We start from the raw sequence: 56,701 nt of genomic DNA on the forward strand, positions 1-56,701 counted from the left end.
CCCCGCCGACGACTCCTCGCACGCAACCGCCTCCGCCTCCGCCGACGCCGACGCGCTCCGGACGGCCCGCGGCCGCCGGCCCCGCCGCCGGAGCGACTCGCACACCGGCAGGTGGTCGTCGTCCTCTCCGGACTGATGCTCGGGATGTTCCTCGCCGCTCTGGACCAGACGGTGGTGCTCACCGCCCTGCGGACCATCGCCGACGACCTGGACGCCGCCAGTGCGCAGGCGTGGATCACCACCGCGTATCTGATCACCGCCACCGTCTCCACCCCCCTCTACGGGAAACTGGCGGACATCCACGGCCGTCGCCCCCTCTACATCGCCGCGATCACCCTGTTCGCCGCCGGATCCCTGCTCTGCGGCTGTGCCACCTCCCTGCCCCAGCTCGCGGTCTTCCGCGGGGTGCAGGGACTCGGTGGCGGCGGGCTGATGTCCCTGGCGATGACCGTGATCGCGGACATCACCACCCCGCGTGAACGCGGCCGCTACCAGGGCTGGTTCACCGCGGTGTTCGGCGGGGCCAGTGTGCTCGGCCCGCTGGTCGGCGGCCTGCTCGCGGGCGCCGGCACGCCCGGCGGGGTGGCCGGATGGCGGTGGATCTTCCTCCTCAACGTCCCCCTGTCCGCCCTGGCCCTCGCCGTACTCCTCCGCGTGCTGCGCCAGGTGCCCCACCACCCGGTGCGCCACCGCCTCGACCACCCCGGCGCGCTGGCCCTGGTGGTGGGCGTGGTGCCGCTGCTGCTGGTGGCGGAACGGGGCCGCGACCTCGGCTGGACCTCCCCGACCGCGCTCATCCTGTACGCGGCCTCCGCGGCCGGGTGGACCGCCTTCGCCCTGCTGGAGCGGCGGGCGGGACCCGCGGCGCTGCTGCCGCCGGCCCTGCTCCGCATCCGTACCTTCCGCCTCGGCGTGCTGCTGCACTTCTGCGCGGCCATCGGCATGTTCGGCGCGATGGCCGCGCTGCCGCTGTACCTCCAGCTCGCCCGCGGCATGGACCCGGCGGCCGCCGGACTGGCCATGCTGCCCAGCACGGCCGCGAACGTGGCGGTGACCCTGGCCGTCGGCCGCCTGGTGGCCCACGCGGGCCGCCCCAAACCCGCCCTGGTGGCAGGCCTGGGCTCCCTAGCCGCCGGACTCCTGATCTTCTCCACCCTCAACCCCGACAGCCCGCCCTGGTACCTCGCCCTCGGCCTCGTCCTGCTGGGCGCCGGGCTCGGGGCCGCGCAGCAGACCATGACCACACTGGCCCAGTCCGACGTACCGCGCGCTGACATGGGCGCCGCCACGGCCGGGGTGAACTTCTCCCGCTCCATCGGCGGCACCCTGGGCACGGCCGCCTTCCTCTCCCTGGTCTTCGCCTTCGCCGCCGACGGCGTCACCACCCGCGTGGCCACCGCCCTGCGCGACCCCGCCCTCCGCCACCTCGCCGAAGACCCGGCCAACGCCACCACCCTGGCCGCGGTGACGCGCCCGGACGGCACCGTCGACCTGGAGGACACCGCCTTCCTCGGCCGCCTCCCCTCCGCCCTCGCCCGCCCCTTCCTGGAGGGCTACCTCGACGGCCTGCACGCCGCCTTCCTGCTCGGCACCGCCACCGCCCTCCTCGCCTGCGCCCTCGCCGCCACCCGCGTCCCCCACCTCACCCTCGCCGACACCCCGCCCCCACCCCCGCCCTCCGGCGACGCCACGGTGAAGCCCCCGTCGGGGACGAGCCCGCAGGGCGTCTGAGGCCCCCGGCGAACGACAAAGCCACGGCGCAGCAGAGCACATGGAGGACAGCGGGCGGCCGCACCCCCCCCGCGCGGGGACGACTCGGTCACCCCGACATGTCGGGCGTCTGGGCCCGGCATACCCCCGCTCGCGCGGGGACCACGTCGCTCTCGCCTCGGTGATGGCCCACGACGCCGGAACACCCCCGCTCGCGCGGGGACCACCACACCCACCACCTCGGAACGCTGCCGGGCATCGGAACACCCCCGCTCGCGCGAGGACCACACCTGCCGCCCCGGAGCCACCCCGGCCCGGGGCGGAACACCCCCGCTCGCGCGGGGACCACCTGCGTCGGGCGTTGTCGCACGCTCGTACCGGCGGAACACCCCCGCTCGCGCGGGGACCACGGGTCGACGGTGCGGCCGTCGATGGACAGTCCCGGAACACCCCCGCTCGCGCGGGGACCACAGGCCGATCTTGGCGAAGGCGGCGTCGATGTCCGGAACACCCCCGCTCGCGCGGGGACCACATAACCTCGGGCTGGAGCGAGGTCGACCAGTCCGGAACACCCCCGCTCGCGCGGGGACCACTCCGGCATGGACCCGGGCGCGATGGAGTCCAGCGGAACACCCCCGCTCGCGCGGGGACCACGACCAGTTCCCCGAGCTGTCCATGCCGAACGCCGGAACACCCCCGCTCGCGCGGGGACCACCGGTACGACTGCGCGGCCGGGGTGAACCCCAGCGGAACACCCCCGCTCGCGCGGGGACCACTACAAGCTGGCACCGTACCTCTGGCACAACACCGGAACACCCCCGCTCGCGCGGGGACCACGACCTGATGATCGTCCTGCCGCACCCGGGGAACGGAACACCCCCGCTCGCGCGGGGACCACCCGGGCTGCCCGGGGAGGGGCGGGTCGTCCACCGGAACACCCCCGCTCGCGCGGGGACCACTCGGCGTACGCACCGAAGACCTTGATCACCGGCGGAACACCCCCGCTCGCGCGGGGACCACTGCTCCACGGGCAGGCCCACGCGCTCGGCGACCGGAACACCCCCGCTCGCGCGGGGACCACGACTCCGGGTCGGCCGGGCGCCGCCGCCACCGCGGAACACCCCCGCTCGCGCGGGGACCACATCCGGTCCTGGACCAGCTCACGCATCTGGTCCGGAACACCCCCGCTCGCGCGGGGACCACGCTACGCGCCGACCGCCCGGGATCCGCTGATCCGGAACACCCCCGCTCGCGCGGGGACCACAACGTGCCGGCCCAGGACAAGGTGGCCGCGCACGGAACACCCCCGCTCGCGCGGGGACCACGTGGCGAGTCCGAATCCGACGGACCCCTCCGGCGGAACACCCCCGCTCGCGCGGGGACCACCCCGCATCCTGGGGCGGCACCGGCTCCACGCACGGAACACCCCCGCTCGCGCGGGGACCACGCTTCGCGACCTGGGCAGTTAACCGCGCTTTGCCGTTTCTTTACCTCTTCGAAGAGGGCTCCTCTTGCTGTGGCGGTGAGTTGGGTCGTCAAGCATGACGGACCACTCTAACGGGCTTGCCGTGTTTTCGAGTTGCCGCATTGCGTTCGCTGAACGCGCAGAGCGGCGGGCATCGCCTCCTAGCACTCGCCGCGCCAGACCACCTTGGTGAAGACGACCTCGTCGCCGAAGGTGTTGATGTAGGCGCCCGGGCCGGGGTTGTAGTGGAGGCAGGTCGAGGAACCGCCGCCGCCGTTCTTCCAGGTCCAGTCGAACTGGATGTGGTCGTAACCGGGCTGGGGGCGGCCGTTGTTGAAGATGGACAGGCCTGTCACCGAGCCCGACCAGTTGCCCGAGGACTTGTGCACCAGCCGCCCCGTGGCGCTCTCGCCGGAGTAGATGCAGAAGTAGCCCTTGTCGCAGCCGGGCGGGTTGGGTTCGGCGGTGGCCGGCGGGGCCGTGGTCAGGATGGCGGTGGCGGACATCGCTGCGGCAAGGGTCGCGAGCACGCGCTTGTTCATGGGGTCTCTCCTTGTGTGGGTGTGGTGAAGGGGAATCAGCAGACGGGTACGCCGGGGACCTGGTTCTCCAGGACGCTGAGGTAGATGTTGGTCATATAGCCGCCGTACTGGGGGAGATGGGCCCACCAGTCGTTGACGTAGGGCGGGACGCTGACCTCCTGGCCGCGCTTCTGGCAGCGGACCAGGACCTCGACGCCGGCGGGCAGGGTGGTGATCGCGCCGGAGGTGGTCGAGGTCGAGGTACGGACCCGTACCCCGTTGCCCCAGGTGCCGACCCAGGTACCGGCCGGTCGGGTGGCGCCGGGCACGTTGAGTGAGCGGGTCAGCCGGCCCACGTCGCTGTACGCCTTGCCGTAGGACGTACCGCTCGGGTGCAGGGTGAGGACGGCCACGATGGTGCGGTCGCCGGCGCCCACCACGCCCGTGGTGTGCAGCGCGGGGCGGGACAGGTCGATCGCCTCGGCGCTGTGCGGGGCCTGGGTGGGCGTGGCGGAGCTCGCGGCCGAGGTGCAGCCGCCCGAGCTGAAGCCGGACCAGCCCTGCTTGACCGCCCACGGCCGTTCGAAGGAGCCGGCGATGCCGAAGTGCTGGTCGTAGCCGTCGGTGGCACAGCGGGTGGACTGCCGCAGGTTGCCGAGGAGGTAGTCGCGCACCGCGGCCGGGGCGGAGTCCAGCAGATGGCGGTAGATCCGCACGGTGTCACGGGCCGAGAGGGCCGTGTAGCCCCAGTAGCCGGGGTGGGTCGCCGGGGGCCGGGCGGTGTCGGTCAGACCGAGGCGGGAGACCATCCGGTCGACGATCGCGCCCCCGCCGTTCGCGGACCAGAAGGCGCTCGCGGCCGCGTCGTCGCTGCCCCGCAGCATGGTGTCCACCCTGGCCCGGTCGGCGGCGGACAGGGCGTCCGGGCTCCGGCCCCACAGCAGGTCCAGGGCGATCAGCAGCTTGACCACGGAAGCCGAACGGAACTGGGCCGAGGTGTTCAGCTGCTCGGTGAACGCGCCGGTGCGGCGGTCGAAGACGGCGACCCCCGCCGTCACCCCGGCCGGCACCTCGGCCTGGGCGGAGGCGCCGGCCGGGGGCGGGGAGGGGAAGGGGGAAGGGGAGTTCGCGGCGTTGGCGGCGCCGGTGGTGCACATCAGGGCGGCGAGGGCGGTGGCGGCCCACAGGCCCGGACGGGTCGTGCCGCGGTGGGGGGAACGGGGAGCGGAACGGGGGGTGCGCCGTCCGCGCGTGCTGATCAGGGTCTTCATCGTGGTCCTCGGGGTCGGTATCGGGGGGTTGGGGGGCGTGCGTTGGTGTCATGGGGCAGACGGGGGCAGCGCCATGGGCCGTATGAGGGGGCCCTGGACCGGGGCACTCATACGGGCGGTCGGTCCCGTACGTCGGGGAGACGGGCCCGCGCGCCCGCTCGGGCGCCTTGGCCCCGCGCCGACTCGTCCGATCCCGTCCCGGCCACGCCTGGCCCGTACCGTCCGGAGCACCCATGTCCCAGCGCCTCATCCGCCGCGCCGCCGCGGGCCTCGCCGCCGTCGCCGCGCTCTCCCTGTCCACCGCGACCGGCACCGCCCACGCCGGGGCCGCGGGGTTCTATGTCTCGCTGCAGACCAACAGCAACATCCGCTCGCTGCCGAACACCCAGAACGTGCCGATCCTCAACACCGGTTCCACCAGGGACCGTTACTACATGGACGGTGTCTGCTACGTGCACGGCCAGCCGGTCACCGCCGGCGGCTACCACACGGACGTCTGGTACCGGGGCACCGTCCATGACTCGGTGATCGGCAATGGCCCGTACCGGAATGTGTGGGCCTGGGGCGGCAACGTCAACATCGGCAAGGACCCCTCCGACTCCGTGGGCCGCTGCCCGAGCTGACGACGCCGGATGCCCCCGGGACCGCGGTGCTGGTCCCGGGGGCAGGCGTCCGGGTGCGGTACGGGACGGGGTTCAGCAGGTCGGCAGGCCGCCGTCCGGTTCGTCGTCGCGGCCGCCGACGAGGAAGATCTCGCTCATGTACGCCGACGGCGCCATGCCCGTCGCCGGGGTCTTCACCCACCAGGTGTGCCAGTAGCCGCCGTAGGTCGCACGGCCGCCCTTGATCTGGCACAGCACCCTCAGCCAGCCGCTGTCCGGTGAGGTCGCGATGACCGGGGCCTGCTGGTCGGGCGCGGAGCGCAGATTGACGTTCGCCCCCCAGATGGGGCAGCGGAAGGTGCCCGGATAGTCGGGGTCGCGGGTGCAGGGCGCCGAGTCGGCGGCCCGCGCGGTCGGGGTGAGGCCGGGGGAGAGGAGCACCGCGGCGGCGGCCAGGACCACCGCCGCGACACCCCTCGCACCGGCGCGGGCGCCGGTCAGCACGTCCGCACGCCCGGCAGCCAGGCGTCCGGGTGGTCGATGTAGATGTTGCTGACATAGCCGCCGAGCGCCGGGACGTGGGACCAGGCGTCGTTCTTGTAGCCCTCGGCCTCGACCAGGTCACCGCGCTTCTGGCAGTCCACGTAGACCGGCGTCGGCCCGCTCAGCGTGCGCACCACCGCCGCGTTCAGCCGGGCGTCGGCCCGTACCCGGACCGAGGTGCCCCAGGTGGTGAAGTTGGTCCCCGGCGTCCCCCCGCCCGGGGTGCACGGCAGCCCCACCCCGCGCGCGGACAGATACGGACCGGGGTCCATGCCCCGGGTGCTGGAGGTGGAGCTGTGCGCCTCGAAGTGCAGATGGGGGCCGGTGGACTGGCCCTCGGAGCCCATTCGCGCGATCAACTGGCCGCTGTTCACCCGCTGGTTCACGGAGACCAGGCGCTCGTACATGTGCCCGTACTCGGTGACCGTGCCGTCGTCGTGCCGGATGCGGATCCACTGGCCGTAGCCGCTGGCCGTGCCGGAGACGATGACCGTGCCCGGGCCGGCCGAGTAGATGGGCGTACCGCGGTTGTTGGCGATGTCCACGCCGTCGTGCCCGGAGTGCCACCCCTGGGTGATGGTTCCGGCGGCCGGGCAGGACCCGGCGTAGCCGGCGGGCTGGGCGGGCGGCGCCGCCTCGGCCGCGCCGGCCGTGAGCGGGAGCAGCCCGGCCGCGACGGCCGAGGCGGCGAGCAGACGGAGGGATGTGGTGCGCATGGGGGCAACTCCGATGAGTAAGACGAGGAGAGGAAAGGGTGGGTCAGCAGGTCGGGACGTCGGGCAGCCAGGCCGCCGGGTCGTCGATGTAGATATTGGAGATCCAGGCCCGGTACTTCGGCAGATAGGACCAGGCGTCGTTGCGGTAGCCCTCGGCGTTGACCAGCTCGCCGTGCTGCTGGCACTCGACATCCACCGCGGTGGGGCCGGGCAGCCGGACCACCGGCGGCTTGGCGGTACCGGGCTCCGGGCGGAGGCCGACCCCGGTGCCCCAGGTCATGAACCGCTTGGTGCCGGCCGGCGGCTGCTCGGCGCCGGCGATCCGCAGGGCACCCGCGTACTGGGCGTTCAGCCGCACATCGCTGACCATCACCGGCGTCCCCGACTCCCGGGCCTCGACCATTTTGCCGCCGCCCAGGTAGATGGCGATGTGGTGGACGCTGTTGAGGTTCGCCGGGTTGGAGCCCCACAGCAGCAGATCGCCCGGCTGCAGCGGGCCGAGGCCCTGGACGTGGGAGAACCGGGCGCTGGCGCCGCTCCACTGGGCCTGGTTCCACGAACCCTCGGGCAGCGCGATCCCCGCGCCCTGCCACGCCGCGTACTGCACCAGATGCGAGCAGTCGAAGCCCTTCACCTTGCTGTCGTGGGCGCCCGGGCCGCCCCCGGGGTAGTCCTGGCCATGGGTCGGCCCGTGGATCGAGCCACCGCCCCAGGAGTAGGGCACACCGAGCTGGGAGCAGGCGGCGTTGACGATCGCCTGCGCCTGGTCGGGCGCGTTCGCCTGCGGACGGCAGTCGGCGGTGGCCGTCATGGCCGTGGCGGGCAGCGGTGACGCGGCGGCCGCCGCCGTACCCGTACAGCTCAGTGCGGTGGCGAGCAGCAGTCCTCCTGCAGCCGCCATGGTGCGGTTGGTGCGGTGCATGCGGTTCCCCCTGGGATGGTTCATGTGCCGTGCGCGAGTGCGGTGGTGGGAGTGGGGCGTACGTGGGTGGGTGAGGCGGCCGTGGCGTGGCTGGTCAAGCCGCGCGGGTGTGCCGGGTGTGCCCCTGTGGGAAGAGGACGGGAGCGGCGGGGCGTTCGTATGCCTGCTGCGGCGCCGCGTCGAGGGTGGCCCTGATCTTGGCGAGCCCCCGCATCCGGTTGCGCTGCACGGTGCCCCGGTGGGCGCCGAGCCGCTCGCCCGCCATGTCATGGGTGAGGTCCTCGATGTCGACCAGGATCACCGCGGCCGCCTCCTTGGGGGACAGCCCGCGCAGCAGCGCGGTCGCCACCGCCTCGGCCTCCTGGCCCGCGAAACCGCCGTCCCAGCTCTGCTCGGGCAACTGGTCGGTGCAGCGCTCCTGGTGGGAGGGGTGCCGCCACAGGTCGCGCAGCAGGTTCAGCGCCGCCGCGCAGGCATAGGCATACGGCTGCCGCTGCCGGGCCAGAGTGTGGCAGCGCGCCCGGCGGGAGAGCCTGAGGTAGGTCTCCTGGAGCAGGTCGTCGGCGTCGTGCGGATTGCCGGTGAGGGCCAGCAGCCGGCGCCGCAGCCTGGGCATCACGGTGGTGAAGGCCTCGTCGAACTCGGCGACGGTCATGGGCTCGTCGGTGGCGGTGGCGGTGGCGGTGGCGTAGGCGGTGGCGGTGGATTGGTCGGTGGTGACGGTGGTTGGTGTCGGACGGGTGTGCTCCATGGTGTTCCCCCGTTTTTCTGTGTTGTGGACTCTCGTCATGGGCGGGCCGGGGCGGCGGGCCCGTAGAGGGCCGCCGGCGCTCCGGTGAGCAGCGCCCAGTACCGGTCGCCGTACGACCAGTGCCACCACTCGGTCGGGTAGTTGACGAACCCGGCGGCCGTCATCGCCCGGCCCAGCACCTCGCGGTTGGCCCGCGCTTCGGCGGTGAGACCGTCCGCGGCGGTGCGGCAGCGGCCCTCGCTCTCCTCCGGTGTGGCGTTGACCTCGGTGCCGAGCGGGAGCTCCGTCCCGTCTCCGGTGCACAGGGTCAGGTCCACCGCGCCGCCGCTGACATGCGGGGCGACCTCCGGGGGCGAGATGTACGCGCTGGCCAGCTCGCGTATCCGGTCGGCCGGGGCGTCCGGGTGGGCGGCGCACAGGGTGGCCGTGTAGGCGTCGAAGTAGCGGCGCTGCAGCGCGGGGGGCCGGTAGCCCTCCACCATCAGCAGGTGCACACCCGAGGGCAGCGCCCGCTGGGCGAGCAGCAGCCGGCGCAGCACACCGGCCCTCAGCCGGGCGTACGAGCCGTCGTCGTCGGCCTTGCGCGGGTCGATCCCCAGCGCGGGGAAGTCCCGTACGTCGAGCAGCGGTTCACCTGTCTCGCGGACAGGTGTCCCGGCCACCCGGTGGTCGGAGAGGAGGATGAGGTCCGTCACGCTCACAGCGTCGGGGCGGACTCTGCAGGAGCGCTGCATTCCCTCTGCAGGAAGCGCTGCAACCTCCTGCAGACGGCGGCTGACTGCGGGGTGTTGCAGGAGACGGCGGGGAACTGCTGGGCGGGTCGCGGGGGATACGGAGAGAGGGGCGGAGATTGGTTCCGGTGGCGCTCATACGGGCGGCGGGCCCGCTCCGTCCCCGGGGCGGACGTCGGGCGGACGCCGGGCGGCCCGCGTTGCGGACGCCGAACGGGCTCCGTGGCGAAAGTCGGACAGTCTCTTCAGTGAAATGGGGGGAATCCTCACCGGACACCCAGCGAATTCAAGCCACCTGTCGTCCCACCGCGCCGCCCTGCGCCTCCAGGCAGCGCGGCGACTGGCATGCCCGCAGGCGGGCGCCGGTATGTTGTCCCTGACGCGGGGGAGCGTGAACATCGGGGGACAGGGTGGACGTTCGCCTTCTGGGTCCGGTCGAGGTGTCGAGCGAAGGGCACCGTATTCCGCTGAACGGCGCGAAACCGACCGCCATTCTCGCCGCCCTGGTGGTACACCTCGGTGAGGTCGTCTCCGCCGAACGACTGGTCGACCTGGTCTGGGACGAGGATCCGCCCGCCACCGCCCGGGCGCTCGTCGCCTCGCATGTGTCCGGACTGCGCCGCGCCCTGGCCGGACGGGAGGGCGCGGACGCCATCCGCACCCGCTCCCCGGGATATGTCGCGGAGTTCCCGCCCTCCGCCGTGGACGCCCGGCGCTTCGAGACCGCGTGCGCCGAAGGGCGGAACGCGGCGCGTGACGGGCGGGCCGAGGAGGCCGTGGACATCCTGCGGACCGCGCTCGGGCTGTGGCGCGGCCGGGACGCTCTGGAGGGGCTGGGCCAGAGCTTCGCCCGGGTCGAGGCCATGCGGCTGGTGGAACTCCGGCTGGAGGCACAGGAGTTCCGCTTCGCCGCCGAACTGGACCTGGACCGCCGAGGCGACCTGGTCGCCGAACTCGTCGCCCATGTCGCCGCCCACCCGCTGCGGGAGCGCCCGCGCGGCCAGCTGATGACCGCGCTGTTCCGCACCGGCCGGGCGGCCGAGGCGCTGCGCTGCTACGACGAGGGCCGCCGGCTGCTCCGTACCGAACTGGGCGTCGACCCCGGCCCGGAACTGCGGGCCCTGCACCGGGCCGTGCTCCAGGCGGACACCGCGGTGCTGGGAGCACCGCCCCGCCCCCCGACCCCGCCCGTACCCGCGTCCGTGTCCGTACGCGTACCCGCCGGTGAGGACGGCGCGGACGCCGGGCCCGTCCACCGGGACGACCGCCGACCGGCACCCTCCCAACTCCCACCCGACGTCTCCGACTTCGTCGGCCGCACCGAGCAGATCGGCTGGGCCACCACGCTCCTGGAGCAGGTGCGCGACCCGCGGCGCACCGCTCCGCCCATCGGCGTGGTCTCCGGCCGCTCGGGCACCGGGAAGACCGCCCTGGCCGTCCATGTGGGGCACCGCACGGCCGCGCTCTTCCCCGACGGGCAGCTCTTCGTGGACCTGCGCGCTTCGGACTCCCAGCCGGTACGGACCGCGGACGCCCTGGCCCGGCTGCTGCGCGCCCTGGGTGCCGACCCCGACACCCCGGCCCGGGACGAGGAGGACCTGCTCGGCCTGTACCGCACCCATCTCGCCCGGCGCCGGGTGCTGCTCATCCTGGACAACGCGGTCAGCGAGGCGCTGCTGCGGCCCCTGCTGCCCCCGGGCGGCGGGTCGGCCGTACTGATCACCTGCCGCCGCCGGCTGGTCGCCCTGGAGGGCGCCGCCCATCTCGACCTGGGCGTGCCCACCGACACCGAGGCGAGGGAACTGCTGGCCCGGGTGGCCGGCCCGGCCCGACCGCCACTGGAGCCCGAGCAGGCCGCCGAGGTCGTCGCGCTCTGCGGCCGCCTTCCGCTCGCCGTCCGTGTCGCCGGCGCCCGGCTCGCCGCCCGCCCGCACTGGACCCCGGCCCGGCTGGCCACCCGGCTGCGGGACGAGCGCCGCCGCCTGGACGAACTGCGGGCCGGCGACCTGGAGGTGCGCGCCAGCCTCGGGCTCGGTTACGCCGACCTCGACCCGCAGGGGCAGCGCGCCCTGCGCCGCCTGGCCCTGATGGACCTGCCCGACTTCGCCGCCTGGGTTGCCGGGCCGCTCCTCGACGTGGACTCGGAGGAGGCCGAGGACGCCGTCGAGCAGCTGGTGGACTGCCACTTCGTGGAGGTCGTCCGCACCGACGAGACGGGTCTGACCCGCTACCGCATCCACGACCTGGCGCGTGAGCACGCCCGGGAACGTGCCCTGGCCGACGAGGAACCGCGGGAGCGCGGGGCGGCGGTACAGCGGCTGGTGGACCGCTGGCTGGGGCTGGCCCGTGAAGCGGCGGCCCGCGGCCCGGGCGGTGCCTCGCGCCTCCTCCCGGTCGCTCGTGAGGACGAGTTCCCCGTCGCTCGTGAGGACGAAGTCCCGGTTGCTCGTGAGGGCGAACCCCCAATCGCTCATGAGGACGAACCGGCGGTCGGCTGCCGGGATGAGCAGGCGGACACCTGTGCCGTGAGAGAAGGACCGGCGGGGGAGACGGGGGACCTGCCGGGGGAGCCCACCGCCTGGTTCGCCGCTGAGCAGCGGTGCCTGCTCGCCGCGGTCACCCACTGCGCCGAGCACGGGATGACCGACGCCGCCCGCGAGCTCGCCACCGCGCTGACGGCCGCCTCCGCCGCGCTCTACAACCAGTTCGACGCCTGGTCCCGCTCCCATGACACGGCCCTGGAGGCGGTGCGCCGCAGCGGGGACGTCGAGGGCGAGGCCTGGCTGCTCAACGGCCTCGGCCGGCTCCGCCTGGAGCAGGACCGGTACGAGGACGCCCACACCTACTTCGCCACGGCACTGGGCCTCTTCGAGGAGCGGGAGGTACGGCGGGGCCGCGCGGAAGCCCTGACCGGCATGGGCACGGCCCGCCGCGAACAGGCCCGCTACGACCAGGCTTTGGCGCTGCTCACCTCGGCGCTGGCCCACTACCGGGAGCCGGAGGACACCGCGCCGATGGCCCATGTGCTCTACGGGATCGGGTCCGTCCACCGCGACCGGGGACACGACGAGGGAGCCTGGGACGCGCTGTCCCGCTCACTGGACCTGTATGTCTCCGCCCGGGACCGCCACGGGGAGGCCCTGGCGCTGCGCGCGTTGGGGCTGTGCCACCGGGCGCGCGGTGATCTGCCGGGCGCGGAAAGCCTGTTGCGGCGATCCCTGGCCGTCTTCGAGGGGACGGACGACGCCTTCGGTGTCATGTACGCCAGCCAGGCCCTGGCCAAGGTGGAGTTGCGGCAGGGCCGGTTGGCCGAGGCCCGGCGCCGCCTCGACCGGTGCCTGGGGATCACCCGCGAGCGGCAGGACCTGTTCGGCGAGGCGCTGGTCCTGCGGACCCTCGGCGAGTGGCACCTCGCCGCCTCGGATCTGCCGCAGGCGACGGAGACCCTGCGGCAGGCAGTGGTGCTGTGGGGGCGGCTGGCGCTGCCGCTCTGGCGGGCCCGCACCCTGCGGGACCTGGCCCGCGCCGCCGTGGCCGGGGGCGCGGTGGAGACCGGTCGCCGCTACGAGGAGGAGGCGGGGGTCGTCTTCCGGGAACTCGGCAGCCGTGAGGCCCTGGAGCCTCCGGCCGTGCGGCCCGGCCCCCACTAGGCGGCGCACGCCGTCCGGGACGGTGGTCATACGGGCGAGGGGCGCCGGCCGTCGGCAGGGTGCGGGGCGGCGCCCGCCGCCTGCCATCACCGCCTGCCATCACCACCGGGAGAGGCTCCACCATGACGGTCCCCACCACCCACGCCCGCTTCGGCCGCCGGTTCCTGCGGCCCCTCGCCGGTGCGCTGGCGATCGCCGGCTCGATCCTGCTGCCGGCCGCCCAGCCGGCGGCCGCTCACCCGCCGAGCGGCTCCGTGTACGTGTGGGCGAGCGACGTCCGGGTGCGGTCGTGCCAGAGCACCTCCTGCGACCTCGCCACGACCGAGCGGCTGACCCGGGTCAGGGTCAAGGCGTACTGCCAGATGAACATGGGCGAGCCGGGACGGGTCACCGACGGCCCCTACACCAACACCTACTGGGTCCAGGTGATCACGCCGGGCGGGACCCTGGGGTGGATCTCGGCGGTGTTCGCCAGCGGCGGCTCCAATGACCGCCCGGTGCCGGGCGCCCCGGTCGACGGGCCCTCGGACCCCACCATCGACTGTGAGTTCGTCTGAGCCCGATCCGCGATCCGCGATCCGCGCGAAGGTGCCCCGACGGGCTCGGCGCGAGCCGTCCGCCGGGGCACCTGGTCCGGCGGCCATCAAGGCCGCACATGCCTGATGACAGCCGTCAGCACACCTTGTAGTCGACCCGGGTCGAGTTGTACGAGCAGGTGTCGACGCGGGTGCCGTTCGCCTTCTTCAGGGTGGCGGTGTCCCGGTCGTTGTTCCAGACGTACGCGCGCCGCTGCTGGTACACATTGGCCGCGGTGTTGGTGCCCCGGCCGGTGCGGACGGTGACCGTCTTGCCCCGTCCCAGGGTGTACGAGCCGAAGGTGTATCGGTGGTTGGAGGCGTCCGTGACCGTCCAACCCCGCAGGTTCACCGAGGCGTTGGTGGTGTTGCGGATCTGGACGTACTCCGCGTTGAGGCTGGTGTTCGACCGGCGGTCGGTGCCCGGGCTGTCGTAGTAGATCTTGTACAGGTGCACCGACCCGGCGGCCTGTGCGGGGGTGGGCATCGAGACGATGCCCATCGCCGCCACGGCAGCGGTCGCCGCGGCGATGGAGCGGATACGCAGCATGAATGTCCCTTGTTCACAGCCGGGCACCCCCCAATTCGGGCCCGGCGGGACGCTCAGACTAAGCGATTGGTTGAAAGTTGCGCAGGCGGATCATCGGATCGGTATTCATGGCTGTTCATGGCTGTTCATGGCTGCGATCCGCGTGCCGCCGCCTGCCGCCCGGGCCCCATCGCCCAGCGGATGGTGCCGGTCACCAGATGCCCACCGGGCCGTACGAGCAGAGGCTCGGCCACTCCGGCCGGGCGCCGCAGTCCCAGCTCGGCGCGGGCCCAGGGCGGGAGCAGGCCCACCGCGTTGGCGGCCAGCAGGGCGTAGGGCGGCCGGGCCGGCCAGGGCAGCGGCGGATGGCGCAGCAGATAGCGGACCGTCTCGCGCGCCTCGGGGGTGGCCCGCAACTCGGGCCGGTAGGCCCGGAAGCGGGCGGCCAGCGCGGCCCGGTCGCGCGGTGGGTCGTGCGCTCCGAGCGCCTCGGCGATACGGGCGGTGTCCGCGAGGTAGCCGTCGCAGCCGGCCGGGTCGAGCGGGCGGGCACCGAAGCGCTGGTGGGCCGCGAGGAACGAGGCGACCTCGGCGATATGGACCCAGGCCAGCAAATGGGGGTCGTCGGCCCGGTACGGCGTACCGTCAGGGGTGGTTCCGCGGACCCGGCCGTGGATGGCGCGGACCTGGTCCACCGCCTGCCGGGCGTCATCCGCGGTGCCGAAGGTGGTCACGGCGAGGAACGTGCTGGTACGGGCGAGCCGGCCCCAGGGGTCGCCCCGGAAGCCGGAGTGCTCGGCGACGGCGGCCATGGCCAGCGGGTGCAGCGACTGGAGCAGCAGCGCGGCCAGACCGCCGACGAACATCGAGGCGTCCCCGTGCACCCGCCGCACCGGGCGGTCCGGGGCGAACCAGCGCGGCCCGGGGGTGTGGTGGATGCGCCGCCGGTTCTCCGGGCCCTGCGGTCCGGCCACCCGCGCGAACAGGGCCTCCCCCAGGGCGCCCCGCATCCCGCCGCGTATTCCGCCGCGTCCTTCCGAAGCCGTCCTGTCGGACATCCGGGCCTCCCGCCTCGACGCTCCCAGTGTCCCATCCGGGTCCCATCCGGGCGGGGAAACCCCGGCGAGGAACCCCCGGCGAGGCGGATGAAGGGACTCCAGGGCAGTCCCGTCGACCCCATCGGCCCCATCGGCCCCGTCGGCCCGGTCAGCCGAGGGTGAGCCGGAAGTACGCCGCGTCGCGGTAGGCGGGGCCCGGCGGGCGGACCTCCACGGTGACCGGGACGCCCTTCCGGTCGGCCCTGAGCCGGACCGGGACGGTGCGCTTGTCGTCCTCGGCCAGCGGCGGTATCAGGGCGTCGGCGCTCTCCTCCCGGTTGGTCCAGTTCAGGCCGGTGCCCGGGTAGTAGTCCTCCGAGGGCTTGCCGGCCCGGATGACGAGCGGGGCTTCACCGCTCTCCGCGACGGCCTCGACGTGCTCCTCACCGCCCGGGTGCTGGGTCGTATCGGTGTCGTTGTCGTAGGTCACGGTGAGGCTGTAACTGCCGTCGGCCTCAGGCTGTGCCGCGCTGACGGTGACCTCCATGCCGTCCTCCCAGCGGGCGGTCGAGCCGGGACCGAGCGGGTTGTACGCGTCGCCGGAGCCGCCGTTCTCCAGCTGCCCGTAGCCGTCCAGCCCCTTCTCGAACTCGGCGAACCCGTACGCTCCGAGCAGGAACAGTGCGGTGCCGATGACCATCGCGACCGCGCAGCCGGTGAACCCTTTCTGGCTCTGGTCGGCTGGCGCGGGGGTGGCGGAGGGAGCCTGCGGTGTTTCCATGCCGTCCACGCTAGAGCCGGACCGGTGTTCGATCATGAGCGCTGCTACTCAGGGTGGGTGAGTACGCCAGAGGGGGTGGAGGGCGGGGCGTACTCCGCCCGGGAAAGGACCGGTCGGTCCCTCCGCCCCCCACCCCGCCGCTCAGCGGCCGGCCGCGCCCGCCGTCGCGGCCAGGGCCGTCCGCCAGTCCTCCCCGGGAAGCGCGGCCAGCGCCCCGGCCAGGTGGTCAGCGCGGTAGCGCCAGACGTGGTCCAGGTCCCGGTGGACGGTGCCGGACTCCACCACCCGGCCGCTGCCTCCGGTCAGCGCGACCAGCTCGGTGGCCAGGTCCCACCAGGAGACCTCGCCCGAGACGGTGTTGGCGACTCCGTGCACGGGCGCGTCCAGCGCGGCCACCACGGCGCGGGCCAGCGCGGCCGCGTGCACCCAGGGCGCCCCGTACCAGTGGCGGCCGGCCGGGCCGGGGCGGGGTACGGCCAGCTCACGGCCCTCGGCTGCCGCCTGGTAGAGCAGCCCGGTGGCGCCCCAGCGCAACTGGTCGCGGAACCGCTCGTGCGGCCCCCACACCAGAGGTGCGCGCAACGCGCTCGCGCCACCTCGGCCGCCCCGTCCGGCGGCCGCCAGCAGCATCGCCTCGGCGTCCCGCTTGGCCCGACCGTACGGGCTGAGCGGCTCCACCGAGGGAGCACCCTCGGCCACCTCCCCGGCATCCGGGCGGCCGTAGGCGTCCACGCTGCTGACGAAGACGAACGGCCCCGACCGCCAGGCCTCGGTCATCGCCGCCATCGCCGCGAGGTCCACCTCATGGCGGGTGAAGGTGCAGGCCGCGTGGACGATCGCGTCGGCCTCACATACCGCCGTGCGCAGCCCGTCCAGGTCCGTGAGGTCGCCCTCCACCACCTCCACCCCCTCGCTGATCCGGTGCAGCAGATGGGCCGACTCCGGGCGGGCCAGCGCCAGCACCGGACGGCCTCGCGCGGCCAGCTCCCGCAGCACGAAGGCGCCGACCCCGCCGGTCGCCCCGGTGACCAGGACCGCGCCCTCGCGCCGGCGCCGGGGCCGGCCGGACACCGGTACGGCGGCCTTCGCCGTCTCGGCCGCCGTCCGCTCGGCCTCCCGGGCGTCCAGCAGCGCGGTGATCTCCCGAGGGGTGCGGGCCTGGAGGATGTCGAGCCCGGTCAGCGGCAACCGCAGCTCCGCCCGCAGCCGTTCGGCGAGCTGCACGGCCACCAGCGAGTGGCCGCCCAGCGCGAAGAAGTCGTCGTCCGGCTCGGGGGTGCGGCCCAGCAGGACCCGGAAGCCCTCGGTCACCGCCTCGGCCCGCGGCCCCGATGTGTCCGCGGGGAGGCCGGTGAGACCCGGCAGGGCCGCCCGGTCCGGGGAGCCGTCGGGGGTACGGGGCATCGCGTCCAGCAGCATCACGGCCGCCGGGAGCTGCGCCGGCGTCAACCGGGTGCGCAGCCGGGCGCGCAACTCGGCGGGCGGCGGGGCGGACACCCCGCACGGCACCGCGTACGCCAGCACCGGACCGCCGTCCGGTGGCGCGACCACGGCCGCCTCGGCCAGCTGCGGATGCGACCGCAGGATCGCCTCGGCCGGGTGGGCGCCCCTGACCGAACGGACTCCTTCGGCCGGGTGCACGGAGCGCGCCTCCTCCGGACGGGCCACCGACGGCAGCGCGGACAGCGGCAGCGATGGATCGGCGGCCACCGAGGTGAGCACCGCGGCATGCGCCTCGGCGAGGGCGATCCCGGTCTCCTCGTCCAGCGCCGGGCCCGCGTACTGCACCAGCGCGGCCGGCAGCCCGCCCCCCTCCAGCGGGCCGCCGTCCAGCAGGCCCCCGTCCAGCGGGCCGCCCTCCAGGAGGCAGAACGACAGGTCGAACTTGGCGGTGGAGGCCGGGACGTCGACATACTCGCCGGTGGTGCCCGGCAGCCGCAGCGCGACCGGCTCACCCGGCAGGTCCGCGGTGACCCGGACCAGCCCCGTACCGTCACCGCCCCGGGCCGCCGCTCCCAGCCGGCCCAGGATCAGGTCGAATGGGACGTCACCGTGGTGCTGGGCGTCGAGCAGCGCCTCGCGGACCCGCCCGAGCAGGGTGGCGAACGACGGGTCACCGCCGAGGTCCACCCGTACCGGCAGGGTGTTGACGCACAGTCCGACCAGACCGCGCATCGCGCTGCCCCGGCGGTGCGTACCGGCGACCCCGATCACCAGATCGTCGGCGCCGGTCAGCCGGTGCAGCGAGGCGAACGCGGCGGCCAGCGCGACCGTGAACAGGGTGGCGCCATGGCGGGTGCCCAGCTCGCGCAGCTCGGCCGGGAGCGCGGCGGGCAGCGAACGGGAGACCGCCACACTTCCGGTGGACGTGCCCCGGGCCGGGCCCGGCAGCGAGACCGGCGCCGCCCCCGCCAGCCGCTCCGCCCAGTGGCGCAGCCCCGGCTCATGGCCGCCCGCGGCGGCGTGCTCGCGGCGGGCATGGTCGAGGTACTGCGGCGGGGTGCCGGGCAGCACCGCCGGACCGCCGCTCCTGGCGGCCGCGTAGAGCCCAGCCAGCTCGGTGGCGACCGTCTCCAGCGAGCCGCCGTCGATGGTGATGTGGTGGAAGACCACCAGCACCGTGTGGTCCTGCTCGCCGTGGCGGAGCACCAGCGCCCGGGGCAGTGCGCCCGCCGCCAGGTCGAAGGGGCGCCGCGCCTCCCGGGCCAGCAGCTCCGCGGCCTCGGCGGGCTCGCAGCGCACGACCGGCAGCGCGATCCGCTCCGGCGCGGCCAGCGTCTCCTGGTACGGCGTCTCCGCATATGGCTCTTCCGCCTGCTGGCGGAACCGCACCCGTAGCGCGCTGTGCCGAGCCACCAGGGCGGTCAGCGCCGCCTCCAGTGCCGCCAGGTCCAGCGCCCCGCGCACCCGGGTGGCGAACGGGACGGCATAGGAGTCGCCGGTGCCGCCGAGGCGCTCCATCAGCCACATCCGATGCTGGGCGTGGGACAGCGGCGCCCGCTCCCCGGCGGCATCAGGAACATCCGTCGCGGCCGTGGTCGAGGCCGACGTACGGGCACGGGCCCGACGCAGCAGCTCCTCCTGGAGCGCGGTGGATGAGGAAGGGGACACGTGCTCAGTGGGCATCCGCTGCCTCCGGAAGGTCGTCGGAAAGGCCGTCGGGACGGTCCTCGGGGCGCAGGTCGGCGTGCGCGGCGAGCAGGGCGTGCTCCACCAGGGCGGCGTGCGCCGCCACGGTGGGGGCGGTGAAGAAGTCGGCCAGGGCGATCTCCACGCCCAGCTCCTCGCGGAGGTCGTCGGTGACCACCAGGGCGAGCAGCGAGTGCCCGCCCAGCGCCAGGAAGTCGGCGTCCGCACGGGTCACCTCGCAGCCCAGCGCCCGTGCCCACACCTGGGCCACGGCCTCCTGGAGCGGGGTGAGCGGCACGGCGGCCGCCCCGTCCGACGCGTCCGGGGCCGGGGCCGCGGCCAGCAGCCGGCGGTCGACCTTGCCGGAGGCGGTGAGCGGCAGCCGCTCGACGATCCTCAGCTCCTCCGGCACCAGCGGCGCGGGCAGCAGGGCCGCCAGTCGTTCGCGCAGCGCGCCGGCGCGCGGCACCGGCCCGGCGGCGGCGACCACATGCCCGACCAGCCGGATGTCACCCCCCTCGGGGCGGTCGACGGTCACCGCGGCGTCGTCCACCCGGTCCAGGCTCCGCAGCGCGTGCTCCACCTCGCCCGGCTCCACCCGGTGACCGCGGATCTTCACCTGGTCGTCGGTGCGGCCGTGGAAGCGCAGCAGGCCGTCGGGGTCCCGGGAGACCACATCGCCGGTGCGGTAGAGGCGCCCCGCGACCGGGTGGTCGGTGAACCGCTCGGCGGTGAGCTCGGGGCGGCCCGCGTACCCCTGCGACAGCCGGCTGCCGCCGATCCACAGCTCGCCGCGCTCCCCGTCCGCCACCGGCGCGCCCCGGGAATCCAGGACGTGCGCGGTGGCCCCGGCGACCGGCCGGCCGATGGGCACCTGGCCCTCGCAGTCGGCCGCGGTCACCCGGTGGGCGGTGGCGAAGGTGGTGGTCTCCGTCGGCCCGTAGCCGTTGACCAACTCCAGCCAGGGGAAGGCCGCCAGGACCTCCCGGGCGGGCCGGGCGGCCAGCGCCTCGCCGCCCACCACCACGGACCGCAGCACCGAGAAGAGCCGGGAGCGGCGGGCGGCCAGCTGATGGAAGAGGGCGGTGGTGAGGAAGGCGACGGTGACCCCGTGGCGCTCCACATGCCGGGCCAGGTCCTCGAAGGAGGGCTTCTCCACGGTGCACACCACCACGGCCGCTCCGTTGGCCAGGGCGCCCCACACCTCGAAGGTGGAGGCGTCGAAGGTGGTGGGGGAGTGGAAGAGCACCCGGTCCCGGGCGGTCAGCGTCACGAACCCGGGCTCGGCGAGGAGTTGGGCCACCGCCCCGTGCGGCACGGCCACGCCCTTGGGGCGGCCGGTGGACCCGGAGGTGAACATGATGAAGGCGGTCGCGGACGGGGCGGGCGGCGCCCACTCCTCCTCCCCGTCCGCCGTCTCGTAGCCGGTGACGGGGAGGGCGAGCGTCCGGCCGGTGAGCGCCGCCGACTCCAGCAGTTTGGAGTCGCCGACGGTGAGGCTGATCCCGGCGTCGGCGGCCATCGCCTCGGTACGGGGCCGGGGGTGGGCCGGGTCGAGCGGCACGCACACCGCGCCCGCCCACCACAGCGCCAGCTGGGCGACGACCGTGGTCGCCGACCGGGGCACCAGCAGCCCCACCCGGTCACCGGGCCGCACCCCGTGCCGGCGCAACTGCCCGGCCAAGGAGCCTGCGGCGGCGGTCAGTTCGGCGTACGTCAGGGTGGTGTCCCCGTCGGCGACGGCCAGCGCGCCGGGGGTGCGCCGGGCGTGCCGGACCACCAGTTCGGGCAGTGTCGACGGGAGGGGGGACGGGCCCGGCCGGTCCATGTCCATGTCGATGCCGATGGTGTGGGCGTCCATGTCAGTTCCCTTCCGGGCGAGCGGAGTCGGCGCGCCTGGCGTCGACCAGGGCGGCGATGGACCGCAGGTCGGGCTGGCGCAGCAGGACCGAGGCGCGCAGCCGGACCCCGGCCTCGTCCTCGATGACGGTGAGCAGCCGGGCGGCGGCCAGCGAGGTGCCCCCGGCGGCGGTGAACCCCTCGTCCAGCGCGGCGTCCGGGCGGCCGAGCAGTTCGCGTACGGCCGCCAGCACCAGCCGTTCGCCGAAGGTGCTCCCCTCGGCCCCGGCCGCGGGGGCGGCGGCCTCCGCCTGGCGGGCCAGCTCGGCGCGGTCCACCTTGCCGTTGGCGTCCAGCGGGAAGGCGTCGGTGATCCGTACGCTGCCGGGCACGGCCTGCTCGGGCAGCCAGCCGCGTACGGCGGAGAGCAGCGCGCTCGCGGTGAGTTCCGCCCCCGGGACCGGCCGCACATGGGCGACCAGCCGGGTGCGGCCCTCGGAGGTGCGGGCGACCGTGACCACGGCGCCGCGCACCGACGGGTCCTGCTCGAACGCCGCCTCCACCTCGGCCGGTTCGATCCGTACCCCGCTGATCTTCACCTGGTCGTCCAGGCGGCCCAGGAACTCCAGCAGACCGTCCTCGCGCATCCGCACCCGGTCGCCGGTGCGGTACAGCCGCTCCGATCCGGTGGCACCCTCCTGGACGAACCGGCGGGCGGTCAGCTCCGGGTCGAGATAGCCCAGCGCCAGGCAGTCGCCGCCGATGCGCAGCTCCCCCTCCGCACCGGCCGGCACCGGCCGTCCCTCGCCGTCGGTGACCAGCACGGTCGCGCCCGGGATCGGGCGGCCGATCGGCGGGGCGGCCGAGCGGTCGGCGGGCCCCTCGCCGGGGCGCATGGTGTGCACGGTGGTGACCACGGTGGCCTCGGCCGGGCCATAGGCGTTGTGCACGGTGGCGGTCACCTCCGGGCCCGGGTGGCGGCGCATCCGGTCCCCGCCGGACACCAGCTGGCGCAGCACCAGCCCCTCCGGCCAGGGCCGGTCGAGCAGCGGCTCCACCATCGGGGTCGCCGCGACCGACACCGTCACGGCCGCCTCCCGCCACCAGTCGGTGAGCGCGGAGGGGTCCCAGCGCACCTCGTCCGGGGCCGGGACCAGCGCCGCACCCGAGGTCAGCCCGGCCCACAGCTCCAGCAGATGCGGGTCGAAGGCGACCCCGATGAGCAGCGACTGCCGGTCGTCCGGGGTCAGTCCGACCGCCTCCCGGTACCAGTCCAGCAGCCCGGTCAGTGAGCGCTCACCGACCGCCACCGCCTTGGGGCGGCCGGTGGAGCCCGAGGTGAGCACCGCGTAGAAGGTGCCCTCGGGCGCCCGCCGGGCCCCCTCGGGCCGCTCGGCGAACGCCGCCACCACCGTGTCCACGGCGTTGGCACCGGCCACCGGCAGCGGGAGCGCGACCCGCTCGGCGTCCCGGTGCCGGGGCGGCAGGACCTCCGGGGCGCCGATCAGGCACACCACGTCCAGGTCCTCGGTGACCGCCTCGGTGCGGCGCGCCCCGGGGCGCGGGCCGAGCGGAAGGTACACCGCGCCCAGCCGGGCCAGCGCCACGGCGGTGACCACCAGGGCGGCGGAGCGGTCCAGGCAGACGCCCACCAGATCGCCCGGGCGCACCCGGTCGCGCAGGGCTTCGGCGGCCCGGTCGGCGGCCTCGGACACCTCCGCGTACGACCAGCGGTGCGGGCCGTCCAGCACGGCGGGCGCCTGCGGGGCGGCGGTCACCCACTCCTCGAAGCGGGCGAGCACGGCGGTGCCCGTGGCCTGGGTCATCGGGGCTGCGGCGGTCATCGGGACTCCATCAGGGGCGTCGTGGCGGCGAGGGCGCCGGCCTGGTCGGCGAGGACCGGGTGCTGGAAGAGCACCCGCAGCGGCGGCCGGTGGCCCAGCCGAGGTTCCAGCCAGGCGGCGAGCCGCGCGGCGAGCAGCGAGTGGCCGCCGGAGTGGAAGAAGTGCGAGGAGGCGTCGAAGCGGTCATGGCCCAGCACCGTCCGCCAGCCGTCGGCGAGCAGCGCCGTCATGGGGTCGCCGTCCAGGACGGCGGCCGGGGCGGCCGCCGGCTCCGGGGCGCCCTCCAGCACCGCCGCCGCCCGGGTCAGCGCGGACCGGTCCGGCTTGCCGCCGGCCAGCACCGGCAGCCGCTCCAGCCGCGCCCACCGGGCCGGGACCAGCGCGGCCGGCAACCGCCGCCCCAGCTCCTCGTGCAGCGCCCGCTCACTCCAGGCGTCGGCCTCGCCGCCCTGCTCCAGGAAGCCGACCAGCCGCGGCGCCCCGGGGCCTTCGCGGTCCAGCACCACCGCGCAGGACCGTCCGCCGAGCACCGTGGACGCGGCCGCCTCCACCTCCTCCAACTCAATGCGGTAGCCGCGCAGTTTGACCTGGTGGTCGCGGCGGCCCAGGAAGTACAGCAGCCCGTCGAGGCCCCGGTAGCCGAGGTCGCCGGTGAGATAGACCCGCTGCCCGCCGAGTGCGGCGACCTCCGGGAACCGGGCCTCGGTGACCTCCGGACGGCCCGGGTAGCCCTCGGCCAACCCGGCGCCGCCGATGACCAGTTCGCCCACCGCGCCGTCCGGCAGCGGCCGCCGGTGCGCGTCCAGGACGTACACCCGCTGCCCCGGCAGCTCGGTGCCCAGCGGCACCTCCGCCGCCCCGTCCAGGCTCCCGGCGGTGATCTCGTACGCGGTGGAGCTGATCGCCGCCTCGGTGACCCCGTACACATTGAACAGCCGGGCGCCGGTCAGCCCCCGGAAGGCGCGGGCCACCTCGGCCGGCAGCCGCTCACCGCCCAGGGCCAGCACCCGGGGGGCCCAGCGGCCGCCCGCCAGCACGGCGGTCAGCTCGCCGCGCACGGCCAGGAAGTAACTGGTGGGCAGATTGGCGACGGTGACCCCGGCCGCGACCAGCGACTCGGCCAGCTCCGCACCCGTCGGCACCTCCACGGCGGGCACCACCAGGCAGGCCCCGGCGTGCAGCGAGGGCAGCACCTCCTCCAGCGACACATCGAACGACGGCTGGGCGAAGAGCAGCACCCGGTCCTCGGGCACCAGCCCGAACACCTCGGCGGCGCCGGTCAGATGGTTCTCCAGCGCGGCCCGGCCCACCGCCACCGGCTTCGGCATCCCGGTCGAGCCCGAGGTGTGGATCACGTACACCGCGCCGGGCAGGGCGGCGGCCGGCGCGGCCTGCGGCAGCCGGGGCGCGTGCACCTCGGCGGCGGGCAGCCCGGCCGGTACGGGGATCGGGGCGTCCGGCGAGGTCAGCACCAGCGCCGGGGCCAGCCGGTCGAGCAGCGCCGCCAGCCGGGCGGGCGGATCGGACGGGGAGAGCGGGCAGTACACCGCCCCGGTACGCAGACAGGCCAGCAGGGTCACCACCGCGTCGGCGCCGCGCGGCAGCACCGCCGCCACCGGCTGTCCGGCCCGTACCCCGGCCGTCCGCAGCCGCTCGGCCAGCGAGGCGACGAGCGCGTCCAACTCCCCGTAGCTCAGCGTCCGTTCCCCGACCAGCAGCGCGGGCCGGGCCGGGTCGTGTGCGGCCAGCGGGTCCAGCAGGTCCCGGTCACGGACGGGTGCCGGGACGGCCGGCACCTCCGGGACCGGCTGCGGGGCGAGGTCGGCCAAGGCGGTGCCGGGGGAGTCGAGATAGGCGCGGCAGAGGCCGGCCAGGCGCTCCGCCAGCAGGGTGGCCACCTCCTCGCCGAACAGGTCGGCGTCGTAGTCCCAGACCAGGGTCATACCGGCCACCCCCTGCCGGGGGCTCACCCCGCGCCGGTCGTCGGGCAGCAGCACCACATCGAGGTCGAAGCGGGTGGTGCCGGTGTTGAACCCCTCGAACAGCGTGACGTCCAGACCGGGGACGTCGATCTCCGGCAGCTCGGCGTCATGGGCGCTGAACATCACCTCGAACAGCGGGTTGTCCGCGCCGCTGGTGTGCAGCCCCAGCTCCCGGGTCAACTCCTGTACCGGGGTGCCCTGGTGGGGCAGCGCCCGGATCAGGACGTCGGTGACCTCCTCGGTCGCCTCCTGCGCGGGTGCCGCCGGGTCCAGCCGCAGCGGCAGCGGGATGGTGTTCACGAACATCCCGACCGCGTCCTCGTAGCCGCGCGGCCGGTTGCCGACGGCGGTGCCGACCACCATCGAGGAGCGCCCGCTGTGCCGCCGCAGCAACTCCGCGAAGAGGCCCAGCAGTACGGCGAACGGGGTCAAGCCGTTCTCCTTGGCGTGCGCCCGCAGCCGCTCGGCCAGGTCGGCGCCGATGGTCTGGCGCAGCTGGCCACCGCGGTGGCGGCGACGCGCCCCGGGCCGGGCCAGCCCGGGCAGCGGCATGTCCCGGGGCAGGTCCCCGAGCAGCCCGGTCCAGAAGGCGAGGCCTTCGTCGCGCTCCCCGGCCGCCGTACGCGTCCGGCGCGCCTCCTGCTCGGCCAGCTGGGCCCGGACATGGTCGGCGTACGAGGAGGGCCGGGGCAGGGCGACCGGCTCGCCCAGCACCTGGGCGCGGTAGACCGTGAACACGTCCCGCAGCAGGATCGCGAACGAGTGGCCGTCATGGATCAGATGGTGCTCGACATGGATGAGCCGGTGCCGGTCGGCGGCCATCCGCACCAGGGTCCAGCGCAGCAGCGGGGCCTCATGGGTGTCGAGCGGGGTCTCCGCCTCGGTGCGCAGCAGCTCCTGGAAGGCGGCGTCCGGATCGGGCCGGCCGCTGAGGTCCACGGTGCGCAGCCGCGGCGCGCACTCCTCGGCCACCCGCTGCCCCGGCACCGAGCCGGGTACGTCGACCAGCTCCAGCCGCAGTCCGGGATGGCGGTCGAGAGTGGCGGCCAGGCCGCTGCGCAGCGCCTCGGGGTCGAGGGTGCCCCACAGATCGAGGGCGGCGGTGAAGTTGTAGGCACGGCTGCCGGTGTGCACCTGCTCGTGCAGCCACACGATCTCCTGCGAGGAGGAGAGCGGAAACATGGGCGATCCCTGGGTTGTCGGGTCGTGCGGACACGCCCGGGCACGATGGTGCCGGGCGGTGGGGGGGTGGGCCGTACGCGGATCACGCGCGGGCCCGGGGTGGGGTCGCCGACATGGGTGGGGCCGGCAGGGTGCGGCGCCGCCGTGCTGAACACGGCCCGGCGCCGCCGGCGGTACGGGGAGAAGTCAGAGAACCATCGTCGCTACGGGCCCTTCGGGCACCCGCAGCGCGTCGGTGAGGGCGGCGAAGGCGCGCTCGGCGTCCTGGTCGGCGAGGACCGCGCGGTCCCACACCATCCGCAGCCGCAGCCCGTCGCCCTGGGTGACCGAGACGGCGAACGGTCCGCGCACCGGGCGCCCGTCCACCTCGGTCTCCGTGCCGGGGACACCGCCGAGGACCAGTGCCGGCCGGTCCCGTACATCGTCCACGGTCAGCAGCCCGCCCAGCGCCCCGGTCCACGGGGAGCCCGCGGCCCTGGCCGCCTGGACCACCGCGTCGAAGGGGGTGTCGGCCCGGTCCAGGTCGTCCCACCAGCGCTCGGTGGTGGAGTCCCGGCCTGCCCCGTCGTCCGAACCGGCGGGGAAGACCAGGGTGTTGAGGAAGCAGCCGAGCACCTCCTCGGCCCCTGGCGGCCGGCCGCCCCAGGGGTAGCCGAGCGGTACGGGCCCGCCCTCCGCCCCGTACAGCGCCTGCACCGCGGCCGTGCAGCCGTCCAGGAGAGCCGGGAAGCCCACCCCGCCGGGGACACCCGGCAGCCGGGTGCGCAAGGCGCCGCTGGACGCGTCGGTCGCGGACGACACCGGCGGTGCGGTGTGCTCCCGTACGGTACGCAGCCGTTCGCCCCAGTAGTCCAGCGCGGCCGGGGTGGACGCGCGCTCCTCGGCGTCGAGCTGCGCCAGCACCGCCGCCCGGTAGACGGCCAGTTGCTCGTCCGCCCCGTCCCGGTCCGGCTCCTCCACGTCCCGCCCGTCATAGGCCGCGCCGAGCTCCGCCACGATCCGGCCCAGGGACCAGCCGTCGCAGACGGCATGGTCCAGCACGATGGCGAGGATCTCGCGGGCCTGTCCCGGATCACCACCGCCAGCGTCCTGCGCCAGCAGGATCCGCATCGGCGGCCCGTCAACGGCCCACTCGGCCAGGGCGCGGCGCAGCGCGTCCTCGGCGCTCTCCCCGGCCAGTCGGGCCACCGGGGTTACCGGGACTTCGGGCTCGGCGAGCCGGAGCACCGGGGTGCCCCGTACCACCGAGGGCCGGGCCCGCAGCGCGGGATGCCGGGCGGCCAGCCGCGCCGCCGCGGCGCGCAGCCGGTCCGGGTCCACGGTCCCCGAGGGGAAGGCGAAGAACATCGGCACCAGGTCCGGACGGCCCGCGCGGTCCAGGGCGCGCACCAGCAGGAAGCGGCGCTGCGCCCCGGTGGCCGGGAGCAGCAGCGGTGCGTCCCTGCCCTCGTCGAGCCGCCGATAGCGGGCCAGATACTGACCGGTGATGGTCTGCACGGAATCCCTTCCTGAGGTGGTGAGTCGTCGTCCGGCGCTCATGGGGTGTCCACCCCCGCGGGCGCGACATCGTCGGCCTCGGCGCCGGCGTCGGCATCCGCGGGGGGCGGCAGGTCCCGCATCCGGCGCAGTGGGGAGAGCAGCAGCGGCAGGGGGACCAGCAGGAAGCCGGCGGCGCAGCAGACCAGCGCCGCCCGCGGGCCGAGGCCCTCGGCCAGGGCGCCGCCCGCCAGCGCGCCCAGCGGCAGGGTGCCCCACATCAGGAACCGCAGGGTGGCGTTCATCCGGCCCAGCAGCCGCGGCGGGCAGAGCGACTGGCGGAAGCTCACCTGCGCCACGTTGTAGACCACCGCACCGAAGAACACCGTGCCCGAGGCCACCGCGAACAGGGCCGCGCCCGCGCCGCCGGAGGACAGCGGCCAGAGCACCGCGAAGGGGCCGGTGGCCAGCGGCGCCAGCCAGATCACCCGGGCCTGCCCGAACCGGCGGCCGATCGCCCCGGCGCACAGCGCACCGGCCAACCCGCCGACGGCGGCCGCCGAGTACACCAACCCCAGTGCGGTGGGCGCCAGTTCCAGCGTCCGGACCAGGAAGACGGTCTGTACGGCCAGCAGGATGGCGGCCAGGAAGTTCCCCAGGGCCGTGGCGGCGGCGATCACCCGCAGCAGCGGGTGGCGCATGACGAAGCGCAGCCCCTCGGCGACCTCCCCGGTGAGCGAGGCGCCCGGTACGGGCTTCGGCCGCTCCTCGGTGTCCTTGATACCGAGCAGGAACAGGGCGCTGAGCGCATAGCCGACCGCGTTGGCCGCGATCGCCAGGTGCGCGCCCGCGAGCTGCACCAGACCGCCCCCGAGACCGGGACCCGCCACCTGCGCGGAGGAACGCACCACCTCCAGCGCGCCGTTGCCCGCCACCAGTTGCTCACGGGGGAGCAGCCGGGGCAGGAAGCTCTGGTGCGCCACGTCGAAGAACACGGTGGCGGCCCCGGTGACCAGGGCCACCAGATAGAGCTGGGCCATCGTCAGGACCCCGGCGATCCCGGCCAGCGGGACGCTCGCCATGGCGGCCGTCCGGACCACGTCGGCGCGGATCATCAGCGGAAGCTTGCGCATCCGGTCGACCCAGGCCCCGGCGGGCAGGCCGATCAGCAGAAAGGCGGCCGTCTCCGCGGCGGTGAGCACGCCCACCTCCAACGGGGAGGCGTCGAGCACGAGGACGGCGGCCAGTGGCAGCGCCACCAGGGTGATCTGGGCGCCCGCCTGGCCGGCCGCGGCGCCGGCCAGCAGCAACCGGAAGTCACGCAGGCGCAGCGGACCCCCGCGCTCGGAGACGGTGTGGGTTACGGACATATGAGCGACCTTCACCGAATGGATGATCAATCGTCAAAGCGGGCTGTCCATTTTTGATCATTTTTCTTCGGCGTTTTAGCGACGGTGCAGGAAATTTTTCGCGATGGGGAGACGGTCTCCGGATGAAGCGCGGTGATCCATGAGCGGTGTCACCCCGTGCGGCGCCGCGAACACGGTCCGCCACCGCCGCTCGGGAAGCCGCCGACGCCCTCCGCGGACCAAGGGAGTCACTCTGGCCGAAAGTTGCCACTTTCCCTCCACACAGGCGGAATGGGTCATTCCTTCTGCTAGGGAGCGGAAGAGGCGCCCATCCTTCCGCGCGCCCGCCCGGCCGCCTTCCGGGCTTCTGCACCACTGCGCTGCGTTGTGTTGTGAACATGGCGCCGTTGTGACCGGTGTGAAGGTCACGTGCGTCTCACTCAATGAGACTTGTCGCCGTCGCCGAGGCGTCGGAATAGTGAGCGGCCCATCCTCCGTGCCACCCGGTGCCCCACGCTCCGCACGGCACGGCCCCACAGGAAGGCGACACAGTGAATCATCGTCGAACGACGAAGCGGCGGACGGCAGTTGTGACCGGCGGCGCCATAGCGGCCCTGCTCGGCGCGGGCCTGACCATCCAGACCGCGAACGCCAGCCAGGACCCGGGCGCGGAAGCGAAGCCCCGGCCCCTGTCGGTGGCGGCGGCCGGCTCGCTGGCCTCGAAGCTGGAGTCCAAGCTGGGAGCCGAGGCGGCGGGTGCGTTCTATGACGCCTCGGCGAAGAAGCTCGTGGTGAACGTGGTGGATCAGGCGGGTGCGGACGCGGTGCGTGCGGCGGGTGGTGAGGCCAGAATCGTGGAGCACACGCTGGCGGAGCTGAAGGCGGCCCGTGGTGAGCTGAAGAAGGACGCGTCGGTGCCGGGGACCTCCTGGGCGGTGGACCCGGAGACCAACACGGTGATCGTGACCGCGGACCGCACGGTGAAGGGTGCGGATCTGGCGAAGGTGACCTCGGCGGTCAAGGAGCTGGGCGGCAAGGCGGAGTTGAAGCGCACCAAGGGCGAGTTCCGCACCTTCCTCTCCGGCGGTGACGCGATCCACTCCGGTGGGGGGCGGTGCTCGCTGGGGTTCAATGTGGTGAAGGACGGTGCGCCGCACTTCATCACGGCGGGGCACTGCGGTGAGGCGGGGAGTGAGTGGTCGGAGTCGGCGGGGGGTGCGGCGGTCGGGAAGATGGTGGATTCGCAGTTCCCGGGCAATGACTTCGCGTTGGTGAAGTACGAGGGTGATGTGTCGGCGCCGAGCGAGGTGAACCTGTACGGCGGTGGGACGCAGGCGATCGCGAAGGCGGCTGAGGCGACCGTGGGGATGAAGGTGACCCGGTCGGGGTCGACGACGCAGGTGCATGAGGGCACGGTGACGGGGTTGGACGCCACGGTGAACTACGGCAACGGTGATGTGGTGGAGGGTCTGATCCAGACCGATGTGTGCGCGGAGCCGGGGGACAGCGGCGGTTCGCTGTTCTCGGGTGACGCGGCGGTGGGTCTGACCTCGGGTGGCAGTGGGGACTGCTCCTCGGGTGGGGAGACCTTCTTCCAGCCGGTGACCGAGGCGCTCAGCGCCACCGGCGCCACCATCGGCTGACCCGAGCGGCACCAGCTCACAGCGGGGCCCCGGATGCTCAGGCGTCCGGGGCCCTTCGCCATGCCCGCGTTCACGTCCGTCCCTCCCGCCGGTGTCCCGATCCCGTCGTCCGCCCTCCCTGCCCCCGCCGGGGTCGTTATCATGTGGACGTTTTCCACGTTGGGCCGTTGAAAACCGAACCGCGACGCCCGATGGGAGGGGCCATGCCGCAGACACTCGGGACGGACAGCGTGGCGAGCACCGCCGCGCTGCTGAGGGAGGAACTGCCCCGGCTGGAGCAGTGCAAGGCGGATCTGGAACGGGAACTGGCGGCCGTATCCAGCCGGTTGGACGCCGTCCGCACGGCCCTCGGCGCCCTCCAGGCCCTCACCGCCGCCACCTCGCCCGCCCCGCCCCGGCCAACACCCGCACACGCAGCGGCGATCGGGGGAGCGGACGCCGGGCCCGCGGGCTGGCCCGGCGGACTGACCGAGCAGGTGGCCGCCATCCTGGCCGCGCACGGCGGAGCGGCGATGCGGGCCCGGGACGTGGCCGCGCTGCTGGGCCGGGACACCTCCAACAACGCCATCAACACCGTACGCGGCACCCTGGACCGGCTCGTCGCCACCTCCCGCGCCCACCGCGCCGGCCGCGGCCTCTACCAGGCGCCGTAGCCCCGCTGACTCCTCCGTCAGAAGCGCTGGTCCTCAGAAAAGCACCGGTCCTCAGAAGCCTCAGTCCGTCGAGCCGAAGGCCAGCCCCGTGCCCACCAACCGGGCCCGGACGCCCGACTCCTCCACGGACACATCCCGCACCCGGATGTCCCGGGCCGACTCGGGCAGCGCGTACGAGAAGGAGAGCCGATCGGTCAGAGCCGGCGGCCGCAGCTTCAGCAGGGCATCCACCAGGCCGGGATCGATGCCCGCCTTCTCCAGCAGCCAGGGGTGCTCGACCACCAGGTCCACCAGGTTGACCTGGCTCAACTGCTGGAGGAACCGCGGCGATCCGGTCAACCGGTGCAGCTCCTCCTCGCCGTGCAGCGCCCGATCCACCGCCGACTTCGGCAGCCCCAGCCGCTGGGTCAGCGCGGGCACCCCGAGCAGCGCCTTGGCCTCGGCGGCGGTGGAGCTGATCCGGCGGGCGGCCGCCGGGTGCAGCCGCAGCCCCGCCTTCGGGCCCTCACCCGGGCGGTAGGTGAACAGCCCCGGCACATCCAGCCGCATCCCCGCGATCGTCGTGGAGAGCGACCTGCCGCCCTCCGCCCCCACCGTCGCCCTCGCCTGGAGCCGCAGCTCCCGGCCGGCCACCGGCAGGGTGCCCGTGATCAGCACCTCCCGCTCCCCGGCCTTGCTGAACTTCAGCTGGGAGGCGCCCAGTTCACGGCTGAGATCGTCGAAGGAGAGCAGCACGTCACCGTCCATCCGGTCGATGACGGCCCCCTGCACCGAGCTCGGCAGGTCGCCGACGACATGGATGTTCTGCGCGGTCGCCTCCACCTCGGCCAGCGACACCTTGCTCGCCGCCACATCCGGAACCTTGACCCGCGCCCGGTCGATCCGCTTGTCCAGCACCTGGGTGAGGAAGGGGAACCCGTCGATGTCCACCTGCGGACGGGCGGCCAGATGCAGCGACTGCTGGATCTTCTCCTCGGTCTTCTGCTCCGCGTACGCCACGGCCAGCCGGTCGCCCGCGACCAGCAGCACCGCGCCGACCAGCGCGGTCGCCCCCAGCTTCAGCACCACGGGCACCCCCGCCAGCCGGCTCCTGCCCCGATGGGAGCGGTGCCGGGGCGGGGACCACTCCTCCCGCTCGCGGTCCGAGCGGACGGCGCCGGTCAGATCGGCGAAGTCGTCGCGCCCGACTTCCGGCTCCGCGCCGTAGTCGGGCTCCGGGTCGGCGAGCGCGGCCAGTTCGTCGTAGGGATTGGGACGTTGTGGTGTCATGCGTGTGGGGGATCGCATCACCACATCCCATCATGGGCCCCGTCGGTCGCCGCAAGCCGAGCCGCCGCGCGCCGACGAGACCTTGGCCACGTCAGCCACGGGCACCGCGACGCGGCCATCTCGTACAGTGACGGCCATGGCATGCCGCATCAGTGAACTGGTCATCGACGCGACGGACCCCGGCCGGCTGGCCGCCTTCTGGAGCGAGGTCCTCGGCTATGGGGAACTCGACCGGGACGAGGACGGATCCATCGAGATCGGCCCGCCCGACGCAGGCTTCGGCGGCCCCCAGCCCACCCTGATCCTCAGCCCGACCGGCGACCCCCGCCCGGCCAAGCTCCGGCTGCACATCGACGTCAGCCCCACCGACCGCGACCAGGACGCCGAGCTGGAACGACTGCTCGCCCTCGGCGCCAAGCCGGTGGACATCGGCCAGACCGGTGACGAGAGCTGGCACGTCCTGGCCGACCCCGAGGGCAACGAGTTCTGCCTGCTGCGCACCCGGATCCAGCCCGTGTGACCCCCGGTCCGTGAGCGCCGGAAAAGCCCCCGCCGCCGATGTCGTTTTCCTGCCAGCGACCGGGGCCGCCGCTGCTGGATGCTGATCCCATGCACACCGACACCGAGCACTGCGTCCGGGCCGTGCGGTCCAAGGACGCACGGTTCGACGGCTGGTTCTTCACCGCCGTACTCACCACCCGCATCTACTGCCGGCCCAGCTGCCCGGTCGTGCCGCCCAAGGCCGAGAACATGATCTTCTACCCCAGTGCCGCCGCCTGCCAGCGGGCCGGCTTCCGGGCCTGCAAGCGGTGCCGACCGGACACCAGCCCCGGGTCACCGGAGTGGAACGCCCGCGCCGACACCGTCGCCCGGGCGATGCGGCTGATCCGCGACGGGGTGGTGGACCGCGAGGGCGTGCCCGGCCTCGCCGCCCGGCTCGGCTACTCCGCCCGCCAGATCGAGCGCCAGCTGCGCGCCGAACTCGGCGCCGGACCGCTCGCCCTCGCCCGCGCCCAGCGGGCCCAGACGGCCCGGGTGCTCATCGAGACCACCGCGCTGCCCTTCGCCCATGTCGCCTTCGCCGCCGGCTTCTCCTCGGTGCGCACCTTCAACGACACCGTCCGCGAGGTCTTCGCGCTCGCCCCCGGTGAACTGCGGGCCCGGGCGGCCCGCCGGGCGGGGGCCGACGGGGCCAGCCCCGGAACCATCGAGCTGCGGCTGCCCCACCGCACCCCGCTCACCCCCGGCAACCTCTTCGGCCATCTCGCCGCCACCGGCGTCCCGGGCGTGGAGGAGTGGCGCGACGGCGCCTACCGGCGCACCCTCGCCCTGCCGCACGGCCATGGCATCGTCACCCTCACCCCGCGCCCCGGGCACATCGGCTGCCGGCTCTCCCTCACCGACCCGCGCGATCTGACCCTCGCCGTCAACCGCTGCCGCTGGCTGCTCGACCTGGACGCCGACCCGCTCGCCGTGGACGAGCAGCTGAGCGCCGACCCGGTGCTCGCCCCGCTGGTGGCGAAGAACCCCGGCCGGCGGGTGCCCCGTACCGTCGACCCGGCGGAGTTCGCGGTCCGCGCGGTGCTCGGCCAGCAGGTCTCCACCGCCGCCGCCCGCACCCACGCCGCCCGGCTGGTCACCGCGCACGGGAAGCCCGTCGAGGACCCGGACGGCGGCCTCACCCACCTCTTCCCCGACCCCGAGGCGCTGGCCTCCCTCGACCCGGAGGCCCTGGCGCTGCCGCGCCAACGCCGCACCACCCTGACCACCCTGGTCGCCGCGCTCGCCGACGGCACCGTACGGCTCGGCCCGGACACCCACTGGGACGAGGCCCGCGCCCGGCTGGCCGAACTGCCCGGGATCGGCCCCTGGACCATCGAGACCATCGCCATGCGCGCCCTCGGCGACCCGGACGCCTTCCTCGCCACCGACCTCGGCGTCCGCAAGGCGGCCCAGCGGCTCGACCTGCCCGCCACCCCCGCCGCGCTCACCGCCCGCACCGCCCCCTGGCGGCCCTGGCGCGCGTACGCCGTCCAGCACCTGTGGGCCACTGACAACCACCCGATCAACACCCTGCCCAGCTGAGGAGCACCCGTCATGCACCGCCGGCACACCGTGGTCGACAGCCCCTACGGCCCGCTCACCCTGGTCGCCACCCACGGCGTCCTCAGCGGGGTGTACATGGCCGGGCAGCGGTACCGGCCGCCCGAGGAGTCCTTCGGTGAGCCCGACCCGCGCCCGTTCACCGAGGCGGTCCGCCAGCTCGACGCGTACTTCGCCGGCCAGCTCACCGCCTTCGACCTGCCGCTGCACCTGGCCGGCACCCCGTTCCAACGGCGGGTCTGGGAACGGCTGCTGACCATCCCATACGGGCAGACCAGCAGCTACGGGGAGCTGGCCCGGGAGCTCGGCGCGCCGACCGCCTCCCGCGCGGTGGGCCTCGCCAACGGCCGCAACCCGCTGATCATCATCGTGCCCTGCCACCGGGTGGTCGGCGCCAACGGCAGCCTCACCGGATACGGCGGCGGGCTGGAGAACAAGCGCCGGCTGCTCGCCTTCGAAAGCGGCACCAGCGGGACGGGCAGGCGCCCGGCGGCGGCCGGCACGCTCTTCTGACCCCCGGGCCCCGGGCCGGCGGCGGCTACGCCAACTGCCCGAGCAGGGCCGGCAGCGCGGTGCCGATGGGCTCGCGGACCACCTCGTCCGCGAACTCGTCATACGGCGTGGGCTCGGCGTTCACCACCACCAGCCGCGCCCCGTGCTCCGCCGCCATCCCCGCCAGCGAGGCCGCCGGCTGCACCTGAAGGCTGGACCCCACCGCGAGGAACACCTCCGCCGCCTTGGCGATGTCCATCGCCTGGCCCAGCACCACCGGATCCAGCCGCTCCCCGAACATCACCGTCGCCGGCTTCAGGACGGAGCCGCACACCTCGCACGGCGGGTCCTCCTCGCCCGCGTCCACCCGTGCCAGCGCGTCCGCCATCGGGGAGCGGGCGTGGCAGCCGGTGCACAGCACCGACCGCGCGGTGCCGTGCAGTTCCAGCACCTTGCGGTCGGGCAGCCCGGCGAGCTGGTGCAGCCCGTCCACGTTCTGGGTGAGCACCCGCACCGCGAAGCCGTCCGTCCGGTCCAGCTCGGCGATCGCGGTGTGCGCCGCGTTGGGCCGGGCCCGCAGCGCCGGGCCGTCGCGCCGCATCCGCCACGCCCGCCGGCGGATCTCCGGGTCGGCCATGTAGTACGCGTAGGTCACCAGCTTCTCGGCGTCCGGGTCGCGCGTCCACAGCCCGTTGGGGCCGCGGTAGTCGCTGATACCGGAGTCGGTGGAGATGCCGGCACCGCTGAGGATGGCGACGAGGGTCATACCCGCGAGCGTACGCAGCCGGCCCGCACCCCCGCCAACGCCTTTTCCGCAGGTGTCAACGTCCGCCCGGCCGGCGGCCGTTCTCCAGCTCCACCGCCCCGGCGTCCGCCGCCAGCGACTCCAGCGCCGCCGCCACCCGGTGGCGCAGCTGGCCCAGCAGATACCGCTCCAGCTCGGCCGGCTCCACCAGGCGCCACTCCAGCAGCTCCTCCTCCTGGAGCCGGATGGCGCTCAGCTGCTCCTCGCCGAGGATCCCGCCGTCGAACACCCAGGCGGCGATCGGCGGCCGGCCCGGGCCCGGCACCCAGTCCACCACCAGCAGCCGCCCCGGTTCCACGTCGAGGCCGATCTCCTCGCGGGTCTCCCGGCGGGCGCCCTGCCGGGGCGTCTCCCCGGTGTCCGACTCGATGGTGCCGCCGGGCAGCGCCCAGCCGTCGCGGTAGTTCGGCCGCACGAGCAGCACCCGGCCGCCGGCGTCCCGGAAGAGCGTGGCGGCGCCGGCGAGCACCCGGGGGAGCCCGGCGATATAGGTGGCGTAGTCGCTGGAGGTCACCCTCGGCAGCCTAGCCACCCGCGCATGGGTGCCGGGGGCTCAGCCCGGTGGCCGGGCGACCGGGGTCGGCACCCGGGCTCCGCGGCCCTCCCGTACCGCCTCCACCACCGCCTCATGCAGATCGCGGCTGTCCCGTTCCGAAGCGCAGGGCACGGGTGATCCGGTCATGGTGAACCACTCGGAGGCCCCGCTGTACTGGATGGCGATCAGCGCCTCGCCACCCGCCCAGGTGGTGTGCACGGTGACATTGCCGGTGACGATGCCGAGTTCGTCGGTGCGAACCCCGCCACTGCCCGTGTACACGTCGGTCGTCGTCCACGATGCCCACGTCATAGTGGCCAGCGTCACACGAACGGCCCAACGACGCGAGCCGTGCGGAAGAGCGAATTCCGCCACGTCCGAAAACCGTCGGGACCGCCCCTTGCCCTCTCGGTCCGTCCGACCAGCGGATACGGTCCGGCCGGGGCTGGCCAGGCCTCCGGCCCTCCGGATAGGGTCGGCCTCGGCGCGACTGCCTGTTCGAAAGCAAGGGATACCACGGTGGCGGACGGAGCAGTTTCTGAGGCCGCGCGCGTACTGGTCGCGGCCGACAAGTTCAAGGGTTCGCTCACGGCCGTGCAGGTCGCCGAGCGTGTGACGGCCGGTCTTCGCCGCGTCGTCCCCGATCTGGAAGTGGAGACGCTCCCCGTCGCGGACGGCGGGGACGGCACGGTCGCGGCGGCGGTGGCGGCCGGGTTCACCCGGCACGAGGTACGGGTCACCGGCCCGGTCGGCGAACCGGTCACCGCGGCGTTCGCGCTGCGCGAGGGCACCGCCGTGGTGGAGATGGCGGAGGCCTCCGGGCTCCAGCTGCTCCCCAGGGACGGGCTCGCCCCGCTGAGCGCCACCACCTACGGCTCCGGGGAGCTGCTGCGGGCCGCCCTGGACGCGGGCGCCCGCACCATCGTCTTCGGGGTCGGCGGCAGCGCCACCACCGACGGCGGCGCCGGGATGCTCGCCGCCCTCGGCGCCCGGTTCCTGGACGCGGACGGCGCACCGGTGGGCCCGGGCGGCGGGGGGCTCAAGCAGCTCGCCACCGCCGACCTCTCCGGGCTCGACCCCCGCTTCGCCGAGGTGGAGCTGGTCCTCGCCAGCGATGTCGACAACCCGCTGACCGGCCCCAAGGGCGCCCCGGCCGTATACGGCCCGCAGAAGGGCGCCTCACCGGACGACGTGGCCGATCTGGACGCGGCCCTGGCGCACTACGCCTCGGTGCTCGCCGCCTCGGGCGTGCCGGACGCGGCCGAGCTGGCCGAGTCGCCCGGCGCGGGCGCCGCCGGCGGTATCGGCTACGGCGCCCTGGTGGGCCTCGGCGCGAGCTTCCGCCCCGGGATCGATGTGATGCTGGATGTGCTCGGCTTCGCCCCGGCACTGGCCCGGGCCACCCTGGTGATCACCGGTGAGGGCTCGCTGGACGAGCAGACCCTGCACGGCAAGGCCCCGGCGGGGGTGGCCGCCGCCGCCCGGGAGGCCGGGGTGGAGACGGTCGCGGTCTGCGGCCGGCTCGCGCTGCCGCCGGAGGCGCTGGGCCGGGCGGGCATCCGCCGCGCCTACGCGCTGGCCGAGCTGGAGCCGGACCCGGCCAGGTCCATGGCCGAGGCGGGCCCGCTGCTGGAGCGCGCCGCGGAGAACCTCGCCCGGGACTTCCTGCGCTGACCCGTTACGCACGGATGACGCCGCCCACGACCCGGGGCGGCGCATCTCCGCGTAACAGCACCACTCCGTCCCGTAACACCCCCGGGCCGACGCGGCCGGCTGGTGGCGCGGGGTCGCCGAGCAGCTGGAGCGCGGCACCCGGCGGGTCTGGGCGGCGTACGGGGCGGGCGGCCGGCTCGTTCCCGGCCCCCGGCAACGACGAAGGGCCCGGTGGCGAGTGTTCGCCACCGGGCCCCTCGTTCTCCGCGTCTGCCAGGGCAGCCGCGTCTGTCAGGGCAGCTGCGCCGTCCGGGCCTCCCGGCTCTCGCGCCGGTTGCCGCGGAAGGTGTTCACCCGCCGGGCGGTCGCGAAGAGCGGGATCACGGCGCCCAGCACCACCTGGAGCACACAGCCCATCTGGAGCAGCAGCTGCCCGCCGGGGGCGTCGAACGCCCAGGCCACCAGCATGCCCATGGCGCCGACGATCCAGCTGAGCATCGCCACCGCGAGGATCCCGCGCGGCTTGGGGTACTCCACCCGGCTCACCATCAGCCAGGCGGTGCCGATGATCGCCAGCAGCGTCGGCACGAAGGGCAGCTCAAGCAGCACGATCGAGACGACCGTCAGCGCGCCGAAGGGGCTCGGCATGCCCTGGAAGACGCCGTCTCTCACCGTCACACAGGAGAACCGGGCCAGCCGCAGCACCACCGCCAGCAGCACCACGATCGCGGCCACCGCGGACACCCGCTGGTGCGCGTCGTCCGCGACCATCCCGTACACCAGCACGAAGTACGCCGGGGCCAGACCGAAGCTGATCAGGTCCGACAGGTTGTCCAGCTCGGCGCCCATCGGGGAGCTGCGGAGCTTGCGCGCCACCAGCCCGTCGAAGAGGTCGAAGACCGCCGCGCAGAGCATCAGGATCACCGCGGTGGCGGCCGAGTGCCGGGCCATGCCGGACTCGTCGCTGCCGGTGAGGTGCGGGATCAGGATGCCGGTGGTGGTGAAGTACACCGCCATGAAACCGCAGGTCGCGTTGCCCAGGGTGAGGGTGTCCGCTATCGACAGCCGCAGTGAGAGCGGCATGTCCTCGGTCTCCTCCCGGGTCTCGTCGTCCTCGGTGTCGGCCACCCAGTTCGCCGGTGTCTCGGGATCAATCACGGTCAATGCGAGTCACCCCCGCGGTCGTGGTCTGACCGACCTCGACGTCCACCTCGACACCTTCCGGAAGGTAGATGTCGACCCGCGAACCGAAGCGGATCAGACCGATGCGCTCGCCCTGCTCGACCTTGGTGCCCTGCGGGATGTACGGCACGATCCGCCGGGCCACGGCGCCGGCGATCTGCACCATCTCGATGTCACCGAGCTCGGTGTCGAAGTGCCAGACGACGCGCTCGTTGTTCTCGCTCTCCTTGTTGAACGCCGGCACGAACCCGCCCGGGATGTGCTCGACCGACGTCACCGTGCCCGCCAGCGGGGCGCGGTTGACGTGGACGTTGAGCGGGCTCATGAAGATGGCGACCCGGGTCCGGCCGTCCTTCCACGGCATGATGCTCTGCACCACACCGTCGGCGGGCGAGATGACCCGGCCCTGAGCGATCTCGCGCTCGGGGTCGCGGAAGAACCACAGCATGCCGGCGGCCAGCGCGGTGGCCGGCACGGCCAGCGCCTTGGCCCCCTTGGAGCGGCGGGAGCGGGCGAGGCTGAGGGCAGCGGTGGCGACGGTCGGCAGAAGCCACGGCGATGCTCCGCGAGCGATGCTCATGCCAGAGAGGCTGTCGCGAGATGCAGAGGTTTGGCTGTGGGGCATGGATGACCTTCGTAGCGGATGGCGCCGCGCGGGTGACGGGGGACGGCGGCTTTTCAGCGATGCTATCGGGTGCGGCCCGCAACTGGGAAAGCCAGAAGCCGAGTCGGAGGCCGGAAGACGATGACAGGGTGTGATCTTCTTCGCGGCCAAACCGACCGAAAAGCGACATTCAGCCCTGGAACCGGTACTCTTCCAACAACCGCCGACCGATGATCATTTTCTGGATCTCGGCGGTACCTTCACCGATGAGCAGCATCGGAGCCTCGCGGTAGAGGCGCTCGATCTCGTACTCCTTCGAGAACCCGTATCCGCCATGGATACGGAAGGCGTCCTCGACGACCTCCTTGCAGTATTCGGAGGCGAGGTACTTCGCCATCCCTGCTTCCAGGTCGTTGCGCTGCCCGGAGTCCTTCTTGCGTGCGGCGTTCACCATCATCGCATGGGCGGCCTCCACCTTGGTAGCCATTTCAGCCAGTTTGAACTGGATGGCCTGGTGCTGGGCGATGGCCTTGCCGAAGGTGTGGCGCTGCTGCGCGTACGCCACACCCAGCTCGAAAGCACGCTGGGCGACTCCGCAGCCACGGGCGGCCACGTTCACCCGGCCCACCTCGACGCCGTCCATCATCTGGTAGAAGCCCCGGCCGGTGGTGCCGCCCAGGACCCGATTGGCCGGAACGCGCAGGCCGTCCATGATGAGCTCGGTGGTGTCGACCCCCTTGTAGCCCATCTTGTCGATCTTGCCGGGGATGGTGAGCCCCGGCCGCACCTCGCCGAACCCGGGCTCCTTCTCCACCAGGAAGGTGGTCATCGACTTGTGCGGGGCGGTGCCCTCGGGGTGTCCTTCGTCACTCCGCACCAGAACGGCGACCAGAGTGGACGAGCCGCCGTTGGTCAGCCACATCTTCTGGCCGTTCAGGACGTACTCCTCACCCTCCTTCACCGCCTTCGACGTGATCGCCGACACGTCCGAGCCGAGCGCCGGCTCCGACATGGAGAACGCGCCCCGCACCTCGCCGGCCGCCATCCGCGGCAGGAAGGTGTCCCGCTGCTCCTGGGTGCCGTGCTGCTTGAGCATGTACGCCACGATGAAGTGGGTGTTGATGATGCCGGACACCGACATCCAGCCGCGGGCGATCTCCTCCACGCACAGCGCATAGGTCAGCAGCGACTCGCCGAGCCCGCCGTACTCCTCCGGGATCATCAGACCGAAGAGCCCCAGCTCCTTCAGCCCGTCCACGATGTCCTGCGGGTACTCGTCCTTGTGCTCCAGCTGGGTGGCGACCGGGATGATCTCCTTGTCCACGAAGTCGCGGACGGTGGAGACGATCTCCTGCTGGACGTCGGTCAGACCGTGGGTCTGCGCCAGTCGTGCCATGGCTACTTCTCCGTCTTCTGCGTGTCCGCCGGCTTCGCGTCGGCCTTGCGCGGGGGCTCGACGAGGTCGGGGCGGCCCGGCTGCTCGCCGCCGCGCTCCTTGACGTACGTCTCGGTGGGCACCATCACCTTGCGGCGGAAGACGCACACCAGGGTGCCGTCCTGCTTGTAGCCCTTGGTCTCCACGTACACGATGCCGCGGTCGTTCTTCGACCGTGACGGGGTCTTGTCCAGCACCGTGGTCTCGCCGTAGAGGGTGTCGCCGTGGAAGGTCGGCGCCACATGGCGCAGCGACTCGATCTCCAGGTTGGCGATCGCCTTGCCCGACACATCGGGCACCGACATGCCCAGCAGCAGCGAGTAGACGTAGTTGCCCACCACCACGTTGCGGCCGAAGTCGGTCGTCTTCTCCGCGTAGTTGCTGTCCATGTGCAGCGGGTGGTGGTTCATCGTCAGCAGGCAGAAGAGGTGGTCGTCGTACTCGGTGACCGTCTTGCCGGGCCAGTGCTTGTACACCGCGCCGACCTCGAACTCCTCGTAGGTGCGTCCGAACTGCATGGCGATCAGGCCTCCGGGGCTTCGAAGGAGGAGGTGCGGGTCATGCCGGCGGCCCGGCCCTTGCCGGAGATGACCAGCGCCATCTTCCGGCTGGCCTCGTCGATCATCTCGTCGCCGAGCATCGCCGAGCCCTTCTTGCCGCCCTTCTCGGAGGTGTAGTAGTCGTACGCGTCCAGGATCAGCTCGGCGTGGTCGAAGTCCTCCTGGGACGGCGAGAACACCTCGTTCGCCGCCTCCACCTGGCCCGGGTGCAGCACCCACTTGCCATCGAAACCGAGGGCCGCCGCCCGCCCGGCCACCGCCCGGAACCCGTCCACGTTCTTGATCTGCAGGTAGGGGCCGTCGATCGCCTGGAGGTCGTTGGCACGGGCCGCCATCAGGATCTTCATCAGGATGTAGTGGTAGGCGTCCGCCGGGTAGCCGGGCGGCTGCTCGCCGACCACCAGCGACTTCATGTTGATGGAGGCCATGAAGTCGGCCGGGCCGAAGATGATGGTCTCCACCCGGGGCGAGGCCTCGGCGATCTCGTTGACGTTGTTCAGCCCGCGGGCGTTCTCGATCTGCGCCTCGATGCCGATCCGCCCGACCTCGAAGCCCATGGTCTTCTCGATCTGGGTCAGCAGCAGGTCCAGCGCCCGCACCTGGGCGGCGTCCTGCACCTTCGGCAGCATGATGCAGTCCAGGTTGGGCCCGGCGCCCTCCACCACGGTCACCACATCGCGGTAGGTCCACTCGGTGGTCCAGTCGTTGACCCGGACCACCCGGGTCTTGCCGGTCCAGTCGCCCTCGTTGAGGAACTTCACGATGGTGTGCCGGGCCTCCGGCTTGGCCAGCGGGGCGCAGGCGTCCTCCAGGTCCAGGAAGACCTGGTCGGCGGCGAGGCCCTGGGCCTTCTCCAGGAAGCGCGGGTTGGAACCGGGCACCGCCAGGCAGGAGCGGCGCGGACGGAGCCGGTTGACCGGAGCGGTCGGGGTCATGCGGGGACCTCCAGAGGGTCGAGCTTGTTGGCGGTGCGGATCTCGTCGACGATACGGCCGATGATCTCCGTGATGCCGAAGTCCTTCGGGGTGAAGACGGCGGCCACACCCGCCCGCTTCAGTTCGGCGGCGTCGGCGCCGGGGATGATCCCGCCGACGATGACCGGGATGTCGGGCGCGCCGGCCACGCGCAGCCGCTCCAGCACGTCCGGCACCAGCTCGGCGTGCGACCCGGACAGGATCGACAGGCCGACGCAGTGCACGTCCTCCGCGAGGGCGGCGTTCACGATCTGCTCCGGGGTGAGCCGGATGCCCTGGTAGACCACCTCGAACCCGGCGTCCCTGGCCCGTACGGCGATCTGCTCGGCACCGTTGGAGTGCCCGTCCAGGCCCGGCTTGCCCACCAGCAGCCGCAGCCTGCCCGAGCCCAGCTCGTCCGCCGTCCGGGACACCTTCTCCCGTACGGCGGCCAGCAGGCTGCCCCGCTCGGCGGCGACCGCCACCGGGGCCGAGGACACCCCGGTCGGCGCCCGGAACTCGCCGAACACGTCCCGCAGCGCCCACGCCCACTCGCCGGTGGTGACACCCGCGCGGGCGCACTCCAGGGTGGCCGCGAACAGGTTGCCGTCCCCGGCCGCGGTGGCCTTCAGCGCGGCCAGCGACTCCTGGGCGCGCGGCTCGTCGCGGTTGTCCCGCCACTCGTGCAGGGCGGCCACCACCCGCGCCTCGTTGGCCGGGTCCACCGTCATGATGGCGGTGTCCAGATCGGCGGTGAGCGGGTTGGGCTCGGTGGTCTCGAAGATGTTGACGCCGACGATCTTCTCGTCGCCGGCCTCGATCCGGGCCCGCCGCTCGGCGTGCGAGGAGACCAGCTGCGACTTCAGATAGCCGGACTCCACCGCGGCCATCGCGCCGCCCATCTGCTGGATCCGGTCGATCTCCGCCAGGCACTCCTCGACCAGGGCGTCCACCTTGGCCTCGATGACATGCGAGCCGGCGAAGATGTCCTCGTACTCCAGCAGATCGCTCTCATGCGCCAGCACCTGCTGGATCCGCAGTGACCACTGCTGGTCCCAGGGCCGGGGCAGCCCCAGCGCCTCGTTCCAGGCCGGCAGCTGCACCGCCCGCGCCCGGGCGTCCTTGGACAGGGTGACCGCCAGCATCTCCAGCACGATCCGCTGGACGTTGTTCTCCGGCTGCGCCTCGGTCAGCCCGAGGGAGTTGACCTGCACCCCGTAGCGGAACCGGCGGTGTTTGGGGTTCTCGATGCCGTACCGCTCCCGGGTGATGCGGTCCCAGATGCGCCCGAAGGCACGCATCTTGCACATCTCCTCGACGAAGCGGACGCCCGCGTTCACGAAGAACGAGATCCGGGCCACCACATCGCCCTTCTTCTCCTCGGGTACCTGCCCGGAGGCGAAGACCGCGTCCAGCACGGCGATCGCGGTGGACATCGCGTAGGAGATCTCCTGGACCGGCGTCGCCCCGGCCTCCTGGAGGTGGTACGAGCAGATGTTGATCGGGTTCCACTTGGGGATGCGGTTGACCGTGTACGTGATCATGTCCGTGGTCAGCCGCAGCGACGGCCCGGGCGGGAAGACATGCGTCCCGCGCGACAGGTACTCCTTGACGATGTCGTTCTGAGTCGTCCCCTGGAGCCTGGCGATGTCCACGCCCTGCTCCTCGGCGACCACCTGGTAGAGCGCCAGCAGCCACATGGCGGTGGCGTTGATGGTCATCGAGGTGTTCATCTGCTCCAGCGGGATCTCCTGGAACAGCCGCCGCATGTCACCCAGGTGCGAGACGGGCACCCCGACCCGGCCGACCTCGCCGCGGGCCAGGATGTGGTCCGGGTCGTACCCCGTCTGCGTGGGCAGGTCGAAGGCGACGGACAGACCGGTCTGGCCCTTGGCGAGGTTGCGCCGGTACAGCTCGTTGGACGCCTCGGCCGTGGAGTGGCCGGCGTACGTCCGCATGAGCCACGGCCGGTCCTTCTGGCGCTCGGTCATTCAGACCTCTCAGAGACTCGGTGCCTACCGGAGGGTCACACGTTCCGGAAGCGATTGATCGCGTCGATGTGCTGGGCGCGCTTCTCGGCGTCGCGGACGCCCAGCCCCTCCTCCGGGGCGAGGCAGAGCACCCCGACCTTGCCCTGGTGGGCGTTGCGGTGGACGTCGTGGGCCGCCTGGCCGGTGTCCTCCAGGGCGTACACCTTGGACAGCGTGGGGTGGATCTTGCCCTTGGCGATCAGGCGGTTGGCCTCCCATGCCTCGCGGTAGTTGGCGAAGTGCGAGCCGATGATCCGCTTCAGCGACATCCACAGATAGCGGTTGTCGTACTGGTGCATATAGCCGGAGGTCGAGGCGCAGGTGGTGATCGTGCCGCCCTTCCTGGTCACATACACACTGGCGCCGAAGGTCTCCCGGCCCGGGTGCTCGAAGACGATGTCGATGTCCTCGCCGCCGGTGAGCTCGCGGATGCGCTTGCCGAAGCGCTTCCATTCCTTGGGGTCCTGGTTCTCCTCGTCCTTCCAGAACTTGTAGCCCTCGGCGTTGCGGTCGATGACCGCCTCGGCGCCCATGGCCCGGCAGATGTCCGCCTTCTCCGGGGAGGAGACCACACAGATCGGGGTGGCACCGCCGGCCAGCGCGAACTGGGTGGCGTACGAGCCGAGCCCGCCGCTCGCGCCCCAGATCAGCACGTTGTCGCCCTGCTTCATCCCGGCCCCGTTGCGGGAGACCAGCTGGCGGTACGCGGTGGAGTTCACCAGGCCCGGCGAGGCGGCCTCCTCCCAGCTCAGGTGGTCCGGCTTGGGCATCAGCTGGTTGGACTTGACCAGGGCGATCTCGGCGAGCCCGCCGAAGTTGGTCTCGAAGCCCCAGATCCGCTGCTCCGGGTCGAGCATGGTGTCGTTGTGGCCGTCCGAGGACTCCAGCTCCACGCTCAGGCAGTGCGCCACGACCTCGTCGCCGGGGTGCCAGGCGTTGACCCCGGGGCCGGTGCGCAGCACCACGCCCGCCAGGTCGGAGCCGATGATGTGGTACGGCAGGTCGTGCCGCTTGGTCAGCTCCGAGACGCGCCCGTAGCGCTCCAGGAAGCCGAAGGTGGACAGCGGCTCGAAGATCGAGGTCCACACCGAGTTGTAGTTGACGGAGCTGGCCATCACGGCCACCAGCGCCTCGCCCGGGCCCAGTTCGGGCAGCGGCACGTCGTCCAGGTGCAGCGACTTGCGCGGGTCCTTGTCGCGGGTGGCGAGCCCTTCGAACATCTCGGTCTCGTCCTTGTGGACGGTGACCGCGCGGTACGACTCGGGCAGCGGGAGAGCGGCGAAGTCGGCGGAGGTGGTCTCCGGCGACTGGATCGCGTCCAGGATGTCCTTCACGGTGTTGCCTCCGGCGGGTGTGTCTCCTCCGGCCCGGCGAGGGAGCTCGGGCCTGGTGCGGAGGAGGCGTCAGGGACGCTGAGGGGGAACGTCGGTGGTGCTGCTGCTGCGGATGTGGTGCGGAGGGGTGCCGTCGGTTCGGCCGGGTGGTGCTCGGCAGCGCGGGGTGGTGCGCGAAAGGTGCCTGTGACGCAGGCGTCCGGGCGCGCGAGCCGGGTGGCTTGCGGGGACAGCCGGCGTGCGAGGGGACCTCGGCACGCCGGCCGCCCGGACAACTTCAACGTATGACACCGCGTGCCAGTCGGCAAGACACTGAGTGCCAGGAATTTCTCTCAGTTGTCATCTGGATGTCACAGATGAGCGATGATCGATCGAATGGCTCTGACCTCCCGGAAAAACCGCTGGTCAGAAGTGGTTGGCGGGGGAGAAGATCCCCGTCGGCGGCAGAGCGGGAAGAGGTCCGGTTGACGATTTTCGGATGTACGGGATGCGGTGCGGAGCTGACCGCACCGCTGTCCCGGGTGGCACTGCCGGACAGCGCCCACCAGACGCACGGCTACCACGTCACCGTGCCCGTCCTGATGGAACCGGGGACCTACGCCGTCGACCCGGCCCCCTCCGGACCGCCATGGCGCCGGTGGCACGAGGTCTCCCCCGAGGAGGCCGAGGCCCAGGGCGTCCACGCGCCGGTGCACGCCCTATCCTTCGGGGCGCCCGGCGCGGTGGCCACCGCCCCCGGCGACCTCCGGAACACCGCCGTGATCCCCGACCGCTGCGGCGGCAACTGCTGCGGGCTGGACGGGAGCGACGGCCCCAACCTGGCCTGTCTGCGCTGCGGCCGGCCGGTGGCCACCCGGATCGACGACTGCACGCTCTGGCAGGTGGTGTGGCTGGAGGCGCCGGCGGTGCGCCGGATCCACGGCGAGCCCGAGGCGCCCGCCGCCGGCTGGGACGAGGTCGTGTCAGGGGAGGGCAGCGCGCCCATCGACCCGTCCGGCGGCTGGAACCCCCGCTGGGAGGCGACCGTCGGCGCCGCCCTCGCCCGGCTGCTCGCGGCCTCCGACGGCACCCCGCTCGCCGTCCCGGACGGCCCGCTCGCCCCCGTCTTCCGGCGTGCGCTCGACACGCTGCTGCCGCCCGGCCCGGGCGCCCGGACCATCGCCCTGGCCGGCCCCGGGCTGCCCGCCACCCGCGCCCGGCCCGACTTCGCCCTGGTGCCCCGCCACCCGGAGACCGGCGAGGTGTGGCAACCGCCCGGCGGCACCATCCCCGTACCCCTGGACGCCGGGGTGTGGACCTGGCTGGCCCGCGCACCGGAGCGCGTGCGGCTCCCCGCCACCGGCGGGCTGCCCGAGGGCGTCGAACGCGACGACCCGCTGCCGCTACGGCCCTGGTGCCGGTTCCGGCCGGCCGGGGACGTCTTCTTCCGCACCCTGGCCCGGCTGCCGGAAGTCCGCCGGCCCTGGCTGCGCGCGCTTTACGAGGAGCGCCGGGAACGGCCCTGGGCCGACCCCTTCTGAGCCCCGCGTCCTACCGGTTCTTCAACGTCCGCTCGATCGCGCCCATGATCTCCTGGAGCGGCGCGTCGGTACGGGCCACCGCCACCAGCACGTCCCCGGCCGCCGTCGCCGCGGCGGCGGGCTCGGCCGGGGTGGCCGCGGCGGTGGACGGCACCGACCCCGACCGCCCCGCGCCTATCCCCGTACCGAAGGTGTCCCGGACGATCGCGAAAGCGTGGTCCAGCTGGGCCTCCACATCGCCCTGCCCACCCGCCCGCAGCCAGCGCCGCAGCACATGGTTGTGCGCGGTCACCACCGCCGAGGCCGCGACCTCCGCCAGCAGCGGGTCGTCATTGCCGTCATGGTGGTCGCGCTCGTCGAAGTGGCCCAGCAGATAGCGCGTGAACAGCCGCTCGTAGCGGGCCACCGAGGCGATCTCCCGCTCCCGCAGCGTCGGCACCTCACGGGTCAGCCGGTAGCGCTCCACCGACACCGCCGGGGAGGCCGCGTACATCTTCATGACCTCCTTGATCCCCCGGCACACCGTGTCCAGCGGGTGCTCGTGCGCCGGTGCCGCGTTCAGCACCGCCTCCGCGCGGACCAGGGTGTCGTCATGGTCCGGGAAGATCGCCTCCTCCTTGGAGCGGAAGTGGCGGAAGAAGGTGCGCCGGGCCACCCCGGCCGCCGCCGCGATCTCGTCGACGGTCGTCGCCTCGTACCCCTTGGTGGCGAACAGCTCCATCGCCGCGGTCGCCAGCTCACGCCGCATCTTCAGCCGCTGCGCGGCGGCCCGCCCACCGGCGGGACTCTCCGGCGGCTCGGTCCGGGAGGCCGCCCGCGAGGGCTGCGAGGAGGTGGCACGGGGTGACCTGGCGGGCTGGGACATGCCCTGAACGTACTGCATACGGGCGGGGGAGCGCGCCCGAGGTCCACGGCCGGCGGGGTCCTCGGCGGTCCCCCGGGAAGGGTGCGGGGAGGGCCCGAGCAGCCCTCCCCACTCCCCGTACGGCTCCTGGCCGGGCACAGTCCCGTCAGCGCCGGGCATATTCGCGGAAGCCGCGCCCGGTCTTGCGGCCCAGGCAACCGGCCGCCACCAGGTGCTCCAGCAGCGGCGCCGGGGCCAGCCCCGGGTCCCGGAACTCCCGGTGCAGCACCCGCTCGATGGCGAGCGAGACATCCAGCCCCACCACGTCCAGCAGCTCGAACGGACCCATCGGATAGCCGCCGCCCAGCTTCATCGCCGCGTCGATGTCGTCCAGCGAGGCGTAGTGCTCCTCCACCATCTTGATCGCGTTGTTGAGGTACGGGAAGAGCAGCGCGTTCACGATGAACCCGGCCCGGTCACCGCAGTCCACCGGGTGCTTGCGGATCCTGGCGGTGACCTCGCGGACGGTGGCGTGCACCTCGTCGGCGGTCAGCACCGTCCGCACCACCTCGACCAGCTTCATCGCCGGCGCCGGGTTGAAGAAGTGCATCCCGATCACATCCTGCGGGCGGGAGGTCGCCCGGGCGCAGGCCACCACCGGCAGCGAGGAGGTCGTGGTGGCCAGCACCGCACCCGGCTTGCACACCTTGTCCAGGGTCGCGAACAGCTCCCGCTTGACCGCCAGATCCTCCGCGACCGCCTCCACCGCCAAGTCCACCTCGGCGAACGCGTCCAGCGAACCGGCCGGGGAGATCCGCGCCAGCACCGCCTCCGCGTCCTCGGCCGACAGCCGCCCCTTGGCCACCGACCGGGCCAGCGAACCGGCGATCCGCCCCTTCGCCGCCTCCGCCTTCTCCGGCGAACGGGCCGCCAGCACCACCGCGTACCCGGCCTTGGCGAACACCTCCGCGATCCCGCTCGCCATGGTCCCCGAACCGGCGACCCCCACCGAGCGCACCTCGCGCGCCGGAGCCGCCACGGACCCGCCCTCCAGCGGGGTCGCGGCATCCCGCACCACCACCGAACTGCCGGGGCTCTCGTATGTGTAGAAACCGCGCCCGGACTTGCGTCCGGTCAGCCCGGCCTCGCTCAGCTGGCGCAGGATCGGCGCCGGAGCGTGCAGCCGGTCCCGGGACTCGGCGTACATCGCGTCCAGCACGGTACGGGCGGTGTCCACCCCGATCAGGTCCAGCAGCGCCAGCGGCCCCATCGGCAGCCCGCAGCCCAGCCGCATCGCCGCGTCGATGTCCTCCCGGGAGGCGTACTTCGACTCGTACATCGCGGCCGCCTGGTTCAGATAGCCGAACAGCAGCCCATCGGCCACGAACCCCGGCCGGTCCCCGACCGCCACCGGCTCCTTGCCCAGCGCGAGGGCCAGGTCGGTGACCGCGGCCACCGCCGCCGGCGAGGTGAGCACCGAGGACACCACCTCCACCAGCTTCATCGCCGGCGCCGGGTTGAAGAAGTGCATCCCGAGCACCCGCTCGGGCCGGGCAGACTCCGCCGCCAGCCGGGTCACCGACAGCGCGTTGGTCCCGGTGGCGACGATGGCGTCCGGCCGGACGATGCCGTCCAGCGCCCGGAACACCTCCTGCTTGACCTCGTACGACTCCGGCACCACCTCGATGACCAGGTCCGCGTCGGCGGCCGCCCGGAGTTCGGTGAAGGTACGGAAGCGGGCGAGCACCTCGCGCCGCTGCTCCTCGGTGAGCCGCTCACGGGCCACCGAGCGGGCGGTGGAGGCGGCCAGCGCGTCCACCGCACGGCGGGTGGCGGCCTCACTGATGTCGATGCCGACGACCTCGCGGCCCGCACGGGCCAGGACCTCGGCGATACCGGCGCCCATGGTGCCGAGACCGACGACGGCGATGGTGGAGAGAGGGGTGTCCATCAGGGGACTCCAGGGATGAGTGACGACTGAGGAGGGGCGCGCCCGCGGCACGAGGGAATGCGGGGCGCGCGAAGCTCTGCGCTCTTCTGGCTCTGCTGGCTCTTCTTCGGACGGGCGTGGGCGTGCGCGCCGCAACGGAACCGTCCGGCCGGTGATCGTCCCGAACCCCGGGCCGGTCGGCGACTCGTCCGCTGCATCACGACGCGCACGCCGCCCGCACGCCCATGGCCCGCTGTCGGGGCGTGCCCGGGAGCGGTGGTCGAGCCGGGGTGCGCCCGGGCAGGCGGCGGGTGGAACCGCGACGTACGCGGGAGGGTCCGGGCGGGGGCCGAGGGGCCGGCCGCACGGCCGCACACGATCGCGGGAGGAGAAGCGGCGGGCCCTGTCCCGGGGCCAACGCCGTACAAAGAGGCCGAACCGACTGGCGGTCGCGGCGGCTGCGTCACCAGGCCGCCACGACGGATGCGGGTGTGACCCGCTCACTTGAGCTTAACCAGCGAGTAACGAGCGCGCCAGCCCTGGGAACTATCCGGATCCTGTGATCTGGGTCGCCCTCGCGCTGGATACTGGCCCCCATGGACGCCGCCGAAGACTCCCCCCGGGACGCCGAGGACTCCATCCCCCACGACTCCCTCCGCGACGAGGAGTTCCGCTCCCTGGTGTACCGGCTGCGCGAGGAGGCCGCCGACGACCCCGCCGCCTTCGCGCACCTGACCGGGCCCGCCGTCTCCACCGACGAACTCGCCGCCGTCCTCACCCGGCCCGGCCAACCGCTCTGGGCCCGCGAGACCGCCGCCTTCCGCCTCGGCCTGGCCGGCGACCGGCGCGCCTTCGAGGCCCTGGTCCTCCTCCTCAACCACCGCGACCCCGACCGCTGCGTCTCCGCCGCCTACGCCCTCGCCCGCCTCGGCGACCCCCGCACCGCCCGCGCGGCGGCCGCCCTCGCCACCAACGAACTCCGGGTCGCCTACGCCCTGCTCCCCGTACGGCTCCTCGCCGAACTGCGTGCCCCCGAGTCCGTCCCCGCGCTCATCACCGTCCTCCAACGCCGACTCGCCCCCGGCGACCCGTACTGGCGGGTCGGCGCCGCCTGCGCCGACGGCCTCGGCGCCCTCGGCGACCCCCGCGCCCTCCCCGTCCTCCAAGCCGCCGCCGCCCACCCCCGCCTCGCCACCCCCGCCCTCACCGCCCTGGCCCGCCTCCGCGCCCCGCAGGAGAGCTGAGACCCCCACAGCTGGCAGGTGAAGGTGAGGTCCCACGCCCCGTCAACTCCCTTCTCCCCTTCACCCCGCTACCCCTTGAGCTTCTGCCGCAGGGCGCGGAACTCATCCTGGCTGTCGGGCTGCTGGTCCGCCTCCAGGAGGAGTCCGGCGCCGCCGACGAGCGCCCCGGCCAGGTCGCCGGATCGCGGCAGCATGGTCTTCTCGTAGGCACGGACGGCCTCGTCGACGGTGGAGTGGGTGGCCAGGGCGAGAGCCAGGTCGTGAGCGTCGAGCATGGCCAGGTTGACGCCGACGCCGATCGGCGGCATGAGGTGCGCGGCGTCGCCGAGCAGGGTCACGGTGGGCACATGGTCCCAGGCGTGCGGCGCCGGGAGGACGAACAGCGGCCGGTCGGCGTAGGGGCCGTCGTTGTCGCTGATCATTCGCCGCGTGCTCGGTGCCCATCCGGCGAACTCGTCCAGCAGATGTGCGCGGATGCCGGCGGTGTCCTCGGCGGTCAGACCGGCTGCGGTGATCCAGTCGGCGGGCGCGCGCCGGATGATGTAGACCCGGATGTGCCCACCGCTGTTGCGCTGGGCGAACAGCGCGCGCTCGCCGTCGGCCGCGGTCCCACTGCCATTGCCGACCAGCGCCGAAAGATCGGCGTGGCGGTTTTCGACGTCGTCGAACCGCGCCTCGGTGAAGGTGATTCCGGAGTAGTACGGGACAGCTGCCGAGACGGCCGGGCGGACCCGCGAGAAAGCGCCGTCCGCTCCGATGACCAGATCGGTCTCGACACTCGTTCCGTCGGTGAAGTGCAGCATCCGCGGCCCCTCGGCGGGGCCGGCTACCGAGGCGAGGGTGTGGCCCCAACGCACCGTGCCCGGTGCGAGGGAGTCGAGGAGCAGTTCACGCAGTTGGCCGCGGTCGATCTCCGGCTTGTAGCGGTCGTCCTCGTCCGGCACCTGATCGAGCAGGACCTTGCCGGTGGTGTCCCAGCGGCGCATCTGCTGTCCCTCCGGGCGCGCCAGCTTCCAGAACTGCTCGATCTGGCCCGCTTCACGCAGTGCCAACTGACCTTCGTCGGCGTGCAGGTCGAGACTGCCGCCCTGATCGCGGGCGTCGGCGTCCGGGTCGCGGTCGTAGACGGTGACGTCAACGCCGTGCTTCTGCAGGATGCGGGCACAGGTCAACCCGCCGGGGCCGGCGCCGATGATCGAGATACGGGGGATGGGTGTGGTGTTCATGGTGGTGCTCCGTTCGTGAACGGCACGGCGTTGCTGTGCCGGTGCGCTGCCTGGCGGACACTTCTTCAGAAAAGCACACCGACTCAACTAGTGCAACGGATGCACTTTTGAAGTTGGGCAACCGAAAGTTAGACTCCACGGCATGAGTGACATCGACCCCGACACTGAGACTGGCGCCGCACCTGTGCCGATGGGGCGCCGAGAGCGTAAGAAGGCCGCCACCCGGCAGGCCATCGCCGACACCGCCCTGCGCCTGTTCCTGGAACGTGGGTACGACGACGTGGGCATCCGCGAGATCGCGGACGCCGCCGACGTGTCCACCACGACGCTCTTCAAGCACTTCCCGGTCAAGGAGGCCCTCGTCTTCGACGAGGACGCCGACCAGGAGGCCCGCCTGCTGGCCGCCGTGCGTGAACGCTCCGAAGGCCAGTCCATCCCCGGGGCCCTGTGCGAGCACGCCCTGCGCTATCGCATGGCGGCCGTGGACGGTGATGCCCGCTACACCGCGCTCTTCGGCCTGGTCAACAGCACCCCGGCCCTGCGCGACTACCTCCAGGCCATGTGGTTGCGCCACACCGACGCCCTGGCCCGGGCCATCGCGGAGGAGAGCGGCCTGCCCGAGAACGACCCCGCCTGCACCGCCCTGGCCCACTTCGCGCTCGGAGCCCCCCGAGTGGCCCGCGGGCACGACGACCCCCGTCAGGCCGTCAGGTGCGCCTTCGACCTACTCGAAGTCGGCTGGCGCACCCTCGCCTCCCGCGACTGAGCCCCGGTCGCTGGCCGCCGCGATCGTCAGGGGCGGGAAAGTCGACGGGCGTACCGCAGCTCGGTGAGGGTGGCGCCGCCGACGTGCCAGGGCTCCTCGGCGCCGTCCGGGGCGAAGCCGGCCTTCTCGTAGAAGCGCCGCCCCAGCGTGTTGCCGGCCAGCACCCACAGCCGCAGTGCCGGGTGGCCGGCGGCCGACGTCAGCGCGACGACCTCGTCCATCAGCGCCCGCCCGATGCCGGTGCCGAGCCGCTCGGGGTCCGCGTACAGCGCGTACACCTCGCCGTCGCCGGGCCCGCCGTGGAGGTCCCGCGGGTCCGCCTGCCCGCCCCCGGGACCGCTCGCTCCACCGCCGCCGCCAGCCGCGGGGGTCGCGGGGGCGGGAGTGTCGGGGTGGCGGTAGGGGCCTAGGCAGGCCCAACCGACCGTCTCGCCGGCCTGTTCGGCCACCAGGTGGTGCGGGCCCGTGCGCCGCCCTTCTTCCTTTTTGGGCAACGAGTCGGCGGGGTGCTGGAGTTCCGGGTTGGCGAGAGTTCGCCACGGTGAGGAGGACGAGTAGGAGGGGAGCGCCGTGGCGAGTTGTTCGCGCAGGCGCTGGGCGGTGGCCTCCTCGCTGAGGGCGTCCAGCTGGGGGCGCGGCACCAGGCCGTCGTAGGCGAACCGCCAGCCCGCGGTGCGGATGCGGGCGACGGCCGCGCAGTCGGCGGCCAGCATGGGCCGGACCCGTAGCCGTGAGTCCGGCGGGCCGCTCACCGCCGGGGGCCTTCCGGGAGCACCGCGTAGGCCTCGATCTCGACCAGCAGCTCCGGCCGGAAGAGCGCGGAGACCTGTACGGCGGAGCTGGCCGGCGGGCGGCGGGTGTCGATCACCTCGTCCCTCGCGGCGCGCACCGCCGGCAGATGGGCGACGTCGGTGACGAAGTAGGTGAGCTTCAGCACATCGTCGAAGCCGGCTCCCGCGGCGGCCAGGCAGCGCCGCAGGTTCTCGAACACCCGGCGGGCCTGGGCCGCCGCGTCCCCCTCGCCCACGACCCCGCCCCGCTCGTCCAGCGCGCACTGGCCGGATATCGCGATGAACCGGCCGCTGCCCCACACCACATGGCTGTAGCCGGGCGCGGGAGCGATGCCCTCGGGGGCGGGCACATGGGTGAGGTGATTCGTCATGCGGACCATCCTCACCCATGCCACTGACAGTCCCGCCCCAGGGGCGTCAGCCGACCGGCGTGGCGGGCGGTGTCAGCCTCGGTGGCCGAGCAGCCCGTGCAGTGCCGCGCCACCGGTGGCGGGCACGGTCGCGGCCGCCGCCCCGGCACGACTGCCGCGGGCCGCCGTACCGACCGGCTCGGGTTCCGCGCCCGCCGCGCAGACGGCGTCCGGCTGCCCTTGGCCGCCACCGTCCTTCGGCAGCTCACCGGTGTCCAGATAGCGCGCCAGATGGCCGTCCATGCAGGCGTTGCCCGCGAGGGTGACCCCGTGGTTGCCGCCGCCCTCCTCGACCACCAGCCGGGAACCGCGCAGCTCCCGCCGGGCCGTCACCGCCCCTTCGAACGGGGTCGCCGCGTCCTCGGTCGCCTGGAACAGCAGAATCGGGGGCAGCGCGTCGTTGGTCACCTCGATCCGGGATGCCGCCTCCACCGGCCAGAACGCGCAGGGTGCGTTGTACCAGGCGTTGTTCCAGGTGGAGAAGGGTGCCTTGGCGTGCGTACGCCAGTTGTCCTGGTACCAGGTGCCCCAGTCCTTGGGCCAACGGGCGTCCCGGCACTGCACCGCCGCGTAGATCGAGTAGCCGTTCTCGTCGGACGCGTCGCGCGTGGCCAGTGCCTTGTAGGCGGCGACCAGCGGCGCGGGGTCGCGCTCGTTGGCGTACGCCGAGAACGCCTCGGCCAGCATCGGCCAGTAGCCGTTGTAGTAGCCGCCCGGCAGGAAGGTGTCCTCCAGCTCGGCCGGTCCGACCGTATGACCGGCGGGCCGGCGCTTCAGGGCCTCGCGCATCGCGTACCAGCGCCGCTCCACCTCCGCCGGGTCCGTGCCCAGCTTGTACGCCCGGTCATGGCGCGCCACCCAGGCGGCGAACGCCTTGTGCCGGGCGTCGAAGGCGGTGTCCTGGGCGAGGTTCGCCTCGTACCAGACGCCGCGCGGATCGACCACCGAGTCCAGCACGGCCCGGCGCACCCGGTCCGGGAACAGCCGCGCGTAGACCGCCCCCAGATAGGTGCCGTAGGAGTAGCCGAGGTAGCTGATCTGCCGCGCGCCCAGCGCCTGCCGGATGGCGTCCAGGTCGCGGGCCGCCGCGGTGGTGCTGATGTGCGGCAGCAGCCGTCCGTACTTCTCGCCGCAGGCCCGCGCGAACGAGGCGGCCCGCGCCAGGTTGACCCGCTCGTCGCGGGTGTCCCGGGGCACCGAGTCCGGGCGCACCGGGGTGAAGTAGCCGGGCTTGCAGTTGAGGGCGGGCTTGCTGGCGCCCACACCGCGCGGGTCGAAGCCGACGATGTCGTACTGCGCGGCGGTCTTCGAGGGCAGCGAGGCGGCGATGAAACCGGCCATCGTCCTGCCGCCGGCCCCGGGCCCGCCCGGGTTCACCAGCAGCGGTCCCTGGAAGGTCTTGGCGGTGTGCGGGACACGGGAGAGGGCGAGGGTGATCCGCTCGCCCAGCGGATCGTCATGGTCCAGCGGAACCGAGAGCTCCGCGCACTGGAGCCGGGGGTACGACGTGGTCGCGCACGCCTTCCACGCCGGCGGCGCGGTGGCCGGAGTTCCGGGCTCGGGCGGGGCGGTGGCCGGAGTTCCGGGTTCCGGCGGGGCGGTGGCCGGGCGGGCGGCGGACGCGGGGGCGGCCGTCACCGCCCCGGCCACCATGGCGCCCGCCGCGATCAGCACCCCTACGCGTTGTTGCATCTGGCCTGGCCTCCGAGCTGCATCGGAAAGGGAACGGGGGAGATGAGGAGGGAAACGGAGGAGGGGGCGGGGGCGCCCGAGTGAGCGCCGCCCGTCCGGCTCCTGCCGGATCGTCCCCGCATTCCGATGCGGAGGGGCAGGTTCCGATACGACGTCCCCCGATCAGGTGTGAGCCGGTCGGGGGACTGGCCCGCTGGGGCGGGCCCGCCACATCAGTTCATATCGGGGTGGCGGTTGATCACATCAGGGTGAGCTGGGTGGGTGCCGGCTCCTCTCGTTCCGGTGGGGGCGGGGCGATACGGCGTGCCGCGCCGCGCCGGGCGGGCCCGATCCCGAACTCGTCCGCCAGCTCGTGCACCTGACGGGTGATCCGGCGCTGATACCAGGTGGGCGCGTAGGAACCGCCCGCGTACATCCGTTCG

The 56,701-nt window shown here is 73.5% G+C and carries 47 protein-coding genes and 1 CRISPR repeat array (1 of these 48 cut by a window edge); of the genes, 13 read left to right on the top strand and 34 right to left on the bottom strand.

Features of this window, described 5'->3' with window-relative positions; translation table 11 throughout:
• The first annotated feature begins 135 nt into the window (after window positions 1-135).
• The gene (locus tag ABZ945_RS24670; protein WP_361273357.1) at window positions 136-1,731 is read left to right on the top strand and encodes an MDR family MFS transporter; all 1,596 of its coding nucleotides are present in this window, start codon (window positions 136-138) and stop codon (window positions 1,729-1,731) included.
• Window positions 1,732-1,786: 55 nt separating this feature from the next.
• Window positions 1,787-3,157: direct repeats of the CRISPR family, unit length 29 nt; unit sequence CGGAACACCCCCGCTCGCGCGGGGACCAC.
• A 179-nt stretch (window positions 3,158-3,336) separates the two neighbouring features.
• Here the strand turns inward: ABZ945_RS24670 and ABZ945_RS24675 are convergent.
• Window positions 3,337-3,717 carry a hypothetical protein gene (locus tag ABZ945_RS24675; RefSeq protein ID WP_361273360.1) on the bottom strand — a complete coding sequence of 127 codons (381 nt, stop codon included), beginning with the start codon at window positions 3,715-3,717 and terminating at the stop codon, window positions 3,337-3,339.
• Window positions 3,718-3,752: 35 nt separating this feature from the next.
• Window positions 3,753-4,967, bottom strand: a complete 1,215-nt coding sequence (locus ABZ945_RS24680) for a hypothetical protein (RefSeq protein ID WP_361273362.1) — start codon at window positions 4,965-4,967, stop codon at window positions 3,753-3,755.
• 233 nt (window positions 4,968-5,200) lie between these two features.
• Here ABZ945_RS24680 and ABZ945_RS24685 point away from each other — a divergent pair, with 233 nt between their 5' ends.
• Window positions 5,201-5,590 (top strand): hypothetical protein, encoded by a 390-nt coding sequence (locus ABZ945_RS24685; RefSeq protein WP_361273364.1) that lies wholly within the window; start codon window positions 5,201-5,203, stop codon window positions 5,588-5,590.
• A 72-nt stretch (window positions 5,591-5,662) separates the two neighbouring features.
• On the opposite strand, the gene ABZ945_RS24690 is transcribed toward ABZ945_RS24685, so the two are convergent.
• From ABZ945_RS24690 to ABZ945_RS24710, 5 genes are all read right to left on the bottom strand, one after another.
• On the bottom strand, window positions 5,663-6,073 hold the full coding sequence (locus tag ABZ945_RS24690; protein WP_361273367.1) for a hypothetical protein: 411 nt from the start codon (window positions 6,071-6,073) through the stop codon (window positions 5,663-5,665).
• A complete protein-coding gene (locus ABZ945_RS24695; RefSeq protein ID WP_361273369.1) occupies window positions 6,067-6,828 on the bottom strand; it encodes a M23 family metallopeptidase in 762 nt (253 codons plus the stop codon). The genes ABZ945_RS24690 and ABZ945_RS24695 overlap by 7 nt, the downstream gene beginning before the upstream one ends.
• A 43-nt stretch (window positions 6,829-6,871) precedes the next feature.
• Window positions 6,872-7,750 (bottom strand): NlpC/P60 family protein, encoded by an 879-nt coding sequence (locus ABZ945_RS24700; RefSeq protein WP_361273371.1) that lies wholly within the window; start codon window positions 7,748-7,750, stop codon window positions 6,872-6,874.
• A 94-nt stretch (window positions 7,751-7,844) separates the two neighbouring features.
• Complete coding sequence (locus ABZ945_RS24705) at window positions 7,845-8,405, bottom strand: sigma-70 family RNA polymerase sigma factor (protein ID WP_361273539.1); 561 nt, start codon at window positions 8,403-8,405, stop codon at window positions 7,845-7,847.
• A 131-nt stretch (window positions 8,406-8,536) separates the two neighbouring features.
• Entirely contained in the window at window positions 8,537-9,196 is a 660-nt protein-coding gene (locus ABZ945_RS24710; RefSeq protein ID WP_361273374.1) for a M15 family metallopeptidase, read from the bottom strand.
• 446 nt (window positions 9,197-9,642) lie between these two features.
• On the opposite strand from ABZ945_RS24710, the gene ABZ945_RS24715 reads away from it, so the two are divergent.
• Complete coding sequence (locus tag ABZ945_RS24715; protein WP_361273376.1) at window positions 9,643-12,882, top strand: BTAD domain-containing putative transcriptional regulator; 3,240 nt, start codon at window positions 9,643-9,645, stop codon at window positions 12,880-12,882.
• Window positions 12,883-13,004: 122 nt separating this feature from the next.
• A complete protein-coding gene (locus ABZ945_RS24720) occupies window positions 13,005-13,439 on the top strand; it encodes a hypothetical protein (RefSeq protein WP_361273379.1) in 435 nt (144 codons plus the stop codon).
• Window positions 13,440-13,554: 115 nt separating this feature from the next.
• Here the strand turns inward: ABZ945_RS24720 and ABZ945_RS24725 are convergent, their stop codons facing one another.
• From ABZ945_RS24725 to ABZ945_RS24765, 9 genes are all read right to left on the bottom strand, one after another.
• Window positions 13,555-14,007, bottom strand: coding sequence for a lamin tail domain-containing protein (locus ABZ945_RS24725; RefSeq protein ID WP_361273381.1), 453 nt, complete (start codon window positions 14,005-14,007; stop codon window positions 13,555-13,557).
• 125 nt (window positions 14,008-14,132) lie between these two features.
• Window positions 14,133-15,044, bottom strand: coding sequence for an oxygenase MpaB family protein (locus ABZ945_RS24730; protein ID WP_361273384.1), 912 nt, complete (start codon window positions 15,042-15,044; stop codon window positions 14,133-14,135).
• A 148-nt stretch (window positions 15,045-15,192) separates the two neighbouring features.
• Entirely contained in the window at window positions 15,193-15,804 is a 612-nt protein-coding gene (locus ABZ945_RS24735) for a hypothetical protein (protein WP_361273387.1), read from the bottom strand.
• Window positions 15,805-15,945: 141 nt separating this feature from the next.
• The gene (locus ABZ945_RS24740; RefSeq protein WP_361273390.1) at window positions 15,946-18,930 is read right to left on the bottom strand and encodes a condensation domain-containing protein; all 2,985 of its coding nucleotides are present in this window, start codon (window positions 18,928-18,930) and stop codon (window positions 15,946-15,948) included.
• Window positions 18,920-20,794, bottom strand: coding sequence for a non-ribosomal peptide synthetase (locus ABZ945_RS24745; RefSeq protein ID WP_361273393.1), 1,875 nt, complete (start codon window positions 20,792-20,794; stop codon window positions 18,920-18,922). Before ABZ945_RS24745 ends, ABZ945_RS24740 begins: the two co-directional genes overlap by 11 nt.
• Window position 20,795: 1 nt before the next feature.
• Entirely contained in the window at window positions 20,796-22,616 is a 1,821-nt protein-coding gene (locus ABZ945_RS24750; RefSeq protein ID WP_361273396.1) for a non-ribosomal peptide synthetase, read from the bottom strand.
• The gene (locus ABZ945_RS24755; RefSeq protein ID WP_361273399.1) at window positions 22,613-25,780 is read right to left on the bottom strand and encodes an amino acid adenylation domain-containing protein; all 3,168 of its coding nucleotides are present in this window, start codon (window positions 25,778-25,780) and stop codon (window positions 22,613-22,615) included. The genes ABZ945_RS24750 and ABZ945_RS24755 overlap by 4 nt, the downstream gene beginning before the upstream one ends.
• 186 nt (window positions 25,781-25,966) lie before the next feature.
• Window positions 25,967-27,277 carry a condensation domain-containing protein gene (locus ABZ945_RS24760; protein WP_361273402.1) on the bottom strand — a complete coding sequence of 437 codons (1,311 nt, stop codon included), beginning with the start codon at window positions 27,275-27,277 and terminating at the stop codon, window positions 25,967-25,969.
• A gap of 38 nt (window positions 27,278-27,315) precedes the next feature.
• Complete coding sequence (locus ABZ945_RS24765) at window positions 27,316-28,626, bottom strand: MFS transporter (RefSeq protein ID WP_361273404.1); 1,311 nt, start codon at window positions 28,624-28,626, stop codon at window positions 27,316-27,318.
• 530 nt (window positions 28,627-29,156) lie between these two features.
• On the opposite strand from ABZ945_RS24765, the gene ABZ945_RS24770 reads away from it, so the two are divergent.
• Window positions 29,157-30,248, top strand: coding sequence for a S1 family peptidase (locus ABZ945_RS24770; protein ID WP_361273407.1), 1,092 nt, complete (start codon window positions 29,157-29,159; stop codon window positions 30,246-30,248).
• 203 nt (window positions 30,249-30,451) lie between these two features.
• A complete protein-coding gene (locus ABZ945_RS24775) occupies window positions 30,452-30,901 on the top strand; it encodes a hypothetical protein (RefSeq protein ID WP_361273409.1) in 450 nt (149 codons plus the stop codon).
• A gap of 60 nt (window positions 30,902-30,961) precedes the next feature.
• On the opposite strand, the gene ABZ945_RS24780 is transcribed toward ABZ945_RS24775, so the two are convergent.
• Entirely contained in the window at window positions 30,962-32,170 is a 1,209-nt protein-coding gene (locus ABZ945_RS24780) for a DUF2993 domain-containing protein (RefSeq protein ID WP_361273412.1), read from the bottom strand.
• A 136-nt stretch (window positions 32,171-32,306) separates the two neighbouring features.
• On the opposite strand from ABZ945_RS24780, the gene ABZ945_RS24785 reads away from it, so the two are divergent.
• From ABZ945_RS24785 to ABZ945_RS24795, 3 genes are all read left to right on the top strand, one after another.
• Window positions 32,307-32,690 (top strand): VOC family protein, encoded by a 384-nt coding sequence (locus tag ABZ945_RS24785; RefSeq protein ID WP_361273414.1) that lies wholly within the window; start codon window positions 32,307-32,309, stop codon window positions 32,688-32,690.
• Window positions 32,691-32,779: 89 nt separating this feature from the next.
• Window positions 32,780-34,255, top strand: coding sequence for an AlkA N-terminal domain-containing protein (locus tag ABZ945_RS24790; protein WP_361273416.1), 1,476 nt, complete (start codon window positions 32,780-32,782; stop codon window positions 34,253-34,255).
• Window positions 34,256-34,267: 12 nt separating this feature from the next.
• Window positions 34,268-34,786, top strand: coding sequence for a methylated-DNA--[protein]-cysteine S-methyltransferase (locus ABZ945_RS24795; protein WP_361273419.1), 519 nt, complete (start codon window positions 34,268-34,270; stop codon window positions 34,784-34,786).
• Window positions 34,787-34,811: 25 nt separating this feature from the next.
• Here the strand turns inward: ABZ945_RS24795 and ABZ945_RS24800 are convergent, their stop codons facing one another.
• From ABZ945_RS24800 to ABZ945_RS24810, 3 genes are read right to left on the bottom strand one after another with little or no spacing between them, the layout of a single operon-like run.
• Window positions 34,812-35,531 carry a Sir2 family NAD-dependent protein deacetylase gene (locus ABZ945_RS24800; RefSeq protein ID WP_361273422.1) on the bottom strand — a complete coding sequence of 240 codons (720 nt, stop codon included), beginning with the start codon at window positions 35,529-35,531 and terminating at the stop codon, window positions 34,812-34,814.
• A gap of 55 nt (window positions 35,532-35,586) precedes the next feature.
• Window positions 35,587-36,084, bottom strand: coding sequence for an NUDIX hydrolase (locus ABZ945_RS24805; protein ID WP_361273424.1), 498 nt, complete (start codon window positions 36,082-36,084; stop codon window positions 35,587-35,589).
• 39 nt (window positions 36,085-36,123) lie between these two features.
• Window positions 36,124-36,417, bottom strand: a complete 294-nt coding sequence (locus ABZ945_RS24810; RefSeq protein ID WP_361273427.1) for a hypothetical protein — start codon at window positions 36,415-36,417, stop codon at window positions 36,124-36,126.
• 207 nt (window positions 36,418-36,624) lie between these two features.
• Between ABZ945_RS24810 and ABZ945_RS24815 the strand changes: the two genes are divergently transcribed.
• Entirely contained in the window at window positions 36,625-37,779 is a 1,155-nt protein-coding gene (locus ABZ945_RS24815; RefSeq protein ID WP_361273430.1) for a glycerate kinase, read from the top strand.
• Window positions 37,780-38,049: 270 nt separating this feature from the next.
• On the opposite strand, the gene pssA is transcribed toward ABZ945_RS24815, so the two are convergent.
• The 7 genes from pssA to ccrA all read right to left on the bottom strand — a co-directional run bounded on the left by pssA (window position 38,050) and on the right by ccrA (window position 45,856).
• A complete protein-coding gene (gene pssA / locus ABZ945_RS24820; protein WP_361273542.1) occupies window positions 38,050-38,916 on the bottom strand; it encodes a CDP-diacylglycerol--serine O-phosphatidyltransferase in 867 nt (288 codons plus the stop codon).
• Window positions 38,909-39,565: a phosphatidylserine decarboxylase gene (locus tag ABZ945_RS24825; RefSeq protein WP_248634437.1), complete on the bottom strand. Its 657-nt coding sequence runs from the start codon at window positions 39,563-39,565 to the stop codon at window positions 38,909-38,911. Before ABZ945_RS24825 ends, pssA begins: the two co-directional genes overlap by 8 nt.
• Window positions 39,566-39,734: 169 nt before the next feature.
• Complete coding sequence (locus ABZ945_RS24830; RefSeq protein WP_361273435.1) at window positions 39,735-40,940, bottom strand: acyl-CoA dehydrogenase family protein; 1,206 nt, start codon at window positions 40,938-40,940, stop codon at window positions 39,735-39,737.
• A 2-nt stretch (window positions 40,941-40,942) separates the two neighbouring features.
• Window positions 40,943-41,497, bottom strand: a complete 555-nt coding sequence (locus ABZ945_RS24835) for a MaoC family dehydratase (RefSeq protein WP_361273438.1) — start codon at window positions 41,495-41,497, stop codon at window positions 40,943-40,945.
• Window positions 41,498-41,502: 5 nt separating this feature from the next.
• Window positions 41,503-42,474 (bottom strand): CoA ester lyase, encoded by a 972-nt coding sequence (locus ABZ945_RS24840; RefSeq protein WP_361273440.1) that lies wholly within the window; start codon window positions 42,472-42,474, stop codon window positions 41,503-41,505.
• Window positions 42,471-44,483, bottom strand: a complete 2,013-nt coding sequence (locus ABZ945_RS24845; RefSeq protein WP_361273443.1) for a protein meaA — start codon at window positions 44,481-44,483, stop codon at window positions 42,471-42,473. The genes ABZ945_RS24840 and ABZ945_RS24845 overlap by 4 nt, the downstream gene beginning before the upstream one ends.
• A 35-nt stretch (window positions 44,484-44,518) precedes the next feature.
• Entirely contained in the window at window positions 44,519-45,856 is a 1,338-nt protein-coding gene (gene ccrA / locus ABZ945_RS24850; protein ID WP_361273445.1) for a crotonyl-CoA carboxylase/reductase, read from the bottom strand.
• A 464-nt stretch (window positions 45,857-46,320) separates the two neighbouring features.
• Between ccrA and ABZ945_RS24855 the strand changes: the two genes are divergently transcribed.
• Window positions 46,321-47,376: a hypothetical protein gene (locus ABZ945_RS24855; RefSeq protein WP_361273448.1), complete on the top strand. Its 1,056-nt coding sequence runs from the start codon at window positions 46,321-46,323 to the stop codon at window positions 47,374-47,376.
• A 10-nt stretch (window positions 47,377-47,386) separates the two neighbouring features.
• On the opposite strand, the gene ABZ945_RS24860 is transcribed toward ABZ945_RS24855, so the two are convergent.
• Both ABZ945_RS24860 and ABZ945_RS24865 read right to left on the bottom strand, forming a co-directional pair.
• The gene (locus ABZ945_RS24860; RefSeq protein ID WP_361273450.1) at window positions 47,387-48,241 is read right to left on the bottom strand and encodes a TetR family transcriptional regulator; all 855 of its coding nucleotides are present in this window, start codon (window positions 48,239-48,241) and stop codon (window positions 47,387-47,389) included.
• Between the two features lie 145 nt (window positions 48,242-48,386).
• The gene (locus tag ABZ945_RS24865) at window positions 48,387-50,171 is read right to left on the bottom strand and encodes a 3-hydroxybutyryl-CoA dehydrogenase (protein WP_361273453.1); all 1,785 of its coding nucleotides are present in this window, start codon (window positions 50,169-50,171) and stop codon (window positions 48,387-48,389) included.
• A gap of 575 nt (window positions 50,172-50,746) precedes the next feature.
• Here ABZ945_RS24865 and ABZ945_RS24870 point away from each other — a divergent pair.
• Window positions 50,747-51,394, top strand: coding sequence for a HEAT repeat domain-containing protein (locus tag ABZ945_RS24870; RefSeq protein ID WP_361273456.1), 648 nt, complete (start codon window positions 50,747-50,749; stop codon window positions 51,392-51,394).
• Between the two features lie 68 nt (window positions 51,395-51,462).
• Here ABZ945_RS24870 and ABZ945_RS24875 read toward each other — a convergent pair whose 3' ends face one another.
• Entirely contained in the window at window positions 51,463-52,620 is a 1,158-nt protein-coding gene (locus tag ABZ945_RS24875) for an NAD(P)/FAD-dependent oxidoreductase (protein ID WP_361273458.1), read from the bottom strand.
• A 142-nt stretch (window positions 52,621-52,762) separates the two neighbouring features.
• Here ABZ945_RS24875 and ABZ945_RS24880 point away from each other — a divergent pair, with 142 nt between their 5' ends.
• Window positions 52,763-53,386 (top strand): helix-turn-helix domain-containing protein, encoded by a 624-nt coding sequence (locus ABZ945_RS24880; RefSeq protein WP_361273460.1) that lies wholly within the window; start codon window positions 52,763-52,765, stop codon window positions 53,384-53,386.
• Between the two features lie 26 nt (window positions 53,387-53,412).
• On the opposite strand, the gene ABZ945_RS24885 is transcribed toward ABZ945_RS24880, so the two are convergent.
• From ABZ945_RS24885 to ABZ945_RS24900, 4 genes are all read right to left on the bottom strand, one after another.
• Window positions 53,413-54,099: a GNAT family N-acetyltransferase gene (locus tag ABZ945_RS24885; protein ID WP_361273462.1), complete on the bottom strand. Its 687-nt coding sequence runs from the start codon at window positions 54,097-54,099 to the stop codon at window positions 53,413-53,415.
• Between the two features lie 35 nt (window positions 54,100-54,134).
• Window positions 54,135-54,548: a RidA family protein gene (locus ABZ945_RS24890; protein ID WP_361273464.1), complete on the bottom strand. Its 414-nt coding sequence runs from the start codon at window positions 54,546-54,548 to the stop codon at window positions 54,135-54,137.
• A gap of 72 nt (window positions 54,549-54,620) precedes the next feature.
• Complete coding sequence (locus ABZ945_RS24895) at window positions 54,621-56,279, bottom strand: alpha/beta hydrolase (RefSeq protein WP_361273466.1); 1,659 nt, start codon at window positions 56,277-56,279, stop codon at window positions 54,621-54,623.
• 238 nt (window positions 56,280-56,517) lie between these two features.
• Window positions 56,518-56,701 carry the 3' end of an Rv2578c family radical SAM protein gene (locus tag ABZ945_RS24900; protein ID WP_361273468.1) on the bottom strand. Its footprint extends 851 nt past the window's final position, so the window shows 184 of its 1,035 coding nt (coding positions 852-1,035); its start codon lies off the right edge, out of view — the gene reads right to left on this strand; its stop codon occupies window positions 56,518-56,520.

The organism is Streptomyces sp. NPDC046887 (genome assembly GCF_040644755.1).
Lineage (GTDB): Bacteria > Actinomycetota > Actinomycetes > Streptomycetales > Streptomycetaceae > Streptomyces > Streptomyces lichenis.

Bases quoted from the DNA above. Each gene is read 5' to 3' on its own strand.
- ABZ945_RS24780 (WP_361273412.1), bottom strand. From the start codon at position 32,170: ATGACACCACAACGTCCCAATCCCTACGACGAACTGGCCGCGCTCGCC.
- ABZ945_RS24875 (WP_361273458.1), bottom strand. From the start codon at position 52,620: ATGAACACCACACCCATCCCCCGTATCTCGATCATCGGCGCCGGCCCC.
- ABZ945_RS24705 (WP_361273539.1), bottom strand. From the start codon at position 8,405: ATGACCGTCGCCGAGTTCGACGAGGCCTTCACCACCGTGATGCCCAGG.
- ABZ945_RS24695 (WP_361273369.1), bottom strand. From the start codon at position 6,828: ATGCGCACCACATCCCTCCGTCTGCTCGCCGCCTCGGCCGTCGCGGCC.
- ABZ945_RS24730 (WP_361273384.1), bottom strand. From the start codon at position 15,044: ATGTCCGACAGGACGGCTTCGGAAGGACGCGGCGGAATACGCGGCGGG.
- ABZ945_RS24810 (WP_361273427.1), bottom strand. From the start codon at position 36,417: ATGACGTGGGCATCGTGGACGACGACCGACGTGTACACGGGCAGTGGC.
- ABZ945_RS24870 (WP_361273456.1), top strand. From the start codon at position 50,747: ATGGACGCCGCCGAAGACTCCCCCCGGGACGCCGAGGACTCCATCCCC.
- ABZ945_RS24745 (WP_361273393.1), bottom strand. From the start codon at position 20,794: ATGGACGCCCACACCATCGGCATCGACATGGACATGGACCGGCCGGGC.
- ABZ945_RS24775 (WP_361273409.1), top strand. From the start codon at position 30,452: ATGCCGCAGACACTCGGGACGGACAGCGTGGCGAGCACCGCCGCGCTG.
- ABZ945_RS24670 (WP_361273357.1), top strand. From the start codon at position 136: ATGCTCGGGATGTTCCTCGCCGCTCTGGACCAGACGGTGGTGCTCACC.
- ABZ945_RS24735 (WP_361273387.1), bottom strand. From the start codon at position 15,804: ATGGAAACACCGCAGGCTCCCTCCGCCACCCCCGCGCCAGCCGACCAG.
- ABZ945_RS24795 (WP_361273419.1), top strand. From the start codon at position 34,268: ATGCACCGCCGGCACACCGTGGTCGACAGCCCCTACGGCCCGCTCACC.
- ABZ945_RS24685 (WP_361273364.1), top strand. From the start codon at position 5,201: ATGTCCCAGCGCCTCATCCGCCGCGCCGCCGCGGGCCTCGCCGCCGTC.
- ABZ945_RS24800 (WP_361273422.1), bottom strand. From the start codon at position 35,531: ATGACCCTCGTCGCCATCCTCAGCGGTGCCGGCATCTCCACCGACTCC.
- ABZ945_RS24865 (WP_361273453.1), bottom strand. From the start codon at position 50,171: ATGGACACCCCTCTCTCCACCATCGCCGTCGTCGGTCTCGGCACCATG.
- ABZ945_RS24720 (WP_361273379.1), top strand. From the start codon at position 13,005: ATGACGGTCCCCACCACCCACGCCCGCTTCGGCCGCCGGTTCCTGCGG.
- ABZ945_RS24785 (WP_361273414.1), top strand. From the start codon at position 32,307: ATGGCATGCCGCATCAGTGAACTGGTCATCGACGCGACGGACCCCGGC.
- ABZ945_RS24675 (WP_361273360.1), bottom strand. From the start codon at position 3,717: ATGAACAAGCGCGTGCTCGCGACCCTTGCCGCAGCGATGTCCGCCACC.
- ABZ945_RS24755 (WP_361273399.1), bottom strand. From the start codon at position 25,780: ATGTTTCCGCTCTCCTCCTCGCAGGAGATCGTGTGGCTGCACGAGCAG.
- ABZ945_RS24860 (WP_361273450.1), bottom strand. From the start codon at position 48,241: ATGTCCCAGCCCGCCAGGTCACCCCGTGCCACCTCCTCGCAGCCCTCG.
- ABZ945_RS24835 (WP_361273438.1), bottom strand. From the start codon at position 41,497: ATGCAGTTCGGACGCACCTACGAGGAGTTCGAGGTCGGCGCGGTGTAC.
- ABZ945_RS24765 (WP_361273404.1), bottom strand. From the start codon at position 28,626: ATGTCCGTAACCCACACCGTCTCCGAGCGCGGGGGTCCGCTGCGCCTG.
- ABZ945_RS24830 (WP_361273435.1), bottom strand. From the start codon at position 40,940: ATGGCACGACTGGCGCAGACCCACGGTCTGACCGACGTCCAGCAGGAG.
- ABZ945_RS24885 (WP_361273462.1), bottom strand. From the start codon at position 54,099: ATGCTGGCCGCCGACTGCGCGGCCGTCGCCCGCATCCGCACCGCGGGC.
- ABZ945_RS24700 (WP_361273371.1), bottom strand. From the start codon at position 7,750: ATGCACCGCACCAACCGCACCATGGCGGCTGCAGGAGGACTGCTGCTC.
- ABZ945_RS24890 (WP_361273464.1), bottom strand. From the start codon at position 54,548: ATGACGAATCACCTCACCCATGTGCCCGCCCCCGAGGGCATCGCTCCC.
- ABZ945_RS24740 (WP_361273390.1), bottom strand. From the start codon at position 18,930: ATGCCCACTGAGCACGTGTCCCCTTCCTCATCCACCGCGCTCCAGGAG.
- ABZ945_RS24845 (WP_361273443.1), bottom strand. From the start codon at position 44,483: ATGACCGAGCGCCAGAAGGACCGGCCGTGGCTCATGCGGACGTACGCC.
- ABZ945_RS24790 (WP_361273416.1), top strand. From the start codon at position 32,780: ATGCACACCGACACCGAGCACTGCGTCCGGGCCGTGCGGTCCAAGGAC.
- ABZ945_RS24825 (WP_248634437.1), bottom strand. From the start codon at position 39,565: ATGCCCCACAGCCAAACCTCTGCATCTCGCGACAGCCTCTCTGGCATG.
- ABZ945_RS24895 (WP_361273466.1), bottom strand. From the start codon at position 56,279: ATGCAACAACGCGTAGGGGTGCTGATCGCGGCGGGCGCCATGGTGGCC.
- ABZ945_RS24680 (WP_361273362.1), bottom strand. From the start codon at position 4,967: ATGAAGACCCTGATCAGCACGCGCGGACGGCGCACCCCCCGTTCCGCT.
- ABZ945_RS24840 (WP_361273440.1), bottom strand. From the start codon at position 42,474: ATGACCCCGACCGCTCCGGTCAACCGGCTCCGTCCGCGCCGCTCCTGC.
- ABZ945_RS24725 (WP_361273381.1), bottom strand. From the start codon at position 14,007: ATGCTGCGTATCCGCTCCATCGCCGCGGCGACCGCTGCCGTGGCGGCG.
- ABZ945_RS24750 (WP_361273396.1), bottom strand. From the start codon at position 22,616: ATGACCGCCGCAGCCCCGATGACCCAGGCCACGGGCACCGCCGTGCTC.
- ABZ945_RS24880 (WP_361273460.1), top strand. From the start codon at position 52,763: ATGAGTGACATCGACCCCGACACTGAGACTGGCGCCGCACCTGTGCCG.